This window comes from Pinirhizobacter sp. (genome assembly GCF_036499745.1).
Taxonomy (GTDB): Bacteria; Pseudomonadota; Gammaproteobacteria; order Xanthomonadales; family Rhodanobacteraceae; genus Pinirhizobacter.
Genome location: NZ_DASYDG010000045.1, coordinates 57672 through 115342 on the forward strand (window position 1 = coordinate 57672; position 57671 = coordinate 115342).

Consider the following 57671-nt stretch of genomic DNA (forward strand, 5'->3'; position numbering starts at 1 on the left):
GGAGTTCTGCGGATCGTAACCGCCGCTGCTGGCTTCCTTACCCTTCATTTCATCGGGTAGCGGTGCGCGCTGATGGGTGTCTTCCAGGGCGCGGGCTTTTTCTTCCACGGCGTTGAGGCGAACCAGTTCACCCTTCTTGTCGTAGTAGACGGTGAAGCCGTAGTCCAGCTGCATGCGGGCCATGAAACCCAGGTGGGCGTCGCGGACCTTCGAATCGTCGCTGGGCACCAGCAGGATGGTCTTGGGCAGGCGGCCCTGGTCTTTCAGGTAGGCATAGTGGCTGCCGGTATCGGCGGCCGAGAGGACAGCGCCGTCCACGACGAACTGGCCGCTCTTGTAGGCCTTGATGGTTTCATCGAACTGGCCCTGCGTGGTCATCACGGTGTCGGGCTTGGACTTGCCGAAGAAGCAGCCGCTAAGCGCCAGTGTGCTGCCCAGCACGGCCAGGCCCACGACGCGTGCGAACAGGGAAGGAACACGGGACATCGAAAACTCCTGCGTGGTGCGATGGATGGAGGACAACATAAGTGTAACGCCGATCGCCGGGCCGGTCGCCGTAGCCCGGACGCACGTTCAGAAAAACGCAAACTTCACGCGTGGGGCAGCGTAACCCCGCGCTGGCCCTGGTATTTTCCGCCACGGTCGGCGTAACTGGTTTCGCACACCTCGTCCGACTCCAGGAACAACATCTGCGCCACGCCCTCGTTGGCGTAAATTTTCGCGGGCAAGGTGGTGGTGTTGGAAAATTCCAGGGTGACATGCCCTTCCCATTCGGGCTCGAGCGGGGTGACGTTCACGATGATGCCGCAGCGGGCGTAGGTGCTCTTGCCCAGGCAGATGGTGAGCACGCTGCGCGGAATGCGGAAATATTCCACCGTGCGCGCCAGGGCGAAGGAATTGGGCGGGATGATGCAGACATCGGACGTTACGTCGATGAAGCTGCGCTCGTCGAAGGCTTTTGGATCGACGATGGTGGAATTGATGTTGGTGAATACCTTGAACTCATTGGCGCAGCGTACGTCGTAGCCGTAGCTCGACGTGCCATACGACACCAGCCGCGACCCATCACGCTCGCGCACTTGCCCGGGCTCGAAGGGGTCGATCATGCCGTGATGCTCGGCCATGCGGCGTATCCATTTATCGGATTTGATGCTCAACGAAAGACTCCCGGTCAGGTGTTCTGGACAACGATACTTGGAAAGGCAATGGCCTTGTTGCGGGCCGTCAGCGACAGGGCACCGGCCATGCGGCGGGCGATGGCGCGGTAACGCGTGGCCAGTTCGCCTTCGGGCTCGGCCGCCACGGTGGGTGTGCCACCATCGGCCTGCTCGCGGATGCGGATGTCCAGCGGTATGTCGCCCAACAGGGGCACGCCGTAGTCGGCCGCCATGCGGGCGCCACCGCCGGCACCGAAGATGTGTTCCTCGTGGCCGCAGTTCGAGCAGATGTGCGTGGACATGTTTTCCACTATGCCCAAGGTGGGGATGCCCACCTTCTCGAACATCTTCAGCGCCTTTCGCGCATCGAGCAGGGCGATATCCTGCGGCGTGGTGACGATCACCGCGCCCGATACCGGCACCTTCTGGCTCAGGGTGAGCTGGATGTCGCCAGTGCCGGGCGGAAGGTCGATGATGAGGTAATCCACCGCTTCCCAGCGCGTATCGGTGAGTAGTTGCATCAGGGCCTGGGTGACCATCGGACCCCGCCAGATCATCGGGGCATCCTCGTCCACCAGCACGCCGATCGACATCGCCTGCAGGCCATGCGCGCGCATCGGGGTAATGCTTTTGCCGTCGGGTGAACCGGGCTTGCCGGAAAGCCCCAGCATGCGTGGCTGGCTGGGGCCGTAGATGTCGGCATCGAGGATGGCCACGCTGGCGCCTTCGGCAGCCAGTGCCAGCGCCAGGTTCACCGATACCGTGGATTTACCCACGCCACCCTTGCCCGAAGCCACGGCGATGATGTTCTTTACCCCCGGCAACGGCGCCAGCTGCCCCTGGACCTTGTGCGAATGCACGCGCCAGGCAACCGAGACCGACGCCGCGGTGATCGACGGATCGGATTGCAGCGCCTCACGCACCCGGGCCTCGACCACGGCGGTGTGGCCGGCGGCCGGGTAACCCAGCTGGAGGTCTACCGAGACACGGTCGCCGTCCACGCCCACGGCGCGGATGGCGGCGGCCACGGACTGGCCAGTGTTCGGGTCGGTCAGCTCGCCGACCAGGCGGCGGACCAGGGCTTCATCAGGATGGGGCATGGCAACGGCAAGGTGGAAAGACCTGCCATTATGCCAGTGGCGCGGTGCAGCTTGACGGGCGCGGTCGCGCTGGTCAGTCTCGGCCTCCATACCAACGCGTACGGAGGGAGTCCATGAAAGCATTGTTCCGCGCCGCCTTCGCCCTGGCCCTGGTGGCCGGGCCCGTGGCAGCCTTCGCCGCCGAGCTCACCTCGCCGGTGGGCACCTGGAAGACCATCGACGACAAGACGGGCGAGGCCAAGGCCCTGGTACAGATCACCGAAACCAGCGGCAAGCTGGAAGGCAAGATCCTCAAGGTGATCAAGTCCGACGACGGCCCCAATCCCGTCTGCAAGGCCTGTGACGGTGAGCGGAAGGACAAGCCCGTGGAAGGCATGACTATCCTTTGGGGGCTATCGAAGGATGGCGACGAATGGAATGGCGGCCAGATCCTGGATCCGAAGAACGGCAAGATCTACAAAGCGAAGATGTCCCTCGACGATGGCGGCAGGAAGCTCAACGTGCGCGGCTACATCGGCTTCTCGCTGATGGGTCGCAGCCAGGTCTGGCAGCGCCAGGAATAAGCCCTTCAAATCCAGGCCCGGCGACTGCAAGGGTCGCCGGGCACATGCCATAATCACCGGTCACTCCCCGCCCGGTCCCGACATGACGCGCATCCTCGTCACGAACGCCCTTCCGTATGCCAATGGCCCGCTGCACCTGGGCCATATGCTGGGCTATATCCAGGCCGACATCTGGGCACGTTCGCAGCGCATGAACGGCCATGAGGTTTATTACGTTGCCGCCGACGACGCGCACGGCACGCCGATCATGCTCGCCGCGGAAAAAGCCGGTGTAACACCCGAGGCTTTCATTACCGCCATCCGCGAGAGCCATGAAGCGGACTTCCGCGATTTCAGCTTCAGCTACGACTACTACCACACCACGCATTCGAGCGAGAACCAGGAACTGGCCTCGCTGATCTACACGCGCCTGCGCGATGGGGGTTTCATCGCCCGCCGCGACATCAAGCAACTGTACGACCCCGACCGCGGCATGTTCCTGCCCGACCGCTACATCAAGGGCACCTGCCCGGTCTGCGGCACAGCCGACCAGTACGGTGACAACTGCGAAAACTGCGGCGCCACCTATGCACCGACGGACCTGATCGAACCGTACTCGGTAATGTCCGGCGCGAAGCCCGTGCTGCGCGACTCCGAACACTACTTCTTCGAACTGGGCAAGTTCGAGGTGTTGCTGCGCGACTGGTTTGCAGGCAAGACCACCCACGGCGCCGCCGTGGCGAATCCCGGTGTGGTGGCCAAGCTCATGGAATGGCTCGACGGCGGCCTGCGTGACTGGGACATCTCCCGCGACGCGCCCTACTTCGGCTTTCCCATCCCCGATGCGCCGGGCAAGTATTTCTACGTGTGGCTGGACGCGCCGGTGGGATACCTGGCCAGTTTCAAGGCGTTGTGCAACGAGAAGGGCATCGATTTCGACGCCTATCTCGCCCAGGGCAGCGATGCGGAGCTTCACCACTTCATCGGCAAGGACATCATCAATTTCCACGGCCTTTTCTGGCCGGCCATGCTGCACGGGGCGAAGATGCGCACGCCCACGGCGCTGCACGTGAACGGCTATCTCACCGTCAACGGCGGGAAAATGTCGAAATCGCGCGGCACCTTCATCCAGGCGCGCACCTATCTGGACTCAGGCCTGCACCCGGAAGTACTGCGTTATTACTTCGCCACCCTGCTAAGCCCGGCGCCCGTGGATGTCGACCTTGACCTCAAGGCCTTCGAGGAGCGCGTGAACTCGCACCTGGTGGGCAAGTGGGTGAACATCGCTAGCCGCACGGCGGGTTTCGTGCACAAGTTCTTTGAAGGAAAACTCGCTTCGAGCCTGGCTCCCACCGAGGAAGCACTATGGAAGGAACTGCTGGCCCTCTACGAACCGGTGCCCCGGCTCTATCGCGACGACGAACTGGCGGAAGTCGCGCGCCGTTTCGTTGCCATGGCCGACATCGTCAACGGCCACATCGCAGCCACCGCGCCGTGGGCGATGGCCAGGGACGAAAGCCAGCGCGAAGCGCTGCACCAGGTGTGCAGCTTCGCCGTGCAGGCGTTCCGGTTGCTCGCCGGCGTGGTCAAGCCGATCATGCCGCGTACGGTTCAGGCCGCGGAAACTTTCCTGCGCGCGCCGATCGCCGATTTCGATGATGCCCGCCGCGCGCTCCCCGGCCATGCCATTGGTCCGTTCGAGGCATTGTTATCGCGCATCGACAGCAAGCACATCACCGCGATGGTCGAGGCATCGAAAGCTTCCCTCGCCCCGAGCGAAGCCCCCAAACCCGCCAAAAAAGCTGCCGCACCCAAGCCCATGACCGATACCGCAACCACCGCCGATACGCCCGTCATCGCCATGGACGATTTCGCCAAACTCGACCTGCGCATTGGCAAAGTGCTCGCATGTGAATTCGTCGAAGGCTCCGATAAGCTCCTTCGCTTCGAACTCGACGCAGGCGTGCTCGGCAACCGGCAGATCTTCTCGGGCATCCGCGCCGCCTATGGCGAGCCTGCGAAACTGGTGGGTCGCAACGTCGTGTTCATCGCCAACCTCGCGCCGCGCAAGATGCGTTTCGGGGTATCGGAGGGGATGATCCTTTCCGCTGGCGAAGGCGGTAGCGATCTCTTCCTGCTCGACGCCGATCAGGGCGCGGCAGCAGGCGCCACCGTCCGCTAACGGCCCATGCCCACGCTCGCCGACCGGATCGACGCGGTACTGCCGCAGACCCAGTGCGAGCAGTGCGGCTTTCACGGCTGCCGGCCTTACGCCGAGGCGATCGCCATGGGTGCGGCGCCGATCAACCGCTGTCCGCCCGGTGGCAGCGCGGGTATCCAGGCCCTGTCCACCTTGCTGGGCCAGCCTGTGTTGGCGCTCGACCCCACGCATGGCGTGGAGAAACCACGCCTGCTCGCACGCATCGTCGAGGCCGACTGCATCGGGTGCACCAAATGCATCGGGGCTTGCCCGGTGGACGCCATTGTCGGTTCAGGCAAGCTGATGCACACCGTGATCGCCGACGCCTGCACTGGCTGCGAGTTGTGCGTACCGGCCTGCCCGGTCGACTGCATCGTGCTTGAACCGATGCCGGCCACGCAGTTGGATATCGAACACGCCGACCGCGCTCGCGCGCATTTCAGTCGTCGCGAGTCCCGCCTGGCTTCGCTCCGGCAGGCGCACGAGCGGGACCTTGCCAATCGCAAGACAACCGCCGCGATGAACCCGGTGGAAGCCGCCATGGCGCGCGCCCGGGCCCGCAAACAGGAAGGATCACCATGAAGAAGGCCGACGTGGCGGAGATGTTCACGCGCCTGCGCGAGATGAATCCCCATCCGACCACCGAGCTTGAATATTCCACACCCTTCGAGCTGCTGGTGGCGGTGGCGCTGTCTGCTCAATCCACCGATGTGGGCGTGAACAAGGCCACGCGCAAGCTGTTCCCGATAGCCAACACGCCAGCCAAACTGGTCAAGCTGGGCGAAGAGAAACTCAAGAAGTACATCAGCACGATCGGGCTGTTCAATACCAAGGCGAAGAATGTGATCGCCCTGTCGAAGATATTGCTGGATCAATACGACGGCGAGGTGCCACCCAACCGCGAGGCGCTGGAGTCATTGCCCGGCGTGGGTCGCAAAACGGCCAATGTGGTACTGAACACGGCCTTTGGCGAACCGACCCTGGCGGTCGATACCCACATTTTTCGCGTCGCCAACCGTACGGGGCTCGCACCTGGCGCCAACGTTCGCGTGGTGGAGGACAAGCTGATGAAGGTGATTCCGACCCCATTCCTGCATGACGCCCACCACTGGCTGATCCTGCACGGTCGCTACGTGTGCAAGGCGCGCAAGCCCGATTGCCCGCAGTGTGTGATCAATGACCTTTGCCGCTACAAGCACAAGACCCAGGCAACGGGGCCGGAGTAGAACTCCAGCCCCGTCCGCCGGGCACGTTACGCCACCTTGCGACCCTCCACCCTTTCGTCCAGTTGTTTCCAGTCCAGCACCACCTCGATGCCACGCGACAGTGCATTACGCTCCCATTCGCGGAGCAGTTCGAGCGAGGCATGGTCCACATGGCGGAGCTCATCGATGTTTACCGTCACCTTCGTATTGGAAGGTACGGCCTCGAGCTTGCGCGCCATCGCCGGCACCTGGAGGAACGTTGCTGAACCCTTCAATGCGAACGTGGCATGGCCGGGCTCGTCGTGCTCGTGAAGATGTGCATTGAGCCTTGACGAGAGCAACGCCAGGCGCAACAGCGACAGGCCGAAGCCGATGATCACGCCCTCCAGCAGATCCGTGGCGACGATGGCCACCGTGGTTGCCACATAGACGACCGCGGTGCCCTTGCCGTAGGCGGCCAGTTCCTTCACCTGTCGGATCTTCACCATCTTGATGCCGGTAAACACCAGGATGCCGGCCAGGCACGAAACGGGTGTCATGTTCAGAAGCCACGGCAGCAACATGGCAAATACAAGCAGCCACGCGCCATGCAGTATCGCTGCAGCACGCGTGGCAGAACCTGCCTGCACGTTAGCGGCGCTGCGTACGATCACGCCAGTCATCGGCAAGGCGCCCAATAGGCCACACAACATGTTGCCAACGCCCTGGGCCGCGAGTTCGCGGTCATACTTGGTGCGCTCACCATCGTGCATGCGGTCGACCGCCGCCGCTGAAAGCAATGTTTCGGCGCTGGCAATGAAGGCAAAGGTGACGGCTGCCACCAGGAGATTTTCATCCAGTAGACCACGCAGGCTTCCCATGGTCGGCAGGGTAATGGCCGAGGCGAGGCTGTGGGGTACGTCGACCAGTAGCACCGGGATACCGAAGACCTGCACGGTGGCTGTCACGGCCACCACCGCGAGCAGCGCCCCCGGCACGAAGCGGAGCTTCCCGGGACGGAGCTTTTCCCAGCCGACCATGATGGCGATGGTCGCAAGACCCACGCACAGGGCCGACAGACCGGGCCCCTGGACGGCCTGGGCCACAGCGCCCGGAAACGCGGCAAAATTTTCCAGCCCGCGCGCCAGCGGCTTGGCATCGAGCATCACGTGCGCCTGCGAGGCCACGATCAGGATGCCGATGCCCGAAAGCATTCCCGACACTACCGCCGGTGATGTCATGCGGAACCAGATGCCGACACGGCACAGGCCGGCGGCGACCTGGATCAACCCCGCCAGCAGCACGACCGGGCCCAGCGCCGCCACGCCGTAGCGCTGGACCAGTTCGAACACCAGTACTGCCAGGCCCGCGGCAGGACCGCTTACCTGCAATGGCGAGCCAGCAAGAAAACCTACCAACAGGCCGCCGATGATGCCCGTGATCAGTCCCGTGGCCGGCGGCATACCCGAGGCAATGGCGATGCCCATGCATAGAGGCAATGCAACCAGGAAGACAACGATGGAGCCAAGAAGGTCGCGTCCGAAGAGACCCTGGGAAAAATACGCTTTCATGCTTCGATCCTTCAAGCGGCGCTGGCCGCGTTCTGCGCGAATCGTGCCATCGGCGTTGCCTGCGGCACCGGATGGCCATCGGTGCGCATGTCCACGAATCGACCGCTGCTGCCGTCGAACACGCGGATGCCCGCTTCGCCGATGTCGTAGATCCAGCCGTGGATGCTCAGGCTGCCGCTGGCCATGGCCGCGGCTACCACCGGTAGCGTGCGCAGGTGTTCGAGCTGGCCCACCACGTTTTCCTCGGTGAGACAGCGCAGGTGTGCCTCGGCATCGAGGCCCGCCGTGTTCTCTGCTACCACATGCCGCGCGACATCGGCATGCTTGAGCCAGTCGGCCACTGACGGCATGCCGTCAAGCTTGGACGGGTCGAGCAGCGCTTTCATCGCGCCACAGTCCGAATGTCCGCAAATCACTACGTGCCGGACTTTAAGCACCTTCACCGCGTACTCCACCGCGGCCACCACGCCGCTGACGTGCTGGGCATAGGGAGGCACGATGTTGCCGACGTTTCGGTAGACGAAAAGTTCTCCGGGCTGGGCACTGAAGATCATCTCCGGCATGACACGGGAGTCGGCACAGGTAATGAACATGGTATGGGGGTTCTGGCCGCTTGCCAGCCGTTCGAACAATTCGCGCTGTTGGGGGAAAACGTCGCGTCGGAAAGTTTCAAAACCCTTGATGAGGTGTTCCATGGGATATCTCCAGGTAATGGGTTGCCATCCCGCGTTTTTGCAGGGGACAAGGTTGGATGGGAGAAGACGCCGGCCATCGTTGCGGCGCGTCCGAATTGAGAAAGGTCTGTAAGCGATGGCCTACACGAGGCCACGCAAGCTGACTGCCTTCAACCTATGGGAGGGCGAAGTTCCATGGCGAGGCAGTGCTCTCGCAGGGATGGCGCGGCATGCACGCGCAGCTCCATCGGTGGCGGCGTGGCGCAACGTTGTATGTGCATCCGCGCCAGGCCGTCTTCAGCTTCGTGGTCGTCGTCGACCAACGAGACGCCGTTGTTGCTGTCTGCCGCCAGCATGGCGCCAGTGTCGGCCATCGCCGCATCCACCACGGTCTGCGCGCTCGATGCAGCCGACGGCGTTGGTGTCGACAGCAAGGGCACGAGACATCCCATCAGCAGGGCGATGAGCATCGCCGACAGCCGACGGCTTGAAATGGATACAAACGACATGCCGCAAAACTACGCAGGTCGAACCAGGATGACAAGTGTTGCAGTGCGCGAGATGGCAGATGCGATTCAGGCTGATCAGACACTTTCTAACCGCATTCACGATGCACAAAAGAAAAACGGCGGGCTTGCGCCCGCCGTTTGATTCGTCCTTGAGCAAGACTCCGTTACGATATTCGATCAGAAGGACATCAGGCCCCAGAAGCCGATTTCGTTCGTCTTGTAGGTGTAGGCGTCAACCGGACCATCGAGCTGGTTGTGCTTGTAGGCCAACGCCAGGCGCAGGTTCTTCAGCACGTCGTACGAGACACCGGCGTTGTAGTACTTGTCGTTCAGCTTCCGCTGCAGGTTGGCAACCGAGTAGTACTTGTAGTCCAACTTGTCGTAGCGAGCGAAGAGCGCAAAGCCCTCAGCGAACTTCCAGTCGGCCCACAGCGAGTAACCGGTGGCCTTGTCCTTGATGGCCAGCGGCACCGGACCGGTGCCGGCGTAACGCAGCACGTCGTCCCAGTTGTTGGCGGTCATGTACTCACCACCGAAACCAAAGGTCTTGTCGCGGTAGGCGATCATCGCGTCGCCGCGGGTCGCGTCACGCGTCGGCGCACCATTCTCCACGTCGTTACCGCGCTTGCCCTGGTAGCCGCCGACGGCGATCACCATGTTCTCGATCGGGCTGTAGCCAAAGCGGCCTTCAGCATCGACGTTGTTCGAGCGGGTCAGGTTCTTGTAGCCGCGACCGTTAACCACCGACAGCTGGTAGTTGATCGAGTTGTCACCGGTGGTCGCGCCCAGGGCGTGGATACCCCAGTCGGACGAGTTGCCGAACGCGCCGACGCCGCCGGCCGTGGCCGTGGCACCGCTGCGGCCGCCTTCGATCGAACGGTCGGTCAGGGTGTTTTCCAGGAAACGGTAGCCGTACCACTTCTCGACAAACGGGATCCACGGCATGTCCGCCGCACCGAAGCGCAGCTGGAGAAGCGGATCGAACTTGCCCTGCACGTAGGCCTTCTTCACGAAGAGGCTGGTCTGGCTCAGGGTCGACTGGTAATTGAAATCGGTGGTGAGGTTCGCGGACCAGATATCGTCGAACTGGTGATCAACGGTCAGGTAGAAGCGCTTGACGTCGAAACCGGTACCGTTGACAGACCCATGGCCATCGACCTTGCGGTTCGGGCCGGTGCCGACCTGCTCTTTGTGATCGATATCCGTGAGGTCGAAGAACATCGTGCCGCCGACCTTGGTGTTGTTGACGAGCTTGTCAAGCTTGTCAAGGCGCTTGGACAGGTCGTCCGAAGGCTTGGCGGTGGCGACCTTGGTCTGCACTTCGGCGATCGACTGGGAGGTCTGGACCTGGGCGTCGGTCTGGGCGTCGGACTTGGTCTGCAGCTCCTCGACCTTGGCCTGCAGGGCAGCAATCTGGGCGCGCATCTCGGCCAGTTCGCTGGAGCTGACGGTGACCTTGGTGGTCTTCTGGGGGGCGGCTGCCACCTGGAAGCTGGTCACGCCCAAGGCGGCAGCAACGGCTACCGCAAGCACTTTGGAACGCATGGAATTCTCTCCGCTGGGAAAAATAGACATCTGTTGGCCCCCCTATCCGCCAGAAATAGTGCGGCAGGAATGCGAGCAGGATGGCGGCAGCGTTTGACGGTTAGATGGACGTTATGTGACAAATCGACTACAGCGGTGTCGTCGTCGCGGCTGATATGCTGCCCGGATGGACAACCCACCCAACAATGCCGCCACGCGCATGGCCCAGCGTTTCCGCGGTTTCCTCCCGGTGGTCGTGGATGTGGAAACGGGCGGATTCAACGCCGAAACCGACGCCTTGCTCGAGATCGCGGTGGTGACCATCGGCATGGACAATGACGGCTTCGTGCACACGCAACCCGCCGTTTCGGCCCACGTCGACCCGTTCCCTGGCGCCAATATCGATCCGCGCTCGCTGGAGATCACCGGCATCGACCCCTCGCACCCATTCCGCGGCGCCCTTCCCGAGCGTGCGGCGCTTGACCACGTATTCGCTGCGGTGCGCCTGGCCATGCGTCACAGTGATTGCCAGCGTGCCATCCTGGTCGGGCATAACGCCGCGTTCGACCTGGGATTTTTGAACGCCGCCGTCCGCCGGACCGGACACAAGCGCAACCCCTTCCATCCGTTCTCAAGCTTCGATACCGCCACCCTCGGCGGCCTTGCCTATGGGCAGACGGTGCTTTCCAAGGCAGTGCTTGCGGCGGGGCTCGATTTCGACCTTCGCGAAGCCCACTCGGCAATCTACGACGCCGAACGGACGGCGCAACTGTTCTGCCGTATCTGCAATCGCTGGCGCGAACTCGAACAATACGAACGTGACACCGTCGGCTTGCCCTTCGCTTGATTCACGTTGACCCGGACGCACCGCCCGGGCTCGAGGCCGCAAGAAACAACGACTCAATGTGAAAGGGAAGTTGTTGTTCGCGTTAAAGAAGTACGCAGTGTCATACGGTTGACACATTCGAATCATCTCATTGCAACACGCGGCCCCTGAAATGCCCGGAGCGGGCCTGTCGTCCGCCTACTCAAACAGAGGACTCAACGTGTTCGCCAAATCACGCATCGCCGCCATCGTCGCGGCATCACTGTTTAGCCTCGCAGCCCAAGCGACCGACATCACGGGCGCGGGTTCGAGCTTCGTCTATCCGGTACTGTCGAAGTGGTCCGCCACCTACGCCGAAAAGACCGGCAACAAGCTTAACTACCAGTCAGTGGGTTCGGGCGCCGGTATCGCCCAGATCAAGGAAGGCACCATCGACTTCGGCGCCTCCGACGCCCCGATGAGCGCCGAAGATCTCACCAAGTTCGGCCTGGGCCAGTTCCCCAGCGTGGTCGGCGGCATCGTGCCGGTGGTCAACCTCAGCGGTATCTCCGCAGGTCAGCTCAAGCTCGACGGCCCGACGCTTGCCAACATCTTCCTGGGCAAGATCAACCGCTGGGAAGACCCGGCGATCGCCGCCCTGAACCCGGGCGTGAAAATTCCTTCCGGCAAGATCACCGTTGTTCACCGCTCGGATGGCTCGGGCACCTCCTTCAACTTCACCAATTTCCTCTCGAAGGTCAGCCCTGAGTGGGCCTCGCAGGTGAAGTTCGGCACGGCGGTGGATTGGCCGACCGGCGTGGGCGGCAAGGGTAACGAAGGCGTGTCGCAGTACGTGCGCCAGATCCCCGGCTCCATTGGCTATGTTGAATACGCCTATGCCAAAAAGAACAACATCGCCTACACGCAGATGAAGAACTCCGCTGGCAAGTTCCTGCAGCCGACCGCCGACGCCTTCGCCGCTGCAGCCGCCACGGCTGACTGGAAGAGCGCCAAGGACTTCAACCTGATCATGACCAACGCCCCGGGCGCCGATGCGTGGCCGATCACCGCCACCACCTGGGTGATCATGTACAAGAAGCCGAAGAACGTCGAGCACACCAAGGTGGCCTTCGATTTCTTCAAGTGGTCGCTGGAACAGGGCCAGGCCCAGGCCGCGTCGCTCGACTACGTTGCCCTGCCGCCGCCGCTGGTCAAGCAGATCGAAGCCTACTGGTCTTCGGAATTCGCGACCAAGTAAGCACGACGGGGCGGGCCTTCAGGCCCTGCCCTACCTACCGACGGCCACCGCACTCGCAAGAGTCGGTGGCCGCTTCGGCATCTTGAAGACAACTCGAGGACGCCGCGCCCCATGTCATCGCCATCCATGGTGAACGCTCCGATGGTTACGGCCGACATGGCCGCCCGCAACCGCCGCGACGCGCGGAACGACCGCCTGTTCGCCTGGCTACTGGCCGCCTGCGGCATGATCGTACTGGCTACCCTGGTAGGTGCTGCCGGTTCGACCCTGTGGGGTGGCCGTGACGCCTTCGCAACGTTCGGCTGGCATTTTCTGATCAGTACCGAGTGGGATCCAGGCACCGATACCTACGGCGCGCTGGTGCCGATCTTCGGAACCGTGGTCACTGCCCTCATCGCTTTGCTGATCGCCGTACCGGTGAGCTTCGGCATTTCCCTTTTCCTGACCGAGGTGGCGCCCAACTGGTTGCGCAGCCCGGTGGGCTCGGCCATTGAACTGCTGGCCGGCATCCCCTCCATCATCTACGGCATGTGGGGCCTGTTCATCTTCTCGCCCTTCATGTCGGCGCACGTGAAACCCTGGCTGATCAACTACATGAGCACCCAGCCCGACGACGGCAAGGTGGCATGGATTCCCGCGCATGTGCCTTTCATCGGCAAGCTCTTCACCAGCCAGTACCCGTTCGGTGGCGGCGTGCTTACCGCCGGCATCGTGCTGGCGATCATGGTGATCCCGTTCATCTCCTCGGTGATGCGTGAAGTGTTCCAGACGGTGCCTACGCGCCTGAAAGAATCGGCCTACGCGTTGGGCTCGAGCACCTGGGAAGTGGTGTGGGACATCGTGTTGCCCTATACGCGCTCGGCAGTCATCGGCGGCATCTTCCTGGGGCTGGGACGTGCACTGGGTGAAACCATGGCCGTGGCCTTCGTGCTGGGCAATGCCTTCCAGCTGTCGGCATCGTTGTTGGCGCCGGGCAGTTCCATTGCCTCGGCGATCGCCAACCAGTTCTCCGAAGCCGCAGGCCTGCAGAAATCGGCACTGATGGCGCTGGCCTTCCTGTTGTTCGTGGTCACTTTCATCGTGCTGCTGATCGCCCGCATGATGCTGCAACGCCTTGCCACCAAGGAGGGCCGCTAAACATGGCCAGCAATAATTCGCTTTACCTGCGTCGACGCATCGCCAACATCGTGGCCCTGCTACTGTCTTCGCTCGCCACGGTGGTCGGCCTGTTCTTCCTGGCCTGGATTTTGTGGGAAACGCTCAGGCAAGGCATCAGCGCCCTGAGCCCCAGCCTCTTCACCAAGATCACCGCCTACGGCGAGGACGGGGGACTGGCCAATGCCATGGTAGGCAGCCTGCTGATCAACTTCATCGGCATCGCCATCGCCACGCCGATCGGCGTGATGGCAGGCATGTGGCTGGCCGAGTACGCCAACCGCTCCAAGCTGGGCGCCTCGGTGCGGTTCCTCAACGACATCCTGCTCTCTGCACCGTCCATCGTTCTGGGCCTTTTCGTGTACACGATCATTGTGTTGCCGATGAAGAACCTGACCGACGGCGCCATCACGTTCTCGGGCCTCGCCGGCGGCATCGCGCTGTCGCTGATCGCCCTGCCGGTCGTGGTGCGTACCACCGACGAAATGCTGCGCCTGGTGCCTTCCACCCTGCGCGAGGCGGCGCTTTCGCTGGGCGTGCCGCAGTGGAAGCTGACCATGCAGATCCTGGTGCGGTCGGCCCGCTCGGGCATCATCACCGGCATTCTGCTGGCCCTGGCCCGCATCAGCGGCGAAACCGCCCCGCTGCTGTTCACTGCCTTCGGCAACAACTACATGTCGCTGAATCCGATCGACAAGATGGCTAGCCTGCCCCAGGTGATCTACCAGTACGCCAACGATCCAGGCGACAAACTGCACGCCATCGCCTGGGCCGGCGCCTTCGTCGTCACCATGTTCGTCCTGCTGCTGAGCCTGGGCTCGCGGCTCCTCTTCGCCCGTTCCAAGGTGTCCAATGACTGATCCGGCCTTTTCCCCCGCCCCCGCCGCCGAGGCCGCCATGGCTCACACAGGCGACGGCACCCCGGCACCGGCCAAGATCACGGTGCGTGACCTCAATTTCTTCTACAACGGCTTCCATGCGCTCAAGGGCATCAGCATGGACATCCCGGAGAAGAAGGTCACCGCCATCATCGGGCCGTCCGGCTGCGGCAAGTCCACCCTGCTGCGCATCTTCAACCGTATCTACAACATCTACCCCAAGCTCGAGGCGAACGGCCAGATCGTGCTGGACGGGGAAAACATCCTCGACCCGAAGTACTCGCTCAACCGCCTGCGTTCGAAGGTGGGCATGGTGTTCCAGAAACCCGTGCCCTTCCCGATGACCATCTTCGAGAACGTGGCCTACGGCATCCGCCACCACGAACGGCTGAACAAGTCGGAGATGGAAGGCCGGGTGGAACAGGCCCTGCGCAGCGCCGCCCTGTGGGATGAAGTCAAGGACAAGCTCAAGCAGAGCGCCCTTGGCCTTTCCGGCGGCCAGCAGCAGCGCCTGTGCATCGCCCGCGGCATCGCCCTCAAACCCGAGGTATTGTTGCTCGACGAGCCGACCTCGGCGCTGGACCCGATCGCCACCAGCCGCATCGAGCAGCTGGTGGAGGAACTGAAAAACGATTTCACCATCGTCATCGTCACCCATAACATGCAGCAGGCGGCACGCTGTTCGGACCTGACGGCCTTCATGTACCTGGGCGAGCTGATCGAGTTCGACCGAACGGAAAAGATCTTCACCAAACCGAACAAGAAGCAGACCGAGGATTACATCACCGGCCGTTTCGGTTAAATCCAGGCACAAGGAATAAACATGAGCACGCCGCGCGAACATATCATCAAGAGCTACGACGACGAACTCACCCGGCTGACCGGCGAAATCGTCCGCATGGGGGAACTTGCCGTCACCCAGCTGGAAGCCGCCATCGACGTCATCGAGCGGCGCGACGAGCGTGCTGCCCAGCGCGTGGTGATCAACGACGACGCCATCGACGCCATGGAGCAGGAGATCAGCCACGACGTGGTTCGCCTGCTGGCCCTGCGCGCGCCGATTGCCGGCGACCTGCGCAACGTGTTCGCGGCATTGCGCATTGCCGCCGACATCGAGCGCATTGGCGATTACGCCGCGAACGTGGCCAAGCGCTCGATCCCGCTCAGCATGGTGGCGCCGGTGACCCCCACGCGCAGTCTTGGCCACCTGGCCGAGCTTGCCGCTGCCGAGGTCCGCACGGTGCTGAAGTCCTACCATGATCGCGACGCCGAAGCCGCCTACAAGGTGTGGAAGGACGACGCCGATCTCGACGACGCCTATACCGCCCTGTTCCGCCAGCTGCTCACATACATGATGGAAGATCCACGCAACATCACGCCGTGCACGCACCTGTTGTTCATGGCCAAGAACATCGAACGCATTGGCGACCACGCCACCAACATCGCCGAGAACGTGTGGTTCCTGGTGCACGGCGAGCCGCTGACCAAGCAGCGTGTGAAGCGCGACCTTACCTCCAGCCCGGACATGGAACCGCCGGTCTGAAAACGCCCCGGCCCCGCGATCGCGTGGCCGGGAAGCCGTGGGCTAAGCGGTCAGCTTCAGCCCCGCCACACCGGCGATGATCAGCGCCACGCAGGTCATCCGCGACACCGTCACCGGCTCGTTGAACAACACGATGCCAAGCGCCACCGCGCCCACCACGCCGATACCCGTCCACACCGCATAGGCGGTACCCAGGGGCAGGGTTTTCGCTGCCATGGCAAGCAGGACGATGCTTACCGCCATGGCCAGCGCGGTGCCGACGCTCGGCCAAAGGCGGGTAAACCCGGCGGAATATTTAAGGCCAACGGCCCAGCCGATTTCGAACAATCCGGCAAGGAAAAGATAGATCCAGCTCATGGAGGCGACTCCTTCGGTGGCAGGGTCGTCCCTGCGGAAGGAATTCGCCGACAGGGTCGTCCCTGCCAGGTTACGGCGCTTTGCGCGCCGTCGATGCACGGATTATATCAAGGGTCCGGGAAGGGACCTGAATGCTCGTTCGGTTTCATCCGCGTACCCTTGGCGATGCCGTAGGCGGCAATGGCGAACCAGGCCAGCTCCTGGACGAAGGCCGCCAGGTTGAAATTCCCGAAGGTGAGGGAAAGCAGGATGCCGACCGCACCGATGAGGTTCATCAGCTGGTAGGTGAGCCCATTGCCATGCAGTTTGTGGGCCTGTAATAGCGCGAAGGCGCCCAGCATCAGCAACACACCCAGCAGGCCCGCCCAGTCGTGCCAGTAGAAGCCGCTCATCACTTGCCTCCTCGTTGGCGCAATGCTTCGAACAGCACGATGCCGGTAGCCACCGACACATTCAGGCTTTCCATCGACCCGGGCATCGGAATCTTGGCCACGAAGTCGCAGGTTTCGCGGGTAAGCCGGCGCATGCCCTCGCCTTCGCTGCCCAGTACCAGTGCGATGGGACCCTTCAGGTCCATCGCGTAAATCGACTGGTCGGTATCGCCGGCAAGGCCCGTAAGCCAGACACCCGCATCCTTCAATTCGCGCAATGCGCGCGCAAGATTGGTGGCAGCCACCAGCGGCACGAGGTCCGCACCGCCGGCCGAAGCACGGCGGACCGTGGGTGTCAGGCCCACGGCGCGATCCTTGGGCACGATCACCGCGGTGACCTTCGCCGCCGCGGCGCTGCGCAGGCAGGCGCCGAGGTTATGCGGATCGGTGACACCATCAAGCACCAGGAACAGGGCCTCGCCGCCGACCTTTTCGATCAGGTCGGGTAGTTCGTTCTCGGTGAACATCGGCGGCGTTTCGTATCGAGCAATGGCGCCCTGGTGTCGCTCTTCGCCACCGGCGCGCTCGAGCGCCTCCTTCGACGCTTCCTTGACCACGATCTTGAGCTTGCGGGCGAGTTCGGCGATCGCGGTGACACGCGCATTGCGCGAGCCCCGCTCCACCATCACCTCGTGTACGCGCTCCGGGTCGTTCGCCAGCGCACCCTCGACCGGGTTGATGCCGACGATCCATGTCTCGCTCATGCCTTGCCCTTTCCTCTTGGACTACGGGGAGATTTCTTGGTGGCGGGAGCCGGAGCATGGCCGCGCTGGCCGCCAGTGGACTTGCCCGGCGCCGCCTGCTGCTGGCCGCCACGGCTGCCGCCGGATGCCTTGCCGCCACCGGGTGCGCTACGGCCACCTTGCGGGCTGGCTTTCGCACCCGCCTTGGTCGGGCCCGCCTGGCGACGGCCGCCGGCCTGTACAGCTGCGCGACCACCCTCGCCCGACCCGCGCGGTGCGCCGTATTGCGGACCGTACTTGCTGCCCGCTTCCTTGGTGGTCGCCGTCTTCGACGGAGCATGCCGCGGCTGGGGCTTGGGTAGCACCGGTTCCTCGGCGACCTTCTTGCGACCGAACACCTTGCCCACGGCCTTGCCGATGGCCGCACCCGCCGAGGCGATGCGCGAAGCTTTCTTCGCCGGCGCCGCCGGTTCCGGGCGATGCTCGTGCTTCACCGCAGGTTTCGCTTGCGGCGCCTTCACGCCGGGCACCAGGCGGAAATCGATCTTGCGATCTTCAAGGCTGGCGCGCAGCACCTGCACGCGGGCGTAATCGCCCAGGCGGAAACGGTGGCCCGAGCGCTCGCCTTCGAGCAAATGCCGGGTGGGCTCGAAGCGGTAGTAATCGTTGGGCAGCTGCGAGATATGCACCAGGCCCGACACGCGCGATTCGGTCAGTTCCACGAACAGGCCGAACGACGTGACGCCGGTAACGACACCATCGAATTCCGAACCGACATGTTTTTCCATCCAGGCGCACTTGAAGCGCTCGTCGACGTCGCGCTCGGCTTCCTCGGCGCGGCGCTCACGCTGTGAACAGTGCACGGCCATGCTGGCCATCGCCTTGTCGGTGTAGGCGTACTCGCCCGCGGCGCCGCGGCCGATGGCATAGCGAATGGCGCGATGAACCAGCAGATCCGGATAACGGCGGATCGGCGAGGTGAAGTGCGCGTAGGCATCCAGTGCCAGGCCGAAATGGCCCTGGTTCTCCGGTGAATAGATGGCCATGCTCTGCGAACGCAGCAGCACCGACTGCACCAGGCTTTCTTCCGGCTTGCCGCGCACCTTCTTAAGCAGCGCGGAAAAATCGGCCGGGGTAACTTCCGACGCCGGCGGCATGCGCAGCTTGAACTCGGCGAGGAATTTTTGAAGGTCTTCGTATTTTTCTTCCGGCGGCGCCGGATGGGCGCGGTACAGCGCCGGGACCTTTTTCTTCGACAGGAACCTGGCCGCCTGCACGTTGGCGGCGATCATGCATTCCTCGATCAGCTTGTGGGCGTCGTTGCGTTCCTCCGCGCCCATGGATACCACCTCTCCCGACGATGCCAGGCGGAATTTCACTTCGGGTGTTTCGAAATCGATGGCGCCGCGGCGCTTGCGCGCCTTGGACAGCACCTTGTAGAGCTGGTGCAGGTGCTCGAGCTGCGGCAGCACATTGGCCAGCTCGTGGCGGGCGTCGGCGTCTTTCTCGCCGATGGCCTGCCATACGCGATTATAGGTGCAACGGGCGTGCGACAGCATCACTGCGTCGTAGTACTTCGCCTTCGTGACTTCGCCTTCGACATCCACCGTCATGTCGCACACCATGCACAGGCGTTCGACTTTTGGATTCAGCGAGCAGATGCCGTTGGAGAGAGTCTCCGGCAACATCGGCACCACGAAGCCCGGGAAATAGGTGGAGGTGCTGCGCTCGTAGGCCTCGCGGTCGAGCGGCGAGCCAATCGGCACGTAGTGCGAGACATCGGCAATGGCCACCACCAGGCGGAAACCGCCTGCCTTCAGCGGCTCGGCGTAAACAGCGTCGTCGAAGTCGCGCGCATCGGCGCCATCGATGGTGACCAGCGGCAGCTTGCGAAGGTCGGTACGCCCCTGGCGCTCGGCGGCGGTGACCTGGGGCTCCACTTCCTCGGCCTGGCGGGTGACGTCCACCGGCCATTCGGTGGGCAGGTCGTGGCTGGCGATGGCCATCTCTACCACCAGTGAGGGCTGCAGGCGTTCGCCCAGCACGGCCACGACATGACCCAGCGGACCTCGGTGGACGGTGGGCGGATCGGTGATCTCGGCGATCACGATCTGCCCCGGCCGGGCGCCGTTTTCCTTGCCCGGGGGAATCATGATGTCCTGGTGCAGGCGGCGGTCGTCCGGGGTGACCAGGGTTACGTTGTTCTCACACACCACGCGGCCCACCAGGCGTGAGGAGCGCCGTTGCAGCACCTCGACGATCGCGCCCTGGCGGCGGCCGCGGCGGTCGATGCCGACCACGCTGGCAAGCACGCGGTCGCCGTGGAGCACCGCGCGCATCTGCTGGGGCGACAGGTAAAGGTCGTCGCCGCCTTCGTCAGGCCGCAGGAAGCCGTAGCCTTCGGCGTTGGCCAGCACCAGGCCCGGGATCAGGTGCAGCTTCTGCACCGGTGCGTAGCCCAGGCGGCGATTCTGCAGCAGCTGGCCGTCGCGGACCATGGCGTGCAGGCGCTTGCCCAAGGCATTGATTTCATATTCGGTATGCAGGGAAAGCGCCGAGGCGATGTCCTCGGCGGAAAGCACCTCGCCACGCTCGGACAACAGCGCCAGGATGGCCTCGCGGCTGGCGATCGGCTGGTCGTAGAGGGCCGCCTCGCGGTCGGCATGGGGGTCGGTGAAACCGCCCTTTCCCTTGCCCTGCGGCGCGGCCTTCGGTGGGCCTTTTCGGCCACGCGGCGCGCCTGGCGCGTTGGAGGGGCGGGCGCCAGGGCCCTTGCCGGAGGAGTCTTTTTTACGGGTCACTTAACTACCTTGTTGGATGATGCGCGCGATTGTCGCATCGTTTCGCAAGCCCTGTTGACAAGGGGTCAACAGGTACTTAATCTACGCGGCTCCACCTGCCCAGGTGGCGGAATTGGTAGACGCACTAGTTTCAGGTACTAGCGGGTAAAACCGTGGAGGTTCGAGTCCTCTCCTGGGCACCAAGTTTAGCGAAACCCGCAGAGATGCGGGTTTTTTCGTTTTTGGGGTATGGCAGGGATTGCCTGCGGAGCGCTGCCGCTAGTCCACGGCATGCACGAAAGACCATTTTCCCTTCCTGAAAAAGTAGACGTCGGCCCCGCCCTCCAATTCGCCGAACCAGAAGCCCCTGTGCGAAGTCACGATATGCTCGACGGAGCCTGGCTCGGGCGAGAACGCATAATCCATGGTGTGGGTATAGGCACCCGGTTCGGCCGGGTAAACGGACATGTTCGCAACAGGTCCTTTCCACGTCAGCAGCGAACTTACCCCATAACCCGACAGCTTATTTAGCGCGACGATCAGGCGATAACTCGTCGCATTCTTTCCAGGAAGAACAACTACCAGGTCAGGACGCGCGTCACCGTCGAAATCGGCACTTGCCACAAGCACACATGAATTGCCTCGGGCGGCCGCATCCCTGCGGCCCTCCTCGTACGTGTCCGTGGAAAGCGGGAGCCGCTCTTGGGGAAACCGGCGCTCCAGCACTCGTGCAAGATCATTCGGCACGAGCTTGACGCACGGGTCCACCGTGGCCGGCTGGGGTGAAGCCCAGGCAAGTAGCGCAATCAGAAGTCCGTTCAAGCCTTTCTCGATCCCAATTTAACTCGCGCGAAAACAGAGCTGCTCACGTCGCCCGGACTACGGGAGACCCCGGATATCCCTCAAATACTCATCCCGGACATCTTCGTCGATTTCCACCGGAACCGAGCTGGCATATAGGCGATCCTGGCCGTCTTTACGTGGTCCGGATATCCAGTATTGCTCTCTCGAGCCCATCTCCAGGTAGTTGGCCTTGAAGCCGCGCCCCTTGAGGCTGATGAACTCTAGCGAGCGATAGCGCAGGGTGCTTCCCGTCTTTGAGAAGGACACGCGGCCGATACTGGCCTGGCCAGTGGATTTGCACTCAATGTACATCACGCGGGACTTCATCCTGGCGACCCTGCTTATGGGATATGACATGGTGCCATGACCTGGTTCCCGGAGGAACTGCATGCGCTGTCGAACGATCGTGTGGCAGCCACTCGCTCAAGAAGAATCTGCACCCATTGCGGAGCAACGGCGCACTCTTCACGCATGCGCTCGATCTCCGAGGTCCATCGTCCCAGTTCCTCGCGCGAATGGGCGACCTTCAGCACTTCGTGTACGAGGTCGTTACGGCGTTCGCGGATGCGTTTGAGGCGTCCCAGCCAGCGGCGGAATTCCACCAGCTCGATGTCGCGCCGATCGAAGAGCCCTTGCGTCAGTTCGTGCAGGATCGCTACCAGGCCGCTGAAGTTCAGGCGGCGAAGTACCGGCCTGGAGGCGACCGGATCGGAAGGGCGAAGGCAGGCCGCGATGCATGATTCGAGGCTGCCTTCAATGCGTGCGGACAGCACCATGACTTCGCCGACCACGGCGTAGATTTCGTTTTCTTCCATGACTGACATCGATACTCCGAGCGGTGCACCACCCTCGCGATTGAGGGTGGCGGCGTGCCGGGTTCGAAAAACCGCTAAAGCTGAATCGGTCCGGGCAAAGCCCGCACCGGCACGCCGCCAGAGGCAACGCACGGACGCCGCGAGAACCTCGCGGCGTCCGTCAACTTTAGAAACGGGTTTCGAAGCCCGGTTACCTCGTTCGAGGCAACCGGGCGATAGTGCCCGCCGCGCCGCTGACAGTCGATAGTAAGCGTCGCAAAGTTCGCCGACACTTACTATCGCAGCTTGCTCAATCTGCGATCTGGCCGGCATCCGCGCGGCGCAGCAACAACCCTCGCTATCGCGCTGGCCTAAACATTACTGCTTGGCCGCCGACATCGATGGCGGTGCATCGTGCGGATCGGCACCCCAGGCTTTGTTTGGCGTGGGTCCCATCGTGAGCACCAACGTGGCTCCCTCGGCGATGTCTGCATGGCTGAACCACGGCTTGGTCCACGGCTTGCCGTTGAGCGTGGCCGACTGGATGTACATGTTCTTCGCCGAGTTGTTGCGCGCATCGATCTCCAGCACCTTGCCATTGCCCAGGTGCAAACGAACCTTGTCGAAGATGGGGCTACCGATGATGTAGTCGGGCGTAGAAGGATCTACCGGATAGAAGCCCATCGCGCTCAGCACATACCACGACGATGTGGAACCCTGGTCGTCCATGCCGGGATAGGCGTAGCCGCTGGCATCGCTGCCGTACAGGTCGCTAAGGATGCGCCGTGTCAGCGCCTGCGTCTTCCAGGGTTCACCGCCCCATGCATACAGGTACGCCGCCTGCTGGTCTGGCTGGTTGCCCTGCACGTACTGGCCGATGAGGCCGGTACAGTCGCGGCAGATGCCCTTGGCCGTGTACGGCGTGGAGAAGAAGGCGTCGAGCTTGGCGTTGAAGGCGACGCGACCGCCGAGCAGGTCGATCAAGCCCTGTACGTCGTGCGGCACCAGCCACAGCGTGGACCAGCCGGAGCCTTCCTTCATCATGAAGTTGTAATAAGGCTCGCCCGGATCGAAGGGTGAAATCCACTTGCCGTCTTCGGTGCGCCCGCGGAAGAAACCTACCGAGGGATCGAAGGCGCTGCGGTAGTTCGCGGCGCGCTTCTCGAACATCTGCGCGTCGTCAGTCTTGCCCAGGCGGCGGGCGACGTCGGCCAAAGCGTGGTCGTCCCAGGCATATTCGAGCGTGGTGGCCACACCCGCCTTGCCTGCCGCATAAGGCGGGCTGGGATTTCCCGGCGGAACGATGTCCGATATCCAGCCGTTCTTCATGTACTCGGCCAGATAACCCCGCGGGCCCTTGGGATCGGTCGCATTCTTGCGCAGGTACTCGTAGGCCGCGGCGTAGTCGAAATCGATGCCACGCTGCCAGGCGCCGTCGTAGAGGAACACCGCATGGTCGCCATGGAAGGACGTATTCATGTACCCGCGTTCGCGCGCGGCGTCGAGCTCGGATTGCATGATGTCCTGCACGACCTTCGGATCAAGCAGCATCAGCAAGGTGATCTGGTTGCGGCCGGTATCCCAGAACGGCACGGGGCCATAGCGGTTGTAGCTGGCGATCTGGTCCTGCCCGTGGGCATCGGTGAAATGCTGGCCCTTGTGCGCCAGCAGACGCGGGCTTGCGAAGGAGTGGTACAGCGTGGAATAGAACAGCATGCGCTGCTTGGGCGTGCCGCCGGTCACTTGCACGCGATCGAACAGTTGCGCCCATTCAGAGCGCGCCTGCTCGCGTGCGCGGTCGAAGTTCGCGTCCGTGCCGTCGGCCTTCAGTCGATCTTCGGCCTCGGCGGCACTGCGGCCATGGGCCACCCGCACCAGTACCTGGTCGCCGGCCTTGGTGTCAAAGGTAACGTACGCGCCAGCATAACTGCCCGATACGGTGCGCCGATCGGCCTGCACATCGGAGGTACCGAGCAATCCGTGGCTGTGGCCGGCCTCGCCCGGGTTGGCGTGAAAACTGCCGAACTGGGCGAACGGCCGGGAGAATTCGGCAACGAAATAACGACCGTCGGAATCGCGCTCGGGCCGGGGTCCCGCGGCGGCGACGCCGCGAATGGTGTGGTCGCCCACCACTTCCACATCGCCACCCAGGCGACGCAAATTCACCACCACGTTCGAGCGGTGGCTGGCCGGGAAGGTAAAGCGCAACATGCTGCTCCACCGTGTCGCTGTCAGCTCGACACGGGTATGGAACGTGGCCAGGTCCACCGCGTAATAGCCCGGGGAAGCCTTCTCGGTAGCTTTGTCGTAGTACGACGCCTTGTAGTCGGGCGGTACCGTCCAGTCGCCCACCACGGGTGAGATCATCGGCGCGGCGCGTGCGCCGTAGGTGGCGCCGCCGCCGGTGAAGCCGAACATCGTCGGCTGGCCGTAGAAGTACGAGGTGTCCACACCCGCGGGGTAACTCAAGTCCGCGTTGACATTGACCGGTGCCGCCTCGGTCGAGCTTTGCGGCAGGCTGGCGCCTGGGGATGTCATGCCTGAATACAGAAGCTCGCCCGGCGGAGGCGAGTTGCCGATCAGTTCCTGCCGGTCCAGCGGCGCAGTACCCACCAGGGGGTTGGCAAGATCCACCACCGACTTCGCCGACGGCTGTAGCTTGGCATCCCTGGCATAGCCAAGATCAAGACTTACCACGGCGGCAATCGCCACGACGGATGCCAGCGCGGCTGGCCAGCCGCGTTTCAGGGAACGATGGCGGCGAAGGCGTGCCGGGCTTGGGGTCATGATCAGTTCCTGGTTAAAACAAAAAGTACTTCAAGCGGCGGGGCCAGGCAGACGCCTGGCCCCGCTCATCCTTTATCAACCGCCATTTCCGAACTTGTAGGTGAGGCCCACGTAGTACTGGCGCCCGGCATATTCCAGCTCGTACAGACGCGCTGTGGTGTCGCCGCCCAGATACTGGCGGGCCTTGGACTTGGTCAGGTTGATGATCGACGCGGTCAGCATCAGGTGCTTGTTGAACTCGTAGTCTCCGTTCAAGTCCAGCTGGTGGTACGGCCGCGTGTAGATCGGAAGACCGGACGCAAGGCCCTGCATGGTCCGGCCCGTCCAGTTGTTGGTGACGCGCAGCAGCAACCCGTTCTTTTCATAGAACAGAGACACGTTCGCCGCATACTTGGCGCTGCCGATCAGCTCGGACTTGCCCACCTGCGTGTCGCCCAGCGAAACGGGTGTTTCGTTGGTCTTGTTGAGCGTGTAGTTGGCGATGTAGCCAAAGCCCCAGTCGTAGGTGTGCTGGGTGTAAAGCTCGACACCCTTGGACGTGCCCGAGCGGCCGTTGGCATTGGTGCTGTACTGAAGGAAATTCTGCTCGGTGCCGGCGACGTCCACGTTGATGTTGTTGACGGTGACGGGGACGACGAAGTTCTTCACCTTTTTCTGGAACAGGTCCAGGCCGATCACCGATTCAGGCGCGTAGTACCACTCGCCCGCCAGGTCGAACTGGGTGGCCGTGAAAGGCTTCAGGTCCGGGTTGGCGCCGCTGCCGTACCAGCCCGGCGGAGGCGCACCGAACTGCTTGCGGTCGTTGTAGTAGTCCACCGTGTTGTTGGTGAGGCTACCGAGCTGCGCAAGGTCGGTGTAGTTGGCGCGAGCCATCGCCTGCGAGCCTGCGGCACGGATCACGAAGTCGTTCGGAAGCGTCCAGGCCACATTGAAGCTTGGCAACAGCTTGTTGTACCGCTTGTTGGTGGTGGCGTTGGAGAAGTTCTGGATCACCGACTGTTCGCGCGGCAGGTACTGGAAGTCACCCGGCGCGCACGGCCCGCCGCCGATGTTCAAGCCGGTGGTCGGGCAGATCAGGATGTTGCCACCGGTATCGTGGTAATACACCGCGTTGTTGGTGGTGATCTCGTCGGCCACGGTGAGGTTCTGCTTCGTGCTGACAAAACGCAGGCCCACATTGCCGCGCAGGGTGTCGGTCTGGAAGTTCGCCTGTACATAGGCTGCCGCGATCTTTTCCTGGATCGAGGATTTGTCTTCCGGATGGGCGTAGAGCACCTTGTCGTAGGTGGAGTTGAGGTAGTTGTAGTAGGCCGGGTAATTGATCGCCGGGAAAGTGGCGTCGTTATAGGCCTCGGTGCTTCCGTCAAGCGAGTTGGGCAGCAGGAACCCCCCGGGCAGCTGGCCGGCATTCGGATCGCAGGTCTGGAACTGAAGCGTGGTGCCCTTGCAGTACCAGCGCAGTTCATTGTTCTGCTGTTCGGCGTTGCTGTCGCGGTACTTCACGCCAAACTGCAGCGATTGCATCCAGCTGTCGTCGAAGGCCCAGGTGAAGTCCGCCTGTGCGAAGTTCTGCGAGTTGCTGGTGTTGACCATGTTGGAACCGGTGGAACCAAGATCCACCTGTCCGGCACCGGCCAGCATGTTCTGCAGCACGTTGGGCGAAGCATTGATGGTTGGCTTGCCGTTGAGCGTCCACGACGCCCCGTTGCTGCCATCCACCCACTGCCCGTTGACGAAGTTGCGCGGCTTGGCGGCCATGCCCAGTTCCACCGACGGGCCGCCGGTTGCCCAGGTGCGGCCGACGTTGAACGTTCCGCTGAGGTCGCCGCCGTTGTCCCATTCGCCTTCCAGGTTGAGGGTCTGGGACGTGGCTTTTTCGACCGAGTAGTTGCCGTTGAGCCAAGGAATTTCGGTGGAGCACACGTCCACCGTCTGCCGCTGCGCGCCCGTGACGGGGTTGGTCGTGGCGTTACAACCCACCCCGGCGGGTGGAAGGACGTAGTTCGCGCCGGTAACGACCGTATGCGAGGGATCGAAGGTAAGGCCGTTGGGAGCAAGCAGCCTGCCCTGCTGGTCGGAGTAGTTGGCGTTGCTGGGCAGCCCCCACTCGGGTACTTCCAGGGTATTGGTGATCTGGGTCTGTTCGCGCTGGAAGCGGAAGTAGTTGCCCGTCAGCAGGAAATGGTCGGTGGGTTTGAATTGCAGCGTGACCTGCGCACTCTTGGACTTCAGGTCCAGCTGGTTCCGGCTGGTGGAGAACTGCTGCGGCATCCAATAACCCGAATAACCGTTGCCGGCCTGGTCGACCACGCCGCCACCGGGCCACAGAGCGAGATTCGGTGCCACATCGGCGCCATACGGCTGGCCGTGCACATTCGTCGGCTGATGGGTACATGTTGCATGGTCGACGCAGTCGTTGTCCCACCACTGCCAGCTGGAGGCATTGGCCGTGTAATCGATGTCCCGGCGCTTCAGGTAGGTGCCTGCGACCAGTACACCGAAGGTTTCGTCCTTGTTCTTCCAGGACCACAGCGCCGATGCCTGGGGGTCCTTCTTGCTGCTGTTGTCCGAACCTGTGCCGTTGAAGGAAATGAAGCCGTCATTGGCCGCCATTTCCAGCGGACGGCGCGTGTGCAGGTCGACGTTGCCGCCGATGCCACCTTCGTCCAGGCGCGCTTCCAGGCTCTTATAGAGCTTGATGTCCGAGAACATGTTGGCCGGTATCAACGTGTAGTTGAACGAGCGCGTGAGACCGGCCGAGGTATCGGCCGAGGCCACGTAGTTGCCGTTCAGTTCGGTCAGCGTGAGTTCGGGCGCGAGGCCACGGATGCTGACTGTCTTGCCCTCGCCCGACTCGCGGGTGATGACCACGCCCGGCACATGCGCCAAGGCGTCGGCGATATTCTTCGCGGGAAACTGCGAGATGTTCTGCGCGTTGATAACCTCCACGATGGAGTTGGAATCACGCTTGTCCTGCATGTTCTGGTCGACCGACTGACGGAAGCTGGTGACAACGACCGTTTGCAGGTCCGTGACATCGCCTTTCTTCCCCTTGTCCTGCTTCTTTACCACCGCGCTATCCGACGCTGGCGGCGGCGGTGTCGACGAAGAGGCAGCAGGCGCAGTCGTCTGCGCAAAGGCAATGGCGGGCATCCCCATGCCGCCAAATGACAAGCTCGCCAGGGCGAGCGCGGTATACATCGACTTGCGCTGAAACTTATGCGGCAAATGAGTCATTTCGTGATTCCCTACTTGTATGCGCCTTCTGGAGTTGGCGCAGATATCCCCGTTTAATCACGTACTGCGGATGGACGATTTATGGCCTCAAGGATTCTTCCCTCCTCTCAACTTGGATCGATCAAAAAAATTCTGATATCCAACGGCATTCGGCTCACCAACTGTGGATGCTTCAAGTCCCCGGGGATGCCGCGGCGGCACCGCCATTTTCATCGATCTGCCTACGAAAAGCGGCGATATCCCGTGCGACGCCTGAGGCGCGCGTCCAAAGCCCTCCCGCCCTGTCCACCTTATTCAGATCCCTCGCAGCCCTGGCATCACCCTGACCATCGATGATTTGGATCGGTCTAAACCCTACCGAGCCAGATTAAGACGCCGAAATCGCAAGGTGTCACGCTGCAATGCAAAAAAGCAGCGCCCGCCCCATGATTTCCAGCACGGCCACCCTTCACATTCAAGCCCGGGCCACCCGGCTAATCGACGGCAATGCCGATAGCATCTCCCCGGACCGCCCGTGGCATATTCCCCCACCACGAATTCCAGAAGGAACCGCGCAAGTGACCGAAAAGAGAGTGCGTTTCGATTTCGACGTGGCGTTTTCAAACGGGGGCGGCATCCAGGGCCAGGATTTCCGCCTGGATATCGATGGCGACGATATCGACGACGATGCCCTGGCCGCGTACATCATCCGCGACCTTCGCCTGTTGATGGTGGGCGGCGTGAAAATCCTGAACAAGACCATCATCGCCGAGCAGCACAAGCGCACGACGGCGGTTAAAGATACCGTGCCCGGCGAAGCAACGGCGATATTCGACCTCAGCCACGTGATCGAATCCGGCATGATCACCTACAAGGGACTGCCTGCCCCGCTGGTCTGCGATTACCTTTCGCGGGAAAACTCCCGGGCGCATTACGCTGAAGGCACGACGTTCGTTATCGATCGTATCGAGATGGTGGGCAATACCGGCACGTACATCGACTCTCCCTTCCATCGCTACGCCGATGGTTGCGACCTGGCCGGCCTTTCCCTGGAACAGATTTCCGGCGTACCGGCGGTGGTGGTACGCGTGGCCGGCGCCAGCGGACGCGCAGTCGAGTGGACGGAATTCGCCGCTTCCGATATCAAGGGCAAGGCCGTGCTGGTGCACACCGGATGGGATCGCCACTGGCGTACCGATGCCTATTTCGAAGGGCATCCCTTCCTGACCGAAAAGGCCGCCAGCTACCTGCGCGACCAGGGTGCACGGCTGGTGGGCATCGATTCGCTCAACATAGACGATACCTCCGGTGGTACGCGGCCGGTGCATACGATCCTGCTGGGCGCCGGCATCCCGATCGTCGAGCACCTCACGGGGCTCGGGCAGCTTCCAGTTGAAGGTATTCGTTTTTCGGCCGTACCTCCCAAGGTAAGCCGGATGGGCACGTTCCCCGTTCGCGCCCACGCCTGGGTGGACACCACGGCCTGACACCAACCGGAAGTACGGTCGCCGCGGCTAGGCGACGGCCTTGCGCGAACGGGTGTGACGTGAGGCGATGGGTAGTTTCCTCAGTTCCTCCAACAGCAGGGCCACCGGCGCCGCCAGGCGCGGTGGCAGCGGACGATAGGCAAGCCAGCCTACGACGTCGGTGCGAAAGTCGGCGACGGTGAGGACTTTCAGCCTGTCCCGATAATGGCTGCGCTCGAGAAGGTCCGCGGTAACCATGCCCACGCCGGCGCCGCGTGCGACCAGCGAAAGTTGCAGTTCCGAACCCACGGCCTCGACGGTAACGTTGAACGGCAGGTTGGCCGCTTCCATCGTGCGCCTGAGCACCGTCCGCATGCCACAGCCATTCTGGCTGAGCACCCAGGAGAAACCGGCCAGGCGCTTGAGGTCGATTTTCGCCGGCAGCCCCAGCGACGGCGCGGCAACGATACGGATCGGCTGCCTGGAAAAAGCATGCGCGATGAGCGAGGCCGGTGGTGCATTGCCATCGGCAGCGCCAATAACGGCGGCATCGAGCAAGTCACCTTCAACCGCTGCCGTGAGCCCGGGCGACCAGGTGCTCTGGATACGCAGCGATAGCTTGGGAAAACGCTCGCGCAGCCGATCGATAGGCGTGGCGAGCATCATGTCGGCCAGATACGGCGGCATACCCAGGCGCAACTCGCCGCCTGGCTCGGTCCCCGGGTTCACCGACGTCATCAGTTCGCTCTCGGCCTCCAACAGTTGCCGTCCCTTGCGATACACCTCGCGCCCGGCGGCCGATGGCCGCAAGGGTTTGGACTGCCGGTCCAGCAGTTCCACGCCAAGCAACGACTCAAGCCCCTGCACACGGCGCGTGACCGCTGGCTGGGTGAGATGCAGCTTGTTGGCGGCCTGCACGATGGACCCGGCATCCACCACGGCAATGAAAGCGGCAAGGTCATGTGTGTTCATGCAACTCCTCGACTATGCCCATAAGGCATATTCTTTATGAATATTATTCAATTGATGCATCGACCGTGGCTATTTAACATCCAACGCCTCCTTCCCCGCAAATGCCCTCACCATGCCTCCCGATGCCCAGGCCATCCAGGCCGCTGCCGCGCCCGTCGAACCGGTTGGATCGCTAACGCGGGGCCTGACCGTGCTGTTCGCATTCGCCGTGAGCATCATGATCGTGAACCTCACCGCAGCGCAGCCACTGGCTGAACCGGTTGCACGCAGCCTTGGTTTGCCGGCCTCGATGACGGGTCTTGTGGCTACGCTGCCGCAGTTGGGCTACACGCTGGGCATGTTGTTCCTGGTGCCGCTGGCGGACCTGCTGGAGAATCGCAGGCTCGCCGTGGCAACGCTTGCGATCTGCGCGGTCATGCTTGTGCTTGGCGCTGTTGCACCGAATGCGCCGGTTTTCCTTCTGGCCGTGTGCGTGGCTGGAGCCACCTCGTGTGCCATCCAGGTGCTGGTGCCGCTGGCGGCCTCGATGGCTCACCCGGAGCGTCGCGGCAGTGCGGTCGGCAATGTGATGAGTGGCGTGATGCTCGGCATCCTGTTTTCGCGTCCGCTTGCAAGCGTGATCGCCGGACATTTTGGATGGCGCTGGTTTTACGCCTTGCTCGGCGGCCTGGACGTGGGCCTGGCCCTTGTGCTGTGGCGCAACCTTCCCGACCGCCGTCCGGATTTCGGGCACAGTTATGGCGCGCTCATCGGCTCGCTGTGGTCACTGTGGAAGGGTGAGCGCGTGCTGCGTCGCTACGCGATATCGGCTGCGTTCGTGATGGCGGCGTTCGCTGCCTTCTGGACGGGTGTGGCGATGCTGCTGGTACAGGCACCGTTTTCCCTGGGCGCCGATGCCATGGCGGCGTTTGCGCTCGCGGGCGTCGCCGGCACCATCGTCGCTCCGATCGCCGGCAAAGTGGGCGACAAGGGACATAGCGTGGTTGGCATGCGCGTGGCCCATATCGTGCTGCTTGCCGGCGTGGTCCTGGCTGGAATCGCGGGAGCCGGATGGTTCGGCCTGGACTTCACCACGCATCGATACCTGGCGCTGGGCCTGCTGGTGACCGCGGCTATCGTGATCGACGCCGGCGCCATCGGTGACCAGACCATCGGGCGGCGCGCCATCAACATGCTTATCCCCGAAGCCCGCAGCCGCCTCAACGGATTGTTCGTCGGCGTATTCTTCATCGGCGGAGGCATCGGCGCCGCCTGTGCGGGCATCATGTGGGCCAGTCATGGCTGGACTGGTGTGTGCGTGGCATGCCTTGTGTTCGTCGCCCTGGCCTTTGCCTGCGACGCGTTTGCCCGGCCTGAATCGGCCGACGCCTAAAGAGGCTCGCCCGCCGCGGCCGACGCGTCACCGTGCCGCGGGCGCAAGGCGATGCGCACCAGGTAGATCACGATCAGTATATTGGCCACCATCACGGCAAGTTTCAGCCAGCCGAATCGCACGATGCATTCGTAGAACTCCACCGGCACCAGCGAGCCGGTGGCTATCACAGTGAACCACTCGGCCCAGTGCTTGCGCATCCACAAGCCGATGCCCTCGGTGGCGAAGATGGCGGCATAGACCAAAGCCACGATGCCAACGGCAATGAATTTCGCCGGCCCCATGCTTTCGAGCAGGCGCACCAGGCTCCAGCGGATGCTGTTGCTCTCGGCCAGTTGCAGGTGCTCGAGCCATTGCACCAGGTTCTGGAAGTTCTGTTCGCGGTCCAGGCGGAAGGCCGCGATGGCGATGAAGATAAGGCCAACGGTCTTGACCGCCTTGTATACGGCGATGATGCGCAGCCCGGCTGGGTATTTCTCGGTAGCGGGAGCTGAAGTGGAGGCGTGGTCCATGAAGGAGGCTTATTTCCCCAGCGCCTTGGCGATAGCCTTGGCCGCCAGCGGCCGCATGACGTCGTATCCAGCGGCGTTCGGATGCAGGCCATCGAAGGTCAGGCTCTTCTTGAACACGCCCTGCTCGTCGAGCATCGCCGGGTAGTAGTCCAGCAGCACCAGGTGCTCACGCCGGGTGTAGTGGCGGATCCAGGCATTGAGTTCGTTGATCGTTTCCGGCGGGCGGTTCCTGCTCTGGTTCGGATCGAAATAGTCGCTTACCGGCAGCAGCGTGGCCAGGATCACCTTGATGTGGTTGGCCCGGGCGATGTCGACCATCGAGGCAAGGTTATCTTCGATCATCTGCACGCTCGCCTTGCCGGTATTGCCGGCAATGTCGTTGGTGCCGGCCAGGATCAGCACCGCCCTGGGCTTGAGAGCAACGACATCGGCGCGGAAACGCACCAGCATCTGCGGCGTGGTCTGCCCGCTGATGCCACGGTTGATGTACGGCTTGCCCGGAAAGAACACGCCCCGGTCGCGACCCCAGAAATCGGTGATCGAATCGCCCATGAAGACCACGCGTTGCTCACCCTTGGCTGGCTTGTTCACCGCGGCGTTGTCGGCGTGGTAGCGGGCCAGCTGCGGCCAATCGGCCAATTGCTTCTGAGCCTCGGCCAGCCGCTCTTCGCTGGTCGGCCCAGCCGGTGCCGCAGCGGCCTTGGCGTTGACATCGACGGCGGGCGTTCCTTGTGCCTTGGGCGTCACGGCGGTGCATGCCGAGCCCATCAACAGAAACCCAGCCAACGCAAATGCGGCGCATGCACGATTCATCGATCCACCCCTTCGCGACGAGTTTCTGAGCATAGGCCGGCAGCCCGCTATCGACAACGGGTGCCTGAAGTCACGGTGACCGACCCCTTGCACCGTCACGCCGGCACCCCACCATGACCGATAGAATTATCCTTTGCGACAAGCCCAAGTGAGGCACGAAGCATGAAGAAGCTCTTGTTCGCGTTCTGCCTGGCGTTTGCAGCCATCGGCCCCGCCTTGGCCGACGACTCGCCCAAAGCGGTACAGGCGGCCATCGCCCAGGGTAATTACCCCCTGGCCGAACAGGAATTGCGCCAGGCGATCACCGAGCATCCGCAAAGCGCCAAGGCACACTATGTGCTGGCGCAGGTGCTGGCCCATCAGGGCAACATCGGCGAAGCGAGCACTGAAGCGGGCAAGGCGCAGTCGCTCGATCCGAAGATCGGCTTCACGGATCCTGCGAAGTTCCAGCACTTCCAGGCGGAACTGCGCCAGGCTACCGCGCCAGCTCCCGCACGCGCTGCGCCGGTGCGTCGCGACGCATCAGGCGCCGCCGCTCCCGTTCCCTTCCAGGTGGAGAAATCGCACACCAGCATCTGGCCGTGGGTGCTGGGCCTTGTGGTGATCGGCGGCATCGTGATGGTAATGCGCCGCAGGCAATCCCCGCCGCCTGGCGGCGCGGGCTATGGCTATGGCCAGGGCCCCAACACCAACGTTCCGCCTGGATTTCCAGGTGGTGGCTACCCGCCGCAGAACCAGGGTTCGGGCATGGGTGGTTCGTTCCTTGGCGGACTGGCTGGCGGCGCCCTCGGTGCGGCGGCGGTGAACATGTACGAAAACCATGAACGCCGAGAGGAAGCCGAACGCGACGGTAGCGGCAATATCGCCGGCGGTGCCGATACCGGCGATAGCCGTGGCCAGGCCTACGACGACCTGCGCGACCAGCCCATCGACATGGGTAACGACGATAGCGGCTGGGGCGGCGGTGGCGGTGGCGACGACTCCGGATTCGACAGCGGTGGTAGTGACGACAGCTGGACGTGATGGTGGTTCGCCGCCTCGCATGAACCTGCGCTAATCTCGGTCCCCGAATATTCCGGGGACCGTAGATGAATAGCGCCGAGCTCTTCCTGATCGCCATGGCGATCATCTTCGCCGTGCCATACCTCATCTGGCGACTCGGCCGCACCGACTACTACGCCCCGTTGGTGGTGGTGCAGATCCTCACCGGCATCCTGCTCGGCCCGGGCATCCTGGGGGCAGCCTACCCCGCTTACTACCTGACCATCTTCACTCCGGCCGTGGTCACCGCGCTGAACGGGGTGGCGTGGTGGGCCGTGATGATCTTCGTCTGGATCGCCGGCATCGAGCTGGACCTCAAGGCCGCTTGGGCGCAGCGCAGGGAATGCGGCGCCACGGCAGCACTGGCCCTTGGCGTACCCCTGCTGTTCGGCTGCGCCGCGGCGGTCGGCATGCTGGCATGGCGCGACGGCTGGCTCGGCTCGCAAGGCACGAACACGCAATTCGTACTAGGGGTGGGTATGGCCTGCGCGGTAACGGCGTTGCCGATCCTTATTCTTTTCCTCGAGAAACTGGGTGTGCTGCGTGAACCGCTGGGCAAACGCGTACTGCGCTATGCCAGCCTCGACGATGTGATGATCTGGGCGGTGCTGGCGCTGATCCTGCTGGACTTCGACCGCGTCGGCAAACAGGCGATCTTCCTGGCCTTGCTGGTGCCGGTGTCCATAGGCTACCGCGCGCTGATGCGCCGCATTCCGGAAAGTGACCGCTGGTACATCGGCCTGGTGTGGCTCGCCGTATGCGCTTATGGCGCGGATGTCTCTGGGCTGCACTTCATGGTGGGTGCCTTCCTTGCCGGCGCCGTCACCGACTCTGAATGGTTCAACCAGGAACACATGGACCTGCTTCGCCGCCATGTATTGCTTACCGTGATGCCGGTGTTCTTCCTTTCCACGGGCCTGCGCACGAACTGGTCGATCGGCGGCGCTTCGGTTTTCATCGCCGCCGCGGTGTTGCTGGTGGCGTCGGTGGCCGGGAAGCTCGCCGGCGTCGGCATCGCCGGGAAGTTACTGGGCTGGGCGCGCGGCGACATCTGGATTGTCGGCTGGCTGCTGCAGACCAAGGCACTGATCATGATCATCTTCGTCAACGTGCTGCTGGACCGCCACCTGATCAGCAGCGAAACCTTCACAGCACTACTGTTGATGGCGGTGGGCAGCACCATGCTGACGATACCGATGGTGGCGCCGAAGCTGGCAGGCGCAAAGGCGGCTGCCCAGGCACTGCCCATGATGTGAGTCTTACAAACACCGGGAAACTGACCTACAACTTGATCGTGAGGGGTGTGGTAGACTAACTTTGGTTAGCTAAGGATGACCCCATGGTCACGACCGTCAATATGCACGAAGCGAAAACCCAACTCTCCAAGTTGGTAGAACAAGCCGAGCACGGTGATTCCGTGATCATCGCCCGGGCTGGCAAACCCGTTGCCAAGCTCGTCGCACTCAACGCAGTGGAAAATGTCCCACAGCGGAGGGTCGGGTTCCTCGCCGGAGCGATCAAGGTCCCGTCGGCCGAGGTGTTCAACAACATGGCCAGGGATGAAATTGCCAAGATGTTCGGCATCGACGGATGAAGTACCTCCTCGATACCCATTTGCTGTTATGGCTGGCCGAAGGAAGTGCATCGCGAAACGTTCGCAAGATCGTCGAAAGTGCCACGGCTGAGCTTTACTTCAGCGCGGCAAGCATTCTGGAAGTTGCCATCAAGAACAAGTTGAACCGGGCGGATTTCCAGGTGGATCCACATGTTCTTCGCCGTGGCCTTAGCGACAATGGCTACATGGAGCTGCCGATCAACAGCCTTCACGCTGCTTACGTCGTGAACCTCGATGAACATCATAAAGATCCGATCGATCGGCTCCTCATTGCACAGGCAACGGTTGAAGGCATAACCCTGCTGACCAGCGACGCTACCATCGCCCGGTATTCATCAAGTCCGATCTCGCTGGTTAAATAGAAACACCGGCGTCGCCCCAATTACACGATCGGCTGTGCCGAGGGAATCTCCTCTTCGTAGCGCACGGCGTGGAAGCCGCTGCCGCGCTTGGCGATGCGCTTGGCGGCGGCGGCGAGGCTGGCCACGGCCTCGGGATGGCGAGGAAATTCATCGACAAAGCTGACCGCGCCCACGGCCACGGTGGTAATGGGAATGAGCCGGCGGCTGCCCTGGCGGTCTTCGCCCTCGATGCCACCACGAGCGCGGTCGGCGGCATCGAACAGGGCTGGCGCCATCTGGTTGAAGCGAAGGCGCATCTGCGTACAGCGGTCGAGCCAGTCGTCGCCCTGGAACAACACCACGAAATCGTCGCCGCCGATGTGCCCGACGAAGTCGGTATCGTGGCGCAGGTCCCCGGTGAGCGTGCTGGCCAGCAGGCAGATCATCTCGTCACCGCGGAAGTATCCATACTGATCGTTGAACGGCTTGAACTGGTCCAGGTCGAAGTAGGTCGCCGTGAACGGACGCCCGGCCTCGAGCAGGCGGGCGATATGCTCGGTAACGGGGATATTGCCCGGAAGGAAGGTCAGAGGATTGGCGTAGCGCGCAGCTTCCACGCGTATCTCGGTAACGCGCCGCACGAGTGACTCACCCGTGCCGAGCCCCAGGTAGCGGCCCTGCGAGGTAATCACGAAGCCGTCGCTCAGGTATCGTTGGTCTTCGCCGCGAAGGATGTCGGCCATGCTCTGCAGCGACTGTTCCGCGTCGCACAGCAGTGGATGGGCATTCATGAAGCTGGTGCAACTCTTTCGACCGAAGAGTTCGCGCGCGAAGGGCTGCGCCATGCGTTCGGTAAAGGCGCGCCGGTTGACGATGCCGATCGGCCGGTCATCTTCCACCACCGCCACGGCGTGCAGCCGCTCATCGGCGCCGAACACTTGCACAAGATCTTCGTTGGTCTGCGTCGGCAGCAGTGCCGGCGCCTGGATCAACAAGTGTTCGGCGTTCAGTGGCCGCGCGCTCACCGGGCCGCGCGGGCGCGGGGGCACCGGCACACTGGCGCTGGCCAGCGCCTGCATTGCTGCTACCGGCACGGCGCCGACAGGTTCGCTTTCCGGATGCCCAATCAAGAATCCCTGCGCGAAAGGAATGCCCAGTTCGCGCAGCATGCACAGGTCGTCGCCCTCTTCCACCCCTTCACCCACCAGTTCCGCGCCAAGGGTTTCGGCCACCATGCACAGCGCCCGCACGATGGCCAGCTTCTCTGCGCTCCTGGACAAGCCATTGATCAGGTAGCGATCGATCTTCACGATCTCCGGCTGCACCTCGTTCCACATCTCGAAGTTCGAATGGCCGTTGCCGAAATCGTCCAGGGCAATGCGCACGCCCCGCGCCCGGAGGTAGCCAAGGGCATGGGCGAGCGCGGCGGCGTTCTCGACAATGTCGCGTTCGGTGATCTCCACGGTGATGCGGCCGAAGTCCAGCCCGGGCACCGTCAAGGCATCGATCACGTCGTCCGGCCGCAGTCCGTCATGCAACACCGCATGCGCGCTCAGGTTCACCAGCAGGCGGCCACCCAAAGCCTGTCGCGAGAACTCCGTGGCGATGCAGCGGGCAGCACGCAACTCGAATTCGCCAAGCTTGCCGCGGGCACGGGCCAGGTCCAGCAGGTCGATCGGCGTCAACGCAGCACCAGGCAAGTGACTTCGGATCAAACCCTCATAAGCCACGATGGCACCGGTCTGGATCCGGATCACCGGCTGGAAAGCGGCACGCAGGAAGACGGACGATAGTGCCTGGTCGAGGATCGAAGTCGGGTCTGAGCCCGGGAGTGTGGTTTCCAGGCGGGGCATGCGTTGGGCCGGGGAAAGGTGTTGGCGGGGTATCGGCCCCGACAGTGACGCCTTAAGTGAATTTTTAATGACACCTTGGCATATCAGGCAGTTAACGTATCCGCCCGCACTGACACCGGGGAGTCACAAACGGCTGCTATTGCTTCGTGGACCCATGGCGAATCCCGGAGCATCCGCATGAACAGCGTGGTCCTAGGTGAAGGCGTCAAAGGCTCCCCCGTCCAGCGTTACCTGGGCTTCGGCCTGTTCGGTGGCTTCCTGCTCGCCGCGGCAATCTACGTGGCCTCCCAGCTTGGCCACGACCTGGAAGTGGTGCCCTCCAGTTCCACCCTCGCCTACATCCTGCTCGGTGTCGCCCTGCTGATCGCCCTGGGCTTCGAATTCGTCAATGGCTTCCACGACACAGCCAATGCTGTGGCCACGGTGATCTATACACGCGCGCTGCCGGCCAGTTTCGCGGTGGTCTGGTCCGGTGCCTGGAATTTCGTCGGCGTGCTGATTTCCAGTGGAGCTGTGGCCTACACAGTACTGCAACTACTGCCCATCTCCCTGGTATTGAACGTAGGGTCAAGCACGGGGTTTGCGATGGTATTCGCGCTGCTTATCGCCGCAATCATCTGGAACCTTGGCACCTGGTACCTCGGATTGCCCTCGTCGAGTTCGCACACCTTGATCGGCTCGATCATCGGCGTGGGCGTGATGAACCAGCTGATGAGCTCCGGCGACGCCACCAGCGCCGTGGACTGGAGCCAGGCATGGAATGTCGGCAAGAGCCTCCTGCTGTCGCCGTTGGTAGGCTTCGGTCTGGCTTTCGGACTGCTGCTGCTCCTGCGCTCACTGGTGAAGGTGCCAGAGCTCTATCAGGAACCCAAGGGCGACGCGCCACCGCCGTTCTGGGTGCGAAGCCTGTTGATCCTTACCTGCACCGGCGTCTCGTTCGCCCATGGCTCCAATGACGGCCAGAAGGGCATGGGCCTGATCATGCTGATCCTGATAGGCACAGTGCCGGGTGCCTACGCGCTCAATCGCGCGGTGACGCCCAGTGAGACACAGACTTTCATCGCGGTAGCGCATTCAGCCAGCGAAGTATTTGCCCGTCATGGCGTTGGCGCCCCTCCCGTTACCGATCCGCGCGCGGAAGTTGAGCGGTACATCAACTCACACGAGGCACGGCCAGCCACCATCGCCGCGCTCGGCCAGCTCACCGACGCGATCAGCAACCAGGTGGGCCACAGCGCCACGTTGGCCGACGTGCCGCAGAACGCGGTGAACAACGTACGCAACAACATGTACCTCAGTTCCGAAGCGTTGCGCGTGATGGCCAAAGCCAAGCAGCCTGCGTTCAGTGCCAGTGACCAGGCCGTGCTCGACAACTACCACGCGTCGCTGGACAAGGGCACCAAGTTCATCCCGACCTGGGTCAAGGTAGCCGTGGCGTTTGCACTGGGCCTGGGCACCATGGTCGGCTGGCGTCGCATCGTACGCACTGTGGGCGAACGCATCGGAAAGCAGCACCTGACCTATGCGCAAGGTGCTTCGGCTGAAGTCGTGGCGGCGATCACCATCGGCGCGGCAGACCGCTTCGGCCTGCCGGTAAGCACCACGCACGTGCTGTCCTCAGGCGTCGCCGGATCGATGGTCGCGCAGGGATCGGGCCTGCAGTGGGCCACCGTGCGCAGCATGCTTATGGCCTGGCTACTCACCCTGCCCGTCTCGATCGTACTGGCGGCGGGCCTGTTCTGGGTGTTCCGCCACGTTTTCTAAGCCGTGGCCCGCCTCAGGGTGAAGGCGGCGCCGCGCCCTTCGGCGGCGGCGGAGCGAACGTCGCTAGGCGTGAACGCATGTAGCGTTCAATGCACTTCGCGTCGCTGCCGCACAGGTCGTTGCGCTCACGCTGCCAGCTGGCCTGGCCTTCACGCAACGTGGTGGCCTGCTCTCCGGATGTTCGCGCCAACGCCCTGTTGTAAGCCGTGGCCTGTTCACGATCGAGCGCGGACAGCGGCTTGCTGGCGCAGATCACCGTCTCGGCCATGGTGAGCGATTTCTTGCAGTCGAAAGAAGGGCCCGTGCCTTCAGCTGCGACGCTGGCAGGCTCCACATGAGCGGGCGGCACTGACGATGCAGGCGAAGGAGCATTAACCGATGTGGCCGACGAAGGGGCCGGGGCGCTCGACGACGTCGCCGGCTGCAACGCGGCTATGGGTGCGGTTGAATGGGTGGACGCTGCCGGAACAGGTGCCGAGGGAGCCGGCGATCCGGTGGCGGCCACCGGCGCGGCACCCACCGGGTGTGGGCGCACCGGAGCCTGCCGATCAACCACCAATTGGCCGGCGGTGACATCGTTGACCTGCGAGCTCGGTGGCAGGTGGAGATCGTCACGCAGCACGAACAATGCCGCCCAGGCGACGGACAGTACCGCACCGATCGCAATGGCAAATCGCGCGCGGCCGATGCCCTGTTTTTGCGGATGACGATGGATGTCACGAATGGCAAGCATGCCAGCCACCATCGCCAGCAGGCCGACCCCCGGAAGGATCGAAAACACGCCCAGATAACCGGCGATGGCAGCAATCGACGAGCGCGGCGTCTGGGCTTGCACAGGCTCCGCGGACACTTCTTCTTCGACGATCGGCTGCGCCCACGCCGGCGGGAACGCCGAGGCATCGGCGGGCTGCGGCGGCGGTAGAGTCGGTTCGAAAGCTACCGGGGCTTCAGGTTCCGCGGCAACTTCGACGGCTTCCACCGTATCTTCGAAGGCAGATACAGGTTCGGCGTGGTCCCACGACGGTGACACCGTGGGCGCCTGCCAGACCTGCCACTCACGCGTGTTGCGCAGGCGGTAGCGCTCGCCATCAGCGATGTATCGCTCGAGCGCGGCATGAGGTACGGGGCCGAGCGAGGCGCCCTGGCGTTCGATGTACACGAAGGGGTCGCGATCGGGGACGACTTCGGCGATGGCGCCAATGGCGGCCAGCCGGGCGGCCACGTCGGTGGCAACGGCTTCGTCCAGCTGCCTGCGCACCAGCACCGGCATCGCCGAAAGTACCTTTGCCGCGAAGGCTGCCCGGTCCAGGCCCATGGCCTTCGCAACGGGCGTCCAATCGACATCCGCCTGGCCGGCTTTCGGGCCGGCGAGCACCACACCAAATGACGTCACGCGCATATCCCCCTGTTCTCCGGGGAGTTTAGACCGTTCGCAGCCTTAGCGCATCCGGCTACAGGCTAGCCCGCGTGCCGGCTGTATGCCGGCCGCTGCGCGCGCACTTCATAGAGCTTGCGGTCGGCCTCGGCGATGGCGTCTTCCAGGGTATTGCCGGCATGACGAAGGCCCTGCCCCACGGTGAACCCGATGGGCGCTTCGTTGCGATCGTCGAGCATGCGGGTAGCAATCGCATGCGTGGCGTCGGCATCGGCACCGTGCAGCATCACCAGGAACTCGTCGCCGCCCAGGCGCACCACGGCGTCATCGGGGCGTACGTGCGCGCGCAGGAACTGCGCCATCGCTACCAGCACTTCGTCGCCGCGCTGGTGGCCGTAGGTATCGTTGACCTGTTTGAAGCGATCCAGGTCGATGGCGATGCAACCCCATGCAATCCGCTGGCGTGGGTCGGCCTCGACCTCGGCGAGGAAACGGCGGTTGAAGCAACCGGTGAGCGGGTCGCGGATGGCCGACTCACGCAAGCGGCGCTCAAGATCGCGGCGCTCGGTGATGTCCTGGGCGTGGCCGAGCACGTATGTTTCCGGGCCGGTGGTATCGAGCATATTGTTGTATTGCCAGGTATGCCGGGTGCCGTCCTTGGCCAGGAGCTCGAGCACACCGGAGTCCGCGCCGTTGGCGCGCACTCTCTCAAGGTAGGCTGCGAACGCCACATGCAGTTCAGCGCGCATGAAGTCCATCAGGGGCCGGCCCATCATCTCGGCCACGCGGTATCCCAGGGTACGCGCGGCGGCCAGGTTGATCGACAGGATCACGCCGTCGAGGTCATGGGTGCAGATCAGGCCAAGGCTGTTCTGGAACAGGCGGCGGAAGCGTTGCTCGCTCTCGGCCAGGGCTTCCACGGCCTGCTTGCGCACGGTGATGTCCTGTAATGCACCCACCAGCCGCCGGGGGCGGTCGCCTTCGTACTCGGCTGAGCCGAAGGTGCGCACCCAGATGTCCCGCCCGTCGGCGGTGACGAAGGGGAGTTCGAGGTCCCAGTTGCTGCCGCTGGAAATGGCACGGGTAAATGCCTCTTCGATCAGCGGACGTGCTTCGGGCGCGTAGAAAGCCAGGCTCTCGCGCATGGACGGCGCGTAGCCCTCGGTCACGCCATGGATGCGGCAGGTCGCGTCCGACCAGGTGATCTTGTAGGTATCCAGGTCCATCTCCCAGCCGCCGACGGCCGCCATGCGGCCGGTGCGGTCGAGGAAGGCTTCACTGGCGCGCAGGCGCGTCTCGGCGGTCTTGCGCGCGGTGATGTCGATCGCGGTGCCCTGGATCCAGTGTGGCTGGCCACCCAGTCCGAGGCTGGTCATACGGCCGCGGAAAAGCACCCATATGTCGTGACCATGTTTGTGCCGGAGCTGAAGCTCGCCATCGAATTCGTCGCTGCCGGAGGCCGCCAGGAGCCGGGCGCGCTCCACCATGCGCTGCCACGCCGAAGGCCCGCTGAGCGTGGGCAGGCTGATGGTGGTGTATGGCGCCATCTCCACCGGCGTGTAACCGATGATGTCCACCCAGCGCCCATCGAGCTCCAGCTCACCGGTTTGCACGTTCCAGCGCCAGATCCCCGCCGAGGTACCGTTGATGATCTGGGCCAGCCGTTCGCCGGCATCGGCTTCGCGTTGCAGCGCAGAGTTCCGATCGATGGCCAGGGCACGCTGGTCCAGCGCCTCGGACACCACGTGGGCCAGTTCATTGAGAATGGCGCGCTGGCGGTCATCGAGCTGGCGCGGTTCGCGGTCGATCACGCACAGCGCACCCATCCGCAGCCCATCGTGCAGGGCAATCGGTGCACCGGCATAGAACCGGATGTCGGGCGAACCGGTGACAAGGGGATTGCCGGCAAAGCGTTCGTCGGCGCGCGCGTCGGGAATCTCCAGCAAGCCATCTTCAAGAATGGTATGGGCGCAGAAAGCCACTTCACGCGGAGTCTCGCTGACACCGGGCAGGCCATGGTTGGCCTTGAACCACTGCCGGTGGGCATCGACCAGGGTCACCATGCCGATCGGTGTCCCGGCGACCATGGCGGCGGCCCTGGCCAGGGCGTCGAACAGTGGTTCAGACCCGGTATCCAGGACAGCAAGTTCATGCAGCCGCGCGATGCGTCGGCTTTCGTTGGGCGGTAGCGGGGCCGGTCGGGTCATGTCAGCAAGGGGAACCCAGGGGTGCTCTGTTCATGATTAGCAGAATTGGCGTGGAAAATCCCTCTTCAAGGTCACGCAGCCGTCCTTCCCGCCTCACGGTCCAACATACGCCCGCGTACCCGGCCCGGGGCGCCTTGCCGCTAAAATGCCCGTTCCGCAAAGACAGGATCAACGCGCGTGGTCATCAACCCGAAAGTCCGTGGCTTCATCTGCACCACCGCCCACCCGGTTGGCTGCGAGAAAAACGTCATCGACCAGATCGAAACCACCCGCATCCAGGGCGTTCGCACCGATGGCCCCAAGCGCGTACTGGTGATCGGCGCCTCCACGGGTTATGGCCTGGCCTCGCGGATCACCGCTGCCTTCGGCTTTGGCGCTGCCACGCTCGGTGTCTTCTTTGAAAAACCCGCCACCGAAAGCAAAACCGGCACGGCCGGGTGGTACAACTCCGCCGCCTTCGAGCGCCTGGCCCACGAATCGGGCCTCTGGGCCAAATCGATCAATGGCGATGCGTTCTCCAACGAGGCCCGTGCCCGCGCCATCGAGATCATCAAGGCAGAGATGGGCGGCGAGGTGGACCTGGTGATTTATTCCCTGGCCTCGCCCGTGCGCAAGCTGCCTGATACCGGCGAACTGGTGCGTTCGGCGCTCAAGCCGATCGGCGGGCCTTACCAGGCCACCTCGATCGACACCAACAAGGACGCGATCATCAAGGTGTCGGTGGAACCGGCTACCGAACAGGAAGTGAAGGACACCATCACCGTGATGGGTGGTGAAGACTGGACCCTGTGGATCGACGCCCTGGCTTCGGCCGGCGTGCTGGCGAAGCATGCCCGCACCGTGGCCTATAGCTATATCGGTACCGAAATCACCTGGCCGATCTACTGGCACGGCTCGATCGGCCAGGCCAAGCAGCACCTGGACGACACCGCGCACCAGCTCACGAAACGCTTTTCAGACCACGGCGTGGTAGCCCAGGTAGCGGTGATGAAATCGGTCGTCACCCAGGCCAGCGCAGCGATCCCGGTGATCCCGCTGTACGTATCCCTTGCCTTCAAGATCATGAAGGAAAAGGGGCTGCACGAGGGCACCATCGAGCAGACCAACCGCCTGTTCCGCGAACGCCTGTACCGCACCGACGGCGCCGTGCCGGAAGTGGACGACGAAGGCCGCCTGCGCCTGGACGACTGGGAACTGCGCGACGACGTGCAACGCGAGTGCACGGCGCAGTGGGACGGTGTCACCACCGAGAATCTCTTCGATACCACCGATTACCGTGGCTACAAGATCGGCTTCCTGCATCTGTTCGGCTTCGCGCGGCCCGATGTGAACTACGAAGCCGACGTCAAGCCGGATCCTGAGTTCGACTGCATCGCGCTTTGATGCATTGCCGGTCAAGGGCGGTCTCGCTTGCCATCCTTCTCGTGGTGGCAAGCGTGTCCTGTGCCTGCGCCAATGCGCAGGACACAGGCTCCACGCTTTCGCGCCTTCGTGTGGAGAATCTGGACGCACCGCTCGCTATCGATGCTGCACAGCCCCGCTTCAGCTGGCAGGTGCAAAGCAACCAACGCGGCGCGAAGCAGGTCAGCTGGCGCATCGCGGTAGCGACTTCGCCAGCCCTGCTTGAAGCGGGCAAGCCCGACATCTGGGACAGCGGCCGCGAGGCCTCGCCCGAACCGTTCGGCCACGCCTATACCGGGCCCGCACTTGCGCCGGGTACGCGTTACTTCTGGAAGGTCGACGTCGACACCAGCGACGGCCATGCCGCCCAAACGGCAAGTTTCGCTACCGGACTTACCGACGAGAGCGCCTGGGCGGGCGCACGCTGGATCGGCAAGGGCGATGGCGGTACGCGCGCGGCGCCCTTGCTGCGCCGGCCGTTCACTGTTGACAGTGCCGTGGCGAGGGCCACCGTGTACGTGGCCGCCGGTGGTTATGCCGATGTCACGCTCGACGGAAAGCCCGTCGGCCCTGCCGTGCTGTCGCCTGGCTTCACCAACTACGACAAGCGCGTGCAGTACGTGGCCACGGACCTCACCACCGCCCTGCAGGCCAAAGGTACACATGTGCTGGGCATGGAGCTGGGCCGCGGCTTCTATGGCCTGACCAATCCCGATGTCTGGCATTGGGAACGGGCGCCGTGGCACGGCGAGCCGCGCGTGCGTGCCAGGCTTGCCATCGACTTCGCCGATGGTCGCCATCAGGACATCGTCACCGACGATCACTGGAAGCTGACCGACGGACCCACGCTGCTGGACGACCTCTACGGTGGCGAAACCTACGACGGACGCCGCGCACAGCCAGGCTTCGACACCGCCGGCTTCAACGACAGTGCGTGGCGTGCAGCGTCGCTCGTTCCGGCGCCGCGCGGACGCCTGGTGTCCCAGCCACAGCCGTCGATCACCGTGGCGGCGACGCTCACGGCCGACGAAGTGACGCAACCGAAGCCTGGTGTCTACGTGTTCCGCTTCCCGCGCGTGATTGCCGGCTGGGCAACGTTCCGTGTGAAAGGCCATGCCGGCGACACCATCGTCGCCAGCTATGGCGAGAAACTGCTTCCCGATGGCAGCGTGGACGTCCGCGACCGCCATCACTATTTCAAGGAAGGCTTCCAGACCGATCGCTTCATCCTGTCGGGCAAGGGCACGGAAAGCTGGCATGCGAAATTCTCGTACAAGGGATTCCGCTACGTTCAAGTGAGCGGCTGGCCCGGCGGTGCACCTGGTCGCGATGCCGTCACCGCGCAGGTGGTGCATTCGGACGTTGCGGAGACTTCATCATTCGACAGCGGCAATGACCTGCTGAACTGGATTCACCGCGCGGCAGTGAACACCGTGCTTAACAACCTGCAGGGGATCCCCACCGATACCCCGATGTACGAGAAGAATGGCTGGACCGGCGATGCGATGGTGGGCGCGGACATGATGCTGCGCAACCTCGACGCGGGCCCCCTCCTGGCCAAGTGGGTCGATGACATCAGCGACGCCCGCAACGCGGACGGCGCGCCCCTGCTGATTGCTCCCAACCCTGGCTGGGGCGATGTGCGCGCACCGCCCTGGCATGCGGCATACATCCTGGTGCCCTGGTCGCTATACATGCACGATGGCGACCGCCGCGTGCTGGCCCGGCACGAACCAGGCATGGCCGCCTACGTGAATCTTGAGTACGCGCGCTCGCCCGGTGGCATCGCCATGACCGAACTCGGCGACTGGGTAAGCCCGGAGACCGACCCGGACGGTGAAAACGCCCCCGAGGACAAGCGTGTCGCCGCCACTGCTTATCTCTACCGCATGGCCACCGCCATGGCCGACATCGAGCATGTGCTCGGCAAGGATGCCGATGCCGACCACTTCCGGAACATGGCCGAAAGTGTTCGCAAGGCCTTCAATAAGACGTTCTACGACGCCCACGCCCACGTCTACCGCGGCCAGGGCGACCTGGGCTATCGCCAGGCCCACAATCTATTCGCACTGGCCTTCGGCCTGGCACCAGAGGCAGATCGCAGCTTGATCGCCGCGAACCTGGCTTCCGATGTCCGCGCCCGCGGCAACCACCTGGATACCGGCGCACTGGCCACCAAGATCATCCTGCCGGTGCTTAGCCATACCGGCCACCCGGCCGAGGCCTTCGCCGTGGCCACCCAGGTGACCTTCCCCAGCTGGGGCTTCTGGCGTGCCCAAGGTGCGACGAGCCTTTGGGAGCACTGGAAAGCGGCGTCGCGTTCGTGGGGGCATTATTTCCTCGGCACCGCGGACGACTGGCTATTCGGCGATGTTGCCGGCTTGCGCCCGCTTGAACCGGGTTGGCGACGCATCGAGGTGGCGCCCCTGTTCACCGGCTTCCTGGATCACGCGCGGGGCAGCGTGCTGACGCCCTACGGCCATACCTCGGTGTCATGGCAGCGTCACGGCCCGCGGCTGGAACTGAAAGTGGATGTGCCCGTCGGCGCCACGGCGCTGGTACGGTTGCCCACGGACAACCTGCGCGAAGCAAGCGAATCAGGCACCTCCCTGGACAAGGCGACCGGGGTCCACGTCGGCAACGCTTGCGGGCCAGGCGTATGCGTCACGGTGGACTCTGGCCGGTACGATTTTTCGATGCCGGCAACATCATTGCAATAATCTCCGGCTAGCTTGCGCACTCCCCCTGCCCGCGGTTCGCGCGGCAGAAGCCATGCAAGCAGGTACCATGATCCTCGCCTCCAAACGCCCGTTGCCACGCGCGCTCCTTGCCGGTGGCGTACTTTTCGTGGCTGCCGTGATCGGCGGCATTGCCTGGCGTGGACACCAGGCCGCGGCCACGGCGGATACGTCCGGTGCGACCACCGCCCAGGCGCCCGGTAACGATGAGGTGAGCGTCGATGAATCACCCACCGCCATCCTGCTGGGCCTGGCGCGTACGTCCATCCGTGAAAACCGCCTGATCGCTCCCCAGGGCAACAACGCTTTTGAGTACTACATGAGCGTGCTCGACCTGGACAAGACCAATACCACGGCGCAGGAGGCCCTGCGCGAATCCTTTCCGCAGGCGTCCGATCAGATCGATCGCGCCATCCTGGACAAGGACCTGGACGAGGCCCAGCGCGAAATCACCCTGCTGCGCGAATACGATCCCGACAACTATGTGCTGCTGATCCTGGGCGCCAAGCTCGATGCACAGCGGAAGCTGGTTACCGCCGCGGATGAGGCAAGGGCGCTGACCATGCGCCAGGCCGCCGAAGGCAAGTGATAGGTGCGATACAGGCGGGATCGCTTATGCTTGGGCCTCCCGCTGGCATACGCACAGGATAAAACCGCATGGCCCTCAAGCTCGACGCTCTCTCCCCCAAGGAACTGCACGCCCTCATCGCCGATGCTAAATCCCGCGTGGAAGGCGCCCGTAGCCAGCAGGTCAAGGCGTTGCGCAAGACCATCGAGGGCATGATCAAGGCTGAAGGCCTTGAGCTTGCCGAAGTTTTCCCCGCCCTGGGCACGCGCGTGAAGAAATCCAAGCGCGCCGGCGCTGGTGTGGCGCGCTACCGCAATCCCGCCGATCCGGCACAAACCTGGACAGGCTTCGGCAAGAAGCCCAACTGGTTCATCGAGGCCGTACGCAAGCGCGGCGTCACCGCCGAATCCCTGTTGATCGATCCGGCCCGGGCGTCCGCGACGGCGAAGACCACCACGGCAAAGAAGGCCGCGCCCCGGAAGTCCGCCGCGAAGAAAGCCATCCGCAAGCGCGCGTGAACTGAGGGTTGCAGCCTCGTCGCTCGGGGGTGGTCGCAGGAGCCGGGGGCGGTCAGCCTCGTCGCTCCGGTTACACCGGCGCTTGGGTAGGGAGGCCGCTACGCGGCTGTGTTTGATGGCTTCGCCCCGGCGCGCCCGCGCTGCGGGCGAGGGTTTTCGAGGCGGCCTGCGGCCTTCGCGAAAACGGCCGACCACGGTCGACCCCCTTCGGGCCTGATCCGCCCACATCGCTCGGTTCCACAAGTCGCCGACGAGGCTGACCGCCCCCGTCTCTGGACAGTCCGATGCCGCGTGATGGGACAAACTGGTTGCCGTCACATGTCATGGCTGCGAACTAGGTAGCGATCAGCAACGTGCAAGGTCTTGCAAGACATACGTGACCTCAACGCACTCCCATCGCGAACCTCACCGTACGAGAGAGCCGGCGGAGCCCAGCGGCGGCGCTCCCTGCGAAGGCGAAGGGCTTCGGTCGGATCAGGCCCGTCAGGGGGCCGGCCATGGACGGCCGGCCGTTTTCGCTGAGCCAGGATGGCGAATTGAAAACCCCCGGCCGAAGCCCGTCCCGATGGGGGCGCAGCCATAAAACAAAGCCGCGCAGCGGCCTCCGGTTCCCGAGGGTCGCCGCAGCCAGGAGCACCGCCGCTGGGCTCCGCCGGCTCTCCCCACGATGCCTCCGGATTTGCCGACCGCGCAGCCTTACGGCAACGTGAGGCCGCCTTCGATGCAGGTCACGACATTGCCGCCTACCCAGATGTCGTTGCCTTCCTGCTGCACGTGCACCCGGCCGGCGCGGCTCAGCACCGTGCCCTGGCTTGCTACATAGTGCGAGGGCGCGATGTCGGCGCCGATCAGCCACTGCGCAATGCCTGCATTGAGGCTGCCGGTGACCGGATCCTCCGGCATGCCGTCACCGGGGATGAAGGCACGGACTTCGAAGTCCGCCTCGCCACCCCAGCGCGCTACCAGGCCGAGCTTCAGGCCAAGGATCTTGCCCAGGTCCGGCCGCACATCCAGCACTGTCTCGCGGTCCCGCAGCAGCACGGCGGACCAGCCAGGACCGTTGTCCACCCACTGGTGGCCGATGACATCTTCCGGCTCCAGGCCCAGGCCGTCGATGATGCGTTCGAGCAGGTCGTCTTCGAGCGGACCTGAACGCAATAGCGGGGGCGCGGCGAAAGCCAGTCGCTCGCCATCGCGACGGATGCGCACCAGCCCTGCCTCGCATTCCTGGACGATTTCCGTGCCATGAGGGCTGCCGCCGGCTTCAAGCCATGCGTGGCAGCTGCCCAGGGTGGGATGGCCGGCAAAGGGAAGCTCCCTTGCGGTGGTGAAGATACGCACCCGATAGTCCGCCGTGGCGCTTGTCGGGGCGAGCAGGAACGTGGTTTCGCTAAGGTTGGTCCACTGGGCGAAATCGGCCATGCGTGCGTCGGACCAGTCGTCGGCGCCATGCACCACGGCCAGCGGATTGCCTTTCAATGGCTCGGCCGAGAACACGTCGACCTGCCGGAAACGATAATGGGTCATCCGCCAAGGATATCGGGTTTCTTGTCCGTCGCATGTCCGCCGATGGTGTCCGCGGACAGGCCGAGCAGTGTTTACAGCCCGCGCCAAGTAGATGATCCGGAAAGATAATTCCCTTGTTGAAGAGGATGGCACGGCGCTTGCCTCGCATGGCCTATCCCTATCCGGAACCCAAGCCTCCATGCGGATCAAATTGCTGCCTTTCATCCTCGGCTCCCTGCTGGTTGCGCCAGTGGCGCACGGCGAAGACCTGATGGATGCCTTCCGCCAGGCCATTGCCAATGACCCGGTGCTGGCCACCGCCAACGCCACCCGTCTGGTGGTGGCCGAAGGGGTGCCGCAGGCGCGCTCGGCGCTGTTGCCGCAACTATCGGCGGGGTTGGACATCAACCAGGTGCATGGCGGCCCGGGCGGTACGACGATCGTCAATGGCAATACGGTCAACACCGGCGCAGGCCACACGCGGCAGCGTGATTTCTCTGCTCAGCTCGACCAATCAGTGATCGACCTCTCCCGCATCGCGAACTTGCGCGCCGCGCAGTCCACGCGCGACTCGCAAGACGAAGTGGACCGCGCCGCCCTGCAAAACCTCTACATCCGTGTCACCAACGCCTACTTCAATGTGCTGGTGGCGCAGGAAGAACTTGAAGTGAACAAGTCCTATGAGGACGCCTACAAAAAAGAATTCGAACAATCAAGCGAGCGCTTCAAGGACGGCCTGGCCATGGCGGCGGACGTTACCCAGTCGCAGGCGTACTACAACTTCATTAAGTCGCAACGAATCAGCGCGATGGATGCGTTGAAAGACGCCAAGCGCGCGCTCGAACAGATCACCGGCCAGGAAACGCAAACGCTCAAAACCCTGCGTGATGACATACCGATGCAGACGCCGACCCCGGCCGACGCCAAGGCGTGGGTGGATGCCGCCATGGAAACCAATCCAACGATCCTGGCCGCGCGCTACACGGTGAAGGCCGACGAGCATAAAGTCCGTGCGGCCCGGGCTGGCCACCTGCCTACGTTATCGCTGGGGCTGGGCTATAACAAATACGGCACCTGGTCGAACGTCAACCAGGACGATACCGGCCAGGTCGGCCCCGGTTACGGCCCCGGCACCACCACCGTCGGGCTCACGCTAAGCGTGCCGGTATTCAGTGGGGGCCTGACCCAGTCCCAGGTACACCAGGCGATCTATCAGCGCGATGCGGATGAAGGCGTGCTGGAAAGCCAGCGCCGCCAGGCCGCGCGGGACGCCAATAATTTCTACAACCAGGTGGTGGACGGCATCGAACAGGTGGGCAGTGCCAAGCTGTCGGTGGAAGCGGCGAAGAAATCGCTCGAATCCATGCGGGCAGGCAACGACATCGGCACGCAGAGCCTGACCAACGTGGTGGTGGCAATCCAGGTGCTGGCCGAAGCGCAAAGCGAATACACCGTGGTGCGCCACCAGTTCGTGCTGAACAAGCTGCTGCTCAAGCAGGCGGCAGGCACGATCGACCTGCACGACATCGAGGACGTCAACCGGCTGCTGCAGTAACAGCTCCGGTTACACCTTCAGTGCAGGCCGCGCGATCTTCAGGTACTTCTCTTCGAAGGCCGCCGGCGCCAGCGGGTAGGACATGTAAAAGCCCTGCACCTGGTCACAGTCGAGCGCGCGCAACTGCTCAGCCTGGTTGAGCGTCTCCACGCCCTCGGCCACCACTTCCATCCCCAAGGTGTGGGCCAGGGCGATGATCGCCGAGACGATCGCCTTGGACTCCACGCTGTCGCTCTCCAGCGAATGGGTGAAGAAGCGGTCGATCTTCAGCTGCTTGGCCTGGAATTTCTGCAAATAGGCCAGTGAGGAATAACCGGTGCCGAAGTCGTCGATGGCGAATTCGAAGCCACGTTCCTGGAAGTCGCGCAGGATCTCCACCGTGCGCTCGGCGTCCTGCATGGCAACGGTTTCGGTGACCTCGAACATGATCTGCGAAGGCTTCAGGTGGGCATCGGCAACGATCTGCGCGGCCATGTCCACCAGGTCCGGTTGCGATAGCTGCAGCGGCGACAGGTTGATCGCCACGCGCATCGGGGCATGGCCCTTGTCCTGCCATTCGCGCATCTGGCGGCAGGTCTCGCGCATCACCCACTCGCCGATGCGGGCAATCTGCCCCGTGCGCTCGGCCACGCCGATGAATTCCAGCGGCGACACCGAACCGAGCACCGGGTGATTCCAGCGCGCCAGGGCCTCAGCGCCCGTGAGCTCGCCACTTGGGCCGTCGTGCTTGGATTGGAAATGCACTGACAGCGTGCCGTCCTCGGTGGCCGTCTGCAGCCCGCGCTGGATGTCCAGCATGCGGATCGAGCGCTGCTTCATGTCCATCTCGAACACACGGAAACCGTTGCGGCCGCTTTCCTTGGCACCGTACATGGCGACATCGGCATTGGCGATGAGCTCATCCACCGTTTCGCCATCGGTGGGATAGAAGGCGATGCCGATGCTGGGCGTTACCCGCAGCGAGGTGCCGTTGACGGTGAAATTCTCACGCATGCGGGCGATCGCCCGCTCGGCCACCTGAATGGCGGTATCGCGCGACACCAGGCGCTCGACCACGGCGACGAACTCATCACCACCCACCCGTGCCAGGGTACCGCGGCGCAAGCCGGAGGACAGCCGTGCGGCCACGGCGCGAAGCAATTCATCGCCGAAGGAATGGCCCAGGGAATCGTTGATCGCCTTGAAGCCGTCCAGATCGACGTAGAGCACGGCCACTTCGGTATTCTGCTGGCGCGCTTCCTCGATCGCCTGTTCCAGGCGCCGTCCCAGTGTTACGCGGTTGGGGAGGCTCGTCAGCGGATCGTGCGTGGCCATGTGCAGCAAACGGCTGTTGAGCTGGTTGATCGAACCGGACAGCCGCTGCGTGTCGCGATGCAGCCGGCTTTCAAGGTATGAAAGCATCAGCCCCACGAGCAGGATCGCCGTGCTGATCACGCCCGCCACCAGGGCCAGCACGTTGGGACTCAGGTCCGTCGCCGCACCGCAGATCGAACCCGGCGGGAAGTTGGCGGCGGCCATGCCGCTGTAGTGCATGCCGGCGATGGCAAGGCCCATCGCCGCCGCGGCGGTAGCACGCTTGAACGCCAGCTGGCTCTGTCGGCTGTCCTTCAGCGCATGGGCAATGCGGATGGCGGCGATCGAGGCACCGATGGCGATCAGCACCGAGGCGCTGAACCAGTACGGATCGTAGACGATGCCCGGCATCATCAACATGCTGGCCATACCGGTGTAGTGCATGCCGGCGATGCCAAGCCCCAGTGCAACCCCACCCACCGCCAGCAGCGGCCATCGCAGGCGCGGCATGGCCACCAGCAACAACACGAAGTAGGACACCACCACCGCGATCAGCGCCGATACCGCGGTGAGCTTGAGATCGAAGCCCATGGCGATGGGCATGCGCAGGGCCTGCATGCCGATGAAATGCATCGACCAGATGCCAATGCCAAGCGCCAGCGCTCCGCCGCACAGCCAGGCCTGCCGGGCAAGCGGCGTCCTGACCACGGCGATGCGGCCGGACAGGTCCAGTGCCGTGTACGAGGCCAGGAAGGCCACGAGCAGGGAACAGCCCACCAGCGCGAGGTTGTAATGTCCAGTCATGAAGAATTTCGCGGCCCGCCAAGGGGCGGCCCCCATTCTGGGATGATAACGGCTCCCATCAAGAATTCTTGAGTCCCGGGCGCCCGACGGCTGTATAATCTTCAGCTATGGCGCGGTGGGAGAAGCGGTCCGAAAGATCGCTGCCGAAGGCGCAACGCCCGTAATCGCTCAGGCTCCCATACCACCGCCCCGTTGCAACACTCTGGAGAGACCGGTCAAACCCGGCGCCGAAGGTGCACGAAGCCGTTCATCGCTTCCAAACTCTCAGGCAAAAGGACAGAGGGGCGCCCCACGTGCCGGCACGGCACGACTGTCCTATGCCCTGAGAAACCCCATGGCCCAGCCTCGTTCCCCCTCTCTGCGCGACCTCGAATACCACGGCGCGTTCATCGACCGTCACATCGGCCCGAACGATGCCGAAATCGGCGCCATGCTGAACGTCCTTGGCCATGATTCGCTTGACGCCATGACCGATGCCATCGTCCCGGCTTCGATCCGCTCGCCCAAGGCGCTGGCGCTGCCTTCCGCCATGACCGAAGTGGAGGCCCTGGCCCGCATCCGGACCATCGCCGACAAGAACCAGGTCTTCCGCAACTTCATCGGCCAGGGCTACTACGGCACCCACACGCCGAACGTGATCCTGCGCAACGTGCTGGAGAACCCGGCCTGGTACACCGCCTACACCCCCTACCAGGCGGAAATCTCCCAGGGCCGCATGGAAGCGCTGATCAACTTCCAGACCATGGTCGCCGACCTCACCGGCATGGACATCTCCAACGCTTCCCTGCTGGACGAAGCCACCGCCGCCGCCGAGGCCATGGCCCTGGCGCGTCGCTCGGCCAAGGCGAAGTCGAAGGTGTTCTTCGTATCCTCAGGTGTACACCCGCAAACCATCGAAGTGCTGCGCACGCGCGCCGATGGCATCGGCATCGAGGTGGTGGTGGGTGATGACGCCGACGCCGCCGGCACGGATTGCTTCGGCGTACTGCTGCAGTACCCGAACACGTTCGGCCAGGTGAACGATTACAGGGCACTGGCCGATGCGGTGCATGCGCGCGGCGGCCTGGTGTCGGTTGCGACGGACCTGCTGGCCCTCACCGTCATTGCTTCGCCCGGAAGCTGGGGCGCGGACATCGTGGTCGGCAACAGCCAGCGCTTCGGCGTGCCGTTTGGCTTCGGCGGGCCGCACGCCGCCTACATGGCTTGTCGCGACGCCTACAAGCGTTCCATCCCCGGCCGCCTGATCGGCGTGTCGGTGGATGCCGAGGGCAAGCCTGCCTACCGTCTTACCCTACAGACCCGCGAGCAACACATCCGCCGCGAGAAAGCCACGTCCAACATCTGTACCGCACAAGTGCTGCTGGCCGTGATGGCCAGCATGTACGCCGTGTACCACGGCCCGGAGGGCCTGGAACGCATTGCCCGCCGTACGCACCGCCTGGCCGCCATCCTGGCCGCCTCGTTGCGTCACGTGGGCGCCACGGTCGGCCCGGACTTCTTCGACACCCTGCACGTGATGGGCGTGGATGCCGCCTCGGTTCACGCGGCGGCTGCCCGCGCTGGTATCAACCTGCGCATCATCGACAGCGCATCGTTGGGCATCAGCCTGGACGAAACCACCACCCGCGACGACGTCGTTGCACTGGCCGCACTCTTCGGCGCGGAAATTTCCGATATCGACGTGCTGGACGGCAAGATCCCCGACGCCCTGCCCCCCGGCCTGCTGCGCACCACCCCCTACCTGCAGCATCCGGTGTTCAACACCCATCACAGCGAGCACGAACTCCTGCGCTACCTGCGCGGCCTGGCCGACAAGGACCTGGCGCTGGATCGCACGATGATCCCGCTGGGCTCGTGCACCATGAAGCTCAACGCCACCGCCGAGATGATCCCGGTAACGTGGCCTGAGTTCGCCAACATGCATCCGCTGGCCCCGGCCAACCAGGCCATCGGCTACAAGCAGTTGATCGATGAGCTCGAAGCCATGCTGGTGGAATGCACCGGCTACGATTCGGTAAGCCTGCAGCCAAACTCGGGCGCGCAGGGTGAGTACGCGGGCCTGCTGGCCATCCGCGAATACCATCGTTCACGCGGCGAAGGCCACCGCGACATCTGCCTGATTCCTGAATCGGCCCACGGCACCAACCCGGCATCGGCGCAGATGTGCGGCATGGAAGTGGTGGTTACCCGCTGCGATGCCAACGGTAACGTCGATGTAGCCGACATTCGCGCCAAGGCCGAGAAATATTCGCAGCGCCTGGCCGCATTGATGATCACCTACCCCTCAACGCACGGCGTGTTCGAGGAAGACGTGGTCGAGATCTGCGAGATCGTGCACCAGCACGGCGGCCAGGTGTACACCGACGGTGCCAACATGAATGCGCTGGTGGGCGTGGCGCGCCCCGGCAAGTGGGGCTCGGACGTCTCGCACCTGAACCTGCACAAGACCTTCTGCATCCCGCACGGCGGCGGCGGCCCGGGCGTGGGCCCATGCGCCGTGAAGTCGCACCTGGCTCCATTCCTGCCGCGCGCCTTCGGCGAAGAGGGCAAGGGCGGCATGGTGAGCGCGGCAAGCTTCGGCTCGGCGTCGATCCTGCCCATCAGCTGGATGTACATCACGCTGATGGGTACCTCCGGGCTGCGCAAGGCCACCCAGGTGGCGCTGTTGAATGCCAACTACATCGCCAAGCGGCTTGAAGCGCACTACGACACCCTGTACATGGGCCGCAACGGCCTGGTGGCGCACGAATGCATCCTGGATCTGCGCCCGCTGAAAGACGCCACCGGCATCGGCGCTGAAGACGTGGCCAAGCGTCTGATCGACTTCGGCTTCCACGCCCCCACCTTGAGCTTCCCCGTGGCCGGCACGCTGATGGTCGAGCCCACCGAAAGCGAATCGATGCACGAGTTGGACCGTTTCATCGACGCCATGATCCAGATCCGCGACGAAATCCGCGCGGTTGAAGAAGGCAAACTCGACCGCGAGGACAATCCGCTCAAGCACGCCCCGCACACTGCCACCCAGGTGACCGCGAGCGAGTGGAAGCATGCCTATCCGCGCGAACTGGCCGCCTTCCCGCTGGAAAGCCTGCGCCAGCAGAAGTACTGGTCGCCGGTGGCCCGTGTCGACAATGTATATGGCGACAAGAACGTGTTCTGCAGTTGCGTGCCGATCGAAGCCTTCAAGGGTGAGATCGAGGCGTTTAGCGAACCGAACGTTGCCTGACGAAGAAGCCCCGCGAGAGCGGGGCTTTTTTGTAATATCGCGCTCCATTTGGCAGGATCAGAAGCTCAGTCCCAACGGCCTGGTGCAGCCGTACTGCTCGTCGATCCTGTCCACGTCCCTGGACGACATACGTCGCGCAATCAATTCTTCCGGGGTAAGGTGCCGCCACACGTCAACATCGATGCAGTGTCGATTCGTCACACCGAAGAGACGTTGGGTGGCACGCATCACCGCACCGACGCCCTGGTTCATCGGGTTGATCAAACCAATGCCCTGTACGATGCGCCGATCAGAGCCCGGGACCCCGTGAACATCACGGACGTGTTGAGCGTCGAGTAACCGTTGGTGAAAACCGCCATCGCCCGTGGGCGCTTTGTCATCCGTGTAGCGATTGGGCGAGGCAGGCATGGTCGGTGTGCTGTTTGAACGCACCTCCGATGGCAGTGCGGTGACCGGCGTGGCGCTCTGGACAGGGAGCGGTGCAGGCGTTCTCCCTGATCTCTTCTGATGGGCGCGTAACGTCGGCACAGCCGGTCGAAACACCGGTAGCGCCAATGGCGTGGAAGTCGACGTCTGCAGAATGAAACGCAACTTGAGTGCCAGCGTGTCGTTCTCCACGATCGATGTCGTGTCTCGATCATAGTTTGCCGGTCGCAGCAGCAGCATCAATAAACCAAGATGGCAGCTGATCACCATGGCCATCGCGGCCACTCGCCACATCGATTCGCGCAGACTGCCGG

49 protein-coding genes, 1 tRNA gene and 1 riboswitch (1 of these 51 only partly in view) are annotated in these 57671 nt (G+C 63.5%); of the genes, 25 read left to right on the plus strand and 25 right to left on the minus strand.

Features of this window, described 5'->3' with window-relative positions:
- The 3 genes from VGM61_RS15505 to apbC form a co-directional block, all read right to left on the minus strand.
- Positions 1–486, minus strand: the 5' portion of a protein-coding gene (locus tag VGM61_RS15505; RefSeq protein WP_331523764.1) for a hypothetical protein. 21 nt of this gene lie to the left of the window's left edge; 486 of the gene's 507 nt are visible here — the first part of the coding sequence; its start codon is at positions 484–486; the stop codon falls past the left edge of the window.
- A gap of 104 nt (positions 487–590) precedes the next feature.
- Positions 591–1157 carry a dCTP deaminase gene (gene dcd, locus VGM61_RS15510; protein WP_331523765.1) on the minus strand — a complete coding sequence of 189 codons (567 nt, stop codon included), beginning with the start codon at positions 1155–1157 and terminating at the stop codon, positions 591–593.
- Between the two features lie 14 nt (positions 1158–1171).
- Positions 1172–2257: an iron-sulfur cluster carrier protein ApbC gene (gene apbC, locus VGM61_RS15515; RefSeq protein ID WP_331523766.1), complete on the minus strand. Its 1086-nt coding sequence runs from the start codon at positions 2255–2257 to the stop codon at positions 1172–1174.
- A 113-nt stretch (positions 2258–2370) separates the two neighbouring features.
- On the opposite strand from apbC, the gene VGM61_RS15520 reads away from it, so the two are divergent.
- The 4 genes from VGM61_RS15520 to nth all read left to right on the plus strand — a co-directional run bounded on the left by VGM61_RS15520 (position 2371) and on the right by nth (position 6225).
- Complete coding sequence (locus VGM61_RS15520; protein WP_331523767.1) at positions 2371–2820, plus strand: DUF2147 domain-containing protein; 450 nt, start codon at positions 2371–2373, stop codon at positions 2818–2820.
- Between the two features lie 82 nt (positions 2821–2902).
- The gene (gene metG / locus VGM61_RS15525; RefSeq protein ID WP_331523768.1) at positions 2903–4981 is read left to right on the plus strand and encodes a methionine--tRNA ligase; all 2079 of its coding nucleotides are present in this window, start codon (positions 2903–2905) and stop codon (positions 4979–4981) included.
- Positions 4982–4987: 6 nt separating this feature from the next.
- Positions 4988–5581: an RnfABCDGE type electron transport complex subunit B gene (locus VGM61_RS15530; RefSeq protein WP_331523769.1), complete on the plus strand. Its 594-nt coding sequence runs from the start codon at positions 4988–4990 to the stop codon at positions 5579–5581.
- A complete protein-coding gene (gene nth, locus VGM61_RS15535; RefSeq protein ID WP_331523770.1) occupies positions 5578–6225 on the plus strand; it encodes an endonuclease III in 648 nt (215 codons plus the stop codon). Before VGM61_RS15530 ends, nth begins: the two co-directional genes overlap by 4 nt.
- A gap of 26 nt (positions 6226–6251) precedes the next feature.
- Here the strand turns inward: nth and VGM61_RS15540 are convergent, their stop codons facing one another.
- From VGM61_RS15540 to VGM61_RS15550, 3 genes are all read right to left on the minus strand, one after another.
- Positions 6252–7769, minus strand: a complete 1518-nt coding sequence (locus VGM61_RS15540) for a SulP family inorganic anion transporter (protein WP_414694896.1) — start codon at positions 7767–7769, stop codon at positions 6252–6254.
- A complete protein-coding gene (locus tag VGM61_RS15545) occupies positions 7766–8449 on the minus strand; it encodes a carbonic anhydrase (protein ID WP_331523772.1) in 684 nt (227 codons plus the stop codon). The genes VGM61_RS15540 and VGM61_RS15545 overlap by 4 nt, the downstream gene beginning before the upstream one ends.
- Before the next feature lie 149 nt (positions 8450–8598).
- Positions 8599–8898, minus strand: coding sequence for a hypothetical protein (locus tag VGM61_RS15550; RefSeq protein WP_331523773.1), 300 nt, complete (start codon positions 8896–8898; stop codon positions 8599–8601).
- Between VGM61_RS15550 and VGM61_RS15555 the strand changes: the two genes are divergently transcribed.
- Positions 8891–9079: a hypothetical protein gene (locus tag VGM61_RS15555; RefSeq protein ID WP_331523774.1), complete on the plus strand. Its 189-nt coding sequence runs from the start codon at positions 8891–8893 to the stop codon at positions 9077–9079. The genes VGM61_RS15550 and VGM61_RS15555 overlap by 8 nt on opposite strands.
- A 35-nt stretch (positions 9080–9114) precedes the next feature.
- On the opposite strand, the gene VGM61_RS15560 is transcribed toward VGM61_RS15555, so the two are convergent.
- The gene (locus VGM61_RS15560) at positions 9115–10482 is read right to left on the minus strand and encodes a carbohydrate porin (RefSeq protein ID WP_331523775.1); all 1368 of its coding nucleotides are present in this window, start codon (positions 10480–10482) and stop codon (positions 9115–9117) included.
- A 166-nt stretch (positions 10483–10648) separates the two neighbouring features.
- Between VGM61_RS15560 and rnt the strand changes: the two genes are divergently transcribed.
- The 6 genes from rnt (at position 10649) to phoU (ending at position 16100) form a co-directional block, all read left to right on the plus strand.
- Positions 10649–11308, plus strand: coding sequence for a ribonuclease T (gene rnt / locus VGM61_RS15565; RefSeq protein ID WP_331523776.1), 660 nt, complete (start codon positions 10649–10651; stop codon positions 11306–11308).
- A 151-nt stretch (positions 11309–11459) separates the two neighbouring features.
- A complete protein-coding gene (pstS, locus tag VGM61_RS15570) occupies positions 11460–12524 on the plus strand; it encodes a phosphate ABC transporter substrate-binding protein PstS (protein WP_331523777.1) in 1065 nt (354 codons plus the stop codon).
- A gap of 111 nt (positions 12525–12635) precedes the next feature.
- The gene (gene pstC / locus VGM61_RS15575; RefSeq protein WP_414694898.1) at positions 12636–13661 is read left to right on the plus strand and encodes a phosphate ABC transporter permease subunit PstC; all 1026 of its coding nucleotides are present in this window, start codon (positions 12636–12638) and stop codon (positions 13659–13661) included.
- Positions 13662–13663: 2 nt separating this feature from the next.
- Positions 13664–14539 carry a phosphate ABC transporter permease PstA gene (gene pstA / locus VGM61_RS15580; protein ID WP_331523778.1) on the plus strand — a complete coding sequence of 292 codons (876 nt, stop codon included), beginning with the start codon at positions 13664–13666 and terminating at the stop codon, positions 14537–14539.
- A complete protein-coding gene (gene pstB / locus VGM61_RS15585; protein ID WP_414694899.1) occupies positions 14532–15359 on the plus strand; it encodes a phosphate ABC transporter ATP-binding protein PstB in 828 nt (275 codons plus the stop codon). Before pstA ends, pstB begins: the two co-directional genes overlap by 8 nt.
- A gap of 21 nt (positions 15360–15380) precedes the next feature.
- Positions 15381–16100: a phosphate signaling complex protein PhoU gene (gene phoU / locus VGM61_RS15590; protein WP_331523779.1), complete on the plus strand. Its 720-nt coding sequence runs from the start codon at positions 15381–15383 to the stop codon at positions 16098–16100.
- Between the two features lie 42 nt (positions 16101–16142).
- Here the strand turns inward: phoU and sugE are convergent, their stop codons facing one another.
- The 4 genes from sugE to rnr all read right to left on the minus strand — a co-directional run bounded on the left by sugE (position 16143) and on the right by rnr (position 20372).
- Positions 16143–16457: a quaternary ammonium compound efflux SMR transporter SugE gene (gene sugE / locus VGM61_RS15595; protein WP_331523781.1), complete on the minus strand. Its 315-nt coding sequence runs from the start codon at positions 16455–16457 to the stop codon at positions 16143–16145.
- Positions 16458–16564: 107 nt separating this feature from the next.
- Positions 16565–16849, minus strand: coding sequence for a CBU_0592 family membrane protein (locus tag VGM61_RS15600; RefSeq protein ID WP_331523782.1), 285 nt, complete (start codon positions 16847–16849; stop codon positions 16565–16567).
- Positions 16849–17592 (minus strand): 23S rRNA (guanosine(2251)-2'-O)-methyltransferase RlmB, encoded by a 744-nt coding sequence (gene rlmB, locus VGM61_RS15605; RefSeq protein WP_331523783.1) that lies wholly within the window; start codon positions 17590–17592, stop codon positions 16849–16851. The genes VGM61_RS15600 and rlmB overlap by 1 nt, the downstream gene beginning before the upstream one ends.
- The gene (gene rnr / locus VGM61_RS15610; protein WP_331523784.1) at positions 17589–20372 is read right to left on the minus strand and encodes a ribonuclease R; all 2784 of its coding nucleotides are present in this window, start codon (positions 20370–20372) and stop codon (positions 17589–17591) included. The genes rlmB and rnr overlap by 4 nt, the downstream gene beginning before the upstream one ends.
- Positions 20373–20469: 97 nt before the next feature.
- Here rnr and VGM61_RS15615 point away from each other — a divergent pair.
- Positions 20470–20554, plus strand: a tRNA-Leu gene (locus tag VGM61_RS15615).
- A 76-nt stretch (positions 20555–20630) separates the two neighbouring features.
- Here the strand turns inward: VGM61_RS15615 and VGM61_RS15620 are convergent.
- From VGM61_RS15620 to VGM61_RS15640, 5 genes are all read right to left on the minus strand, one after another.
- Positions 20631–21173 carry a hypothetical protein gene (locus tag VGM61_RS15620; protein ID WP_331523785.1) on the minus strand — a complete coding sequence of 181 codons (543 nt, stop codon included), beginning with the start codon at positions 21171–21173 and terminating at the stop codon, positions 20631–20633.
- Between the two features lie 57 nt (positions 21174–21230).
- Entirely contained in the window at positions 21231–21509 is a 279-nt protein-coding gene (locus tag VGM61_RS15625) for a hypothetical protein (RefSeq protein ID WP_331523786.1), read from the minus strand.
- A gap of 26 nt (positions 21510–21535) precedes the next feature.
- Positions 21536–22009, minus strand: coding sequence for a hypothetical protein (locus VGM61_RS15630; protein WP_331523787.1), 474 nt, complete (start codon positions 22007–22009; stop codon positions 21536–21538).
- Between the two features lie 357 nt (positions 22010–22366).
- A complete protein-coding gene (locus VGM61_RS15635; RefSeq protein WP_331523788.1) occupies positions 22367–24775 on the minus strand; it encodes a GH92 family glycosyl hydrolase in 2409 nt (802 codons plus the stop codon).
- Positions 24776–24850: 75 nt separating this feature from the next.
- Positions 24851–28012 carry a TonB-dependent receptor gene (locus tag VGM61_RS15640; protein WP_331523789.1) on the minus strand — a complete coding sequence of 1054 codons (3162 nt, stop codon included), beginning with the start codon at positions 28010–28012 and terminating at the stop codon, positions 24851–24853.
- 557 nt (positions 28013–28569) lie between these two features.
- Here VGM61_RS15640 and VGM61_RS15645 point away from each other — a divergent pair.
- Positions 28570–29478 carry a cyclase family protein gene (locus VGM61_RS15645; protein WP_331523790.1) on the plus strand — a complete coding sequence of 303 codons (909 nt, stop codon included), beginning with the start codon at positions 28570–28572 and terminating at the stop codon, positions 29476–29478.
- 27 nt (positions 29479–29505) lie between these two features.
- On the opposite strand, the gene VGM61_RS15650 is transcribed toward VGM61_RS15645, so the two are convergent.
- Complete coding sequence (locus VGM61_RS15650) at positions 29506–30429, minus strand: LysR family transcriptional regulator (RefSeq protein WP_331523791.1); 924 nt, start codon at positions 30427–30429, stop codon at positions 29506–29508.
- Positions 30430–30541: 112 nt separating this feature from the next.
- On the opposite strand from VGM61_RS15650, the gene VGM61_RS15655 reads away from it, so the two are divergent.
- On the plus strand, positions 30542–31801 hold the full coding sequence (locus VGM61_RS15655; protein ID WP_331523792.1) for an MFS transporter: 1260 nt from the start codon (positions 30542–30544) through the stop codon (positions 31799–31801).
- Here the strand turns inward: VGM61_RS15655 and VGM61_RS15660 are convergent.
- Together VGM61_RS15660 and VGM61_RS15665 are read right to left on the minus strand one after the other, a co-directional pair.
- Entirely contained in the window at positions 31798–32313 is a 516-nt protein-coding gene (locus VGM61_RS15660; protein ID WP_331523793.1) for a DUF2127 domain-containing protein, read from the minus strand. The genes VGM61_RS15655 and VGM61_RS15660 overlap by 4 nt on opposite strands.
- Before the next feature lie 9 nt (positions 32314–32322).
- Positions 32323–33126 (minus strand): SGNH/GDSL hydrolase family protein, encoded by an 804-nt coding sequence (locus tag VGM61_RS15665; protein WP_331523794.1) that lies wholly within the window; start codon positions 33124–33126, stop codon positions 32323–32325.
- A gap of 162 nt (positions 33127–33288) precedes the next feature.
- Between VGM61_RS15665 and VGM61_RS15670 the strand changes: the two genes are divergently transcribed.
- The 4 genes from VGM61_RS15670 (at position 33289) to VGM61_RS15685 (ending at position 36144) form a co-directional block, all read left to right on the plus strand.
- Positions 33289–34149 carry a tetratricopeptide repeat protein gene (locus VGM61_RS15670; RefSeq protein WP_331523795.1) on the plus strand — a complete coding sequence of 287 codons (861 nt, stop codon included), beginning with the start codon at positions 33289–33291 and terminating at the stop codon, positions 34147–34149.
- 65 nt (positions 34150–34214) lie between these two features.
- Positions 34215–35423: a cation:proton antiporter gene (locus VGM61_RS15675; RefSeq protein WP_331523796.1), complete on the plus strand. Its 1209-nt coding sequence runs from the start codon at positions 34215–34217 to the stop codon at positions 35421–35423.
- A gap of 83 nt (positions 35424–35506) precedes the next feature.
- On the plus strand, positions 35507–35761 hold the full coding sequence (locus VGM61_RS15680; protein ID WP_331523797.1) for a type II toxin-antitoxin system prevent-host-death family antitoxin: 255 nt from the start codon (positions 35507–35509) through the stop codon (positions 35759–35761).
- On the plus strand, positions 35758–36144 hold the full coding sequence (locus VGM61_RS15685) for a type II toxin-antitoxin system VapC family toxin (RefSeq protein WP_331523798.1): 387 nt from the start codon (positions 35758–35760) through the stop codon (positions 36142–36144). Before VGM61_RS15680 ends, VGM61_RS15685 begins: the two co-directional genes overlap by 4 nt.
- A 20-nt stretch (positions 36145–36164) precedes the next feature.
- Here VGM61_RS15685 and VGM61_RS15690 read toward each other — a convergent pair whose 3' ends face one another.
- Positions 36165–37976, minus strand: a complete 1812-nt coding sequence (locus VGM61_RS15690) for an EAL domain-containing protein (RefSeq protein WP_331523799.1) — start codon at positions 37974–37976, stop codon at positions 36165–36167.
- 177 nt (positions 37977–38153) lie between these two features.
- Between VGM61_RS15690 and VGM61_RS15695 the strand changes: the two genes are divergently transcribed.
- Positions 38154–39740: an inorganic phosphate transporter gene (locus tag VGM61_RS15695; protein WP_331523801.1), complete on the plus strand. Its 1587-nt coding sequence runs from the start codon at positions 38154–38156 to the stop codon at positions 39738–39740.
- Between the two features lie 13 nt (positions 39741–39753).
- Here VGM61_RS15695 and VGM61_RS15700 read toward each other — a convergent pair whose 3' ends face one another.
- Positions 39754–41139 (minus strand): lysozyme inhibitor LprI family protein, encoded by a 1386-nt coding sequence (locus VGM61_RS15700; protein WP_331523802.1) that lies wholly within the window; start codon positions 41137–41139, stop codon positions 39754–39756.
- 59 nt (positions 41140–41198) lie between these two features.
- Positions 41199–43322, minus strand: coding sequence for a PAS domain S-box protein (locus tag VGM61_RS15705; RefSeq protein WP_331523803.1), 2124 nt, complete (start codon positions 43320–43322; stop codon positions 41199–41201).
- Between the two features lie 177 nt (positions 43323–43499).
- Between VGM61_RS15705 and fabV the strand changes: the two genes are divergently transcribed.
- The 4 genes from fabV (at position 43500) to VGM61_RS15725 (ending at position 48547) form a co-directional block, all read left to right on the plus strand.
- Positions 43500–44705 (plus strand): enoyl-ACP reductase FabV, encoded by a 1206-nt coding sequence (fabV, locus tag VGM61_RS15710; protein ID WP_331523804.1) that lies wholly within the window; start codon positions 43500–43502, stop codon positions 44703–44705.
- A gap of 53 nt (positions 44706–44758) precedes the next feature.
- Positions 44759–47443, plus strand: coding sequence for a family 78 glycoside hydrolase catalytic domain (locus tag VGM61_RS15715; RefSeq protein ID WP_331523805.1), 2685 nt, complete (start codon positions 44759–44761; stop codon positions 47441–47443).
- Positions 47444–47495: 52 nt separating this feature from the next.
- Positions 47496–48050, plus strand: coding sequence for an energy transducer TonB (locus VGM61_RS15720; protein WP_331523806.1), 555 nt, complete (start codon positions 47496–47498; stop codon positions 48048–48050).
- Positions 48051–48118: 68 nt separating this feature from the next.
- Positions 48119–48547, plus strand: a complete 429-nt coding sequence (locus tag VGM61_RS15725) for an H-NS histone family protein (RefSeq protein ID WP_331523807.1) — start codon at positions 48119–48121, stop codon at positions 48545–48547.
- Positions 48548–49243: 696 nt separating this feature from the next.
- Here the strand turns inward: VGM61_RS15725 and VGM61_RS15730 are convergent.
- Positions 49244–50074 (minus strand): PhzF family phenazine biosynthesis protein, encoded by an 831-nt coding sequence (locus VGM61_RS15730; protein WP_331523808.1) that lies wholly within the window; start codon positions 50072–50074, stop codon positions 49244–49246.
- A 178-nt stretch (positions 50075–50252) separates the two neighbouring features.
- Between VGM61_RS15730 and VGM61_RS15735 the strand changes: the two genes are divergently transcribed.
- The gene (locus tag VGM61_RS15735) at positions 50253–51608 is read left to right on the plus strand and encodes a TolC family outer membrane protein (protein ID WP_331523809.1); all 1356 of its coding nucleotides are present in this window, start codon (positions 50253–50255) and stop codon (positions 51606–51608) included.
- 9 nt (positions 51609–51617) lie between these two features.
- Here the strand turns inward: VGM61_RS15735 and VGM61_RS15740 are convergent, their stop codons facing one another.
- Entirely contained in the window at positions 51618–53705 is a 2088-nt protein-coding gene (locus VGM61_RS15740) for a putative bifunctional diguanylate cyclase/phosphodiesterase (protein ID WP_331523810.1), read from the minus strand.
- Between the two features lie 192 nt (positions 53706–53897).
- Positions 53898–53995, plus strand: a riboswitch (glycine riboswitch).
- Between the two features lie 44 nt (positions 53996–54039).
- On the opposite strand from VGM61_RS15740, the gene gcvP reads away from it, so the two are divergent.
- Positions 54040–56931, plus strand: coding sequence for an aminomethyl-transferring glycine dehydrogenase (gcvP, locus tag VGM61_RS15745; protein ID WP_331523812.1), 2892 nt, complete (start codon positions 54040–54042; stop codon positions 56929–56931).
- Positions 56932–56988: 57 nt separating this feature from the next.
- On the opposite strand, the gene VGM61_RS15750 is transcribed toward gcvP, so the two are convergent.
- Positions 56989–57633, minus strand: a complete 645-nt coding sequence (locus tag VGM61_RS15750; RefSeq protein WP_331523813.1) for a hypothetical protein — start codon at positions 57631–57633, stop codon at positions 56989–56991.
- Positions 57634–57671 lie beyond the last annotated feature (38 nt).

Excerpts from the sequence above, each read along its gene's own strand:
- VGM61_RS15665 (WP_331523794.1), bottom strand. The coding sequence starts at position 33,126 with ATGAATCGTGCATGCGCCGCATTTGCGTTGGCTGGGTTTCTGTTGATG.
- VGM61_RS15750 (WP_331523813.1), bottom strand. The coding sequence starts at position 57,633 with ATGGCCATGGTGATCAGCTGCCATCTTGGTTTATTGATGCTGCTGCTG.
- pstC (WP_414694898.1), top strand. The coding sequence starts at position 12,636 with ATGTCATCGCCATCCATGGTGAACGCTCCGATGGTTACGGCCGACATG.
- VGM61_RS15685 (WP_331523798.1), top strand. The coding sequence starts at position 35,758 with ATGAAGTACCTCCTCGATACCCATTTGCTGTTATGGCTGGCCGAAGGA.
- VGM61_RS15680 (WP_331523797.1), top strand. The coding sequence starts at position 35,507 with ATGGTCACGACCGTCAATATGCACGAAGCGAAAACCCAACTCTCCAAG.
- VGM61_RS15630 (WP_331523787.1), bottom strand. The coding sequence starts at position 22,009 with ATGGAAGAAAACGAAATCTACGCCGTGGTCGGCGAAGTCATGGTGCTG.
- pstS (WP_331523777.1), top strand. The coding sequence starts at position 11,460 with ATGCCCGGAGCGGGCCTGTCGTCCGCCTACTCAAACAGAGGACTCAAC.
- VGM61_RS15720 (WP_331523806.1), top strand. The coding sequence starts at position 47,496 with ATGCAAGCAGGTACCATGATCCTCGCCTCCAAACGCCCGTTGCCACGC.
- VGM61_RS15700 (WP_331523802.1), bottom strand. The coding sequence starts at position 41,139 with ATGCGCGTGACGTCATTTGGTGTGGTGCTCGCCGGCCCGAAAGCCGGC.
- VGM61_RS15655 (WP_331523792.1), top strand. The coding sequence starts at position 30,542 with ATGCCTCCCGATGCCCAGGCCATCCAGGCCGCTGCCGCGCCCGTCGAA.
- VGM61_RS15695 (WP_331523801.1), top strand. The coding sequence starts at position 38,154 with ATGAACAGCGTGGTCCTAGGTGAAGGCGTCAAAGGCTCCCCCGTCCAG.
- sugE (WP_331523781.1), bottom strand. The coding sequence starts at position 16,457 with ATGAGCTGGATCTATCTTTTCCTTGCCGGATTGTTCGAAATCGGCTGG.
- rnt (WP_331523776.1), top strand. The coding sequence starts at position 10,649 with ATGGACAACCCACCCAACAATGCCGCCACGCGCATGGCCCAGCGTTTC.
- pstA (WP_331523778.1), top strand. The coding sequence starts at position 13,664 with ATGGCCAGCAATAATTCGCTTTACCTGCGTCGACGCATCGCCAACATC.
- VGM61_RS15730 (WP_331523808.1), bottom strand. The coding sequence starts at position 50,074 with ATGACCCATTATCGTTTCCGGCAGGTCGACGTGTTCTCGGCCGAGCCA.
- VGM61_RS15675 (WP_331523796.1), top strand. The coding sequence starts at position 34,215 with ATGAATAGCGCCGAGCTCTTCCTGATCGCCATGGCGATCATCTTCGCC.
- nth (WP_331523770.1), top strand. The coding sequence starts at position 5,578 with ATGAAGAAGGCCGACGTGGCGGAGATGTTCACGCGCCTGCGCGAGATG.
- VGM61_RS15600 (WP_331523782.1), bottom strand. The coding sequence starts at position 16,849 with ATGAGCGGCTTCTACTGGCACGACTGGGCGGGCCTGCTGGGTGTGTTG.
- VGM61_RS15660 (WP_331523793.1), bottom strand. The coding sequence starts at position 32,313 with ATGGACCACGCCTCCACTTCAGCTCCCGCTACCGAGAAATACCCAGCC.
- VGM61_RS15690 (WP_331523799.1), bottom strand. The coding sequence starts at position 37,976 with ATGCCCCGCCTGGAAACCACACTCCCGGGCTCAGACCCGACTTCGATC.
- VGM61_RS15530 (WP_331523769.1), top strand. The coding sequence starts at position 4,988 with ATGCCCACGCTCGCCGACCGGATCGACGCGGTACTGCCGCAGACCCAG.
- VGM61_RS15725 (WP_331523807.1), top strand. The coding sequence starts at position 48,119 with ATGGCCCTCAAGCTCGACGCTCTCTCCCCCAAGGAACTGCACGCCCTC.
- VGM61_RS15735 (WP_331523809.1), top strand. The coding sequence starts at position 50,253 with ATGCGGATCAAATTGCTGCCTTTCATCCTCGGCTCCCTGCTGGTTGCG.
- VGM61_RS15670 (WP_331523795.1), top strand. The coding sequence starts at position 33,289 with ATGAAGAAGCTCTTGTTCGCGTTCTGCCTGGCGTTTGCAGCCATCGGC.
- VGM61_RS15640 (WP_331523789.1), bottom strand. The coding sequence starts at position 28,012 with ATGACTCATTTGCCGCATAAGTTTCAGCGCAAGTCGATGTATACCGCG.
- VGM61_RS15550 (WP_331523773.1), bottom strand. The coding sequence starts at position 8,898 with ATGCTCATCGCCCTGCTGATGGGATGTCTCGTGCCCTTGCTGTCGACA.
- gcvP (WP_331523812.1), top strand. The coding sequence starts at position 54,040 with ATGGCCCAGCCTCGTTCCCCCTCTCTGCGCGACCTCGAATACCACGGC.
- VGM61_RS15740 (WP_331523810.1), bottom strand. The coding sequence starts at position 53,705 with ATGACTGGACATTACAACCTCGCGCTGGTGGGCTGTTCCCTGCTCGTG.
- apbC (WP_331523766.1), bottom strand. The coding sequence starts at position 2,257 with ATGCCCCATCCTGATGAAGCCCTGGTCCGCCGCCTGGTCGGCGAGCTG.
- VGM61_RS15520 (WP_331523767.1), top strand. The coding sequence starts at position 2,371 with ATGAAAGCATTGTTCCGCGCCGCCTTCGCCCTGGCCCTGGTGGCCGGG.
- VGM61_RS15555 (WP_331523774.1), top strand. The coding sequence starts at position 8,891 with ATGAGCATCGCCGACAGCCGACGGCTTGAAATGGATACAAACGACATG.
- phoU (WP_331523779.1), top strand. The coding sequence starts at position 15,381 with ATGAGCACGCCGCGCGAACATATCATCAAGAGCTACGACGACGAACTC.
- VGM61_RS15705 (WP_331523803.1), bottom strand. The coding sequence starts at position 43,322 with ATGACCCGACCGGCCCCGCTACCGCCCAACGAAAGCCGACGCATCGCG.
- VGM61_RS15635 (WP_331523788.1), bottom strand. The coding sequence starts at position 24,775 with ATGACCCCAAGCCCGGCACGCCTTCGCCGCCATCGTTCCCTGAAACGC.
- VGM61_RS15545 (WP_331523772.1), bottom strand. The coding sequence starts at position 8,449 with ATGGAACACCTCATCAAGGGTTTTGAAACTTTCCGACGCGACGTTTTC.
- metG (WP_331523768.1), top strand. The coding sequence starts at position 2,903 with ATGACGCGCATCCTCGTCACGAACGCCCTTCCGTATGCCAATGGCCCG.
- rlmB (WP_331523783.1), bottom strand. The coding sequence starts at position 17,592 with ATGAGCGAGACATGGATCGTCGGCATCAACCCGGTCGAGGGTGCGCTG.
- VGM61_RS15650 (WP_331523791.1), bottom strand. The coding sequence starts at position 30,429 with ATGAACACACATGACCTTGCCGCTTTCATTGCCGTGGTGGATGCCGGG.
- pstB (WP_414694899.1), top strand. The coding sequence starts at position 14,532 with ATGACTGATCCGGCCTTTTCCCCCGCCCCCGCCGCCGAGGCCGCCATG.
- VGM61_RS15560 (WP_331523775.1), bottom strand. The coding sequence starts at position 10,482 with ATGCGTTCCAAAGTGCTTGCGGTAGCCGTTGCTGCCGCCTTGGGCGTG.